This window comes from Rhodococcus sp. NPDC055112, from assembly GCF_053607505.1.
Genome location: NZ_JBSGTR010000011.1, coordinates 1 through 56,446 on the forward strand (window position 1 = coordinate 1; position 56,446 = coordinate 56,446).

A 56,446-nucleotide genomic window follows, 5' to 3' on the forward strand; every position below is an offset into this window, starting at 1 on the left:
CCGTTTCGGGTAGCGGGCTCGGTGGCGGGGCATTTCGTGACCATGCCCGGCCTACCGCGAGGGACGGTGGGGCCGGGGATGGTCTAGATGCCTGCCCACCGCGAGGGACGGTGGGCAGGCATGGTCTCAGGCCGTACTCGACAGTGAACTGTCAGACGGCCGCTTGGATGGGCAGGATGAGGGGGCAGTCGGCGGAGGAGGGGCCGACCAGCAGGTCGTACGCGCCGGGTCGGTAGGACCAGGATCGATGCTCCTCATCCCAGATCTCGAAGGCGCGACGCGGCAGAGTGATTGTAGCCGTTGCTGTTTCGCCGGGATTCGCTTCCAGGCTCGCGAAGCCGGTCAGCGCGCGAGCGGGCCGATCTCCCCGGTCGCCCTTGGCTGCCAGGTACACCTGAGCGACCTCGCGCCCGCGCCGGGATCCGGTGTTGCGGACACGGACCGTGACGGTCTCGCCGTCCTGCTCGACGCCCTCGTACTCCCATGTCGTGTAGCCCAGGCCGTGTCCGAACGCGTAGGCGGGCGCGACGTCGGACCGGTCCCAGGCCCGGTAGCCGATGAACAGGTCCTCGGTGTAGTGGAGTGTGCCGTCGACGGGGGTGACGTCGGTGACCGGGCAGTCCGCGAGGGTGGCGGGCCAGGTGGTCGGGAGCCGGCCGCCGGGCTCGGCCAGTCCGACCAGGACGTCGGCCAGCGCGGCGCCGGCCTCCTGTCCGGGGAACCAGCTCAGCAGCACCGCCGCGACCTCGTTGCGCCACGGCATCTCCACCGGTGAACCCGCGTTGACGATGACGACGGTTCGCGGGTTGGCCGCGGCCACGCGGGCCACCAACTCGTCCTGGCGACCGGGCAGATTCAGGGTGGTGCGGTCGAAGCCCTCCGACTCCACCTTGTCGGTGGTCGCGACGACGACGACGGCCACATCCGCCCGCTTCGCTGCCTCCACCGCCTCGGCCATCAGCTCCTCCGCATCCCGCTGCGGTGCGAGGTGGCCGAGGCTGAGGCTGACGATGTCGATGGGCGAGCCCTCCATCTTCGCCGGTGTGTGCCTGAGGACCACCTCGACGGGCTCCCCGGCGGTCAGTTCGACGGCGCCGCGGTCCTTCGGTGCGCCGAAGAACAGCTCGAAGGGGTCGAAGCTCTCCAGTGGCTGGTCGCCGTCGAAGAGGGTCTCGCCGCCGACCGTCAGGGTGAACTGTCCCAGCCCCTTGGTGCCGAAGCTGTGCGCCCCGCTCTCCTGCGGCGTGAACGTGCCGAGCACCTCGATCGTGTGCAGCGCCTGGTAGTCGATGCCCTCCGGGAGGACGCCCATCCAGGTGATCATGCCGTTGGGCAGCGCGAGCTCGCGGAGCAGCGCCCCGTCGGCGTCGTAGATCCGGGCGCGCAGCTCGAATCCCCGTTCTGCGGTACCCATCTCGTCGCTCAACGTCGCGCCGATGCTGTAGCTGAGGGCGCCGCCGGGCAGTGCTGCCGTCAGGCCGTCGAGCGGGGAGACCACGGACTCGGGGAAGACCATGGCGGAGCCGCCGCCGAGCACACGGGCCTCGCGGGCTGCCAGTCCGATCAGTGCGACGGTGGTGTCGGCCGGGTTGATCGGCAGGATCGGCGCCCCGCCCTGAGCGGTGTTGCGCACCAGGACAAAGGAACGGCCCGCGATCTCGCGGGCAATCGCACGGCCGTCCACGGTCTCGGGGAACTCGGTCACCGCCGGCCGGGCGCTCTCGAGCACGCCGGCTCTCGCCGCGAGCAGCAGAACCCGGCGCACGGCGTCATCGATCACCGACTCGTCGACCTCGTCATTGCGGACGGCCGCGGCCAGCAGCTCGCCGTAGACGGATCGCGGGCCGGGCATCGCGATGTCGAGGCCGCCCAGAATCGCGCCCACGGTCGAGTGCGTTCCCATCCAGTCGGAGACCACGCAACCGTCGAAGCCCCACTCGCCGCGGAGCACGCCGTTCAGCAGCTCGTTGTGCTCGCTCATCGTGGTGCCGTTGACGCTGTTGTAGGCCGACATGATCGCCCACGGTTGCGCATCCTTGACGATCGTCTCGAAGGGGGCGAGGTAGAGCTCGCGCAGCGCCCGCTGGGAGACGATGTTGTCGACGGACATGCGGTCGGTCTCGGCATCGTTGGCGACGAAGTGTTTGACGGTGGTGCCGACGCCGCCGGACTGCACGCCGCGGACATAGCCGGAACCGATTGCGCCGGTGAGGAATGGGTCCTCGGAGTAGGCCTCGAAGTGTCGTCCGCCTACCGGTGTGCGGTGCATGTTCACGGTCGGCGCGAGCAACAGGTGCACGCCCTTGCGGCGCGCCTCCTGCGCGAGCAGCACTCCCGCCCGGGCGATCAGGTCCGGGTCCCAGGTCGCCGCCATCGCGGTGGGGGACGGCAGCAGGATGGACGGGTCGTCGGGCCCCCAGAAGACTCCGCGCACGCCGACCGGCCCGTCGGACATCACCAGGGATCCGAGCCCGATCTCGGGGAGGGCGGGCAGCGTCCACATGTCCTGGCCCTGGAGCAGTCGCGTCTTCGCGTCAAGGTCGAGCTTGGCGATCGCCGATTCCACTGCCTCGCGCGTTGCCTCGTCGTCCATCGTGAGCCCCTTCGTCGTCGGCCGAGTGTGCTCGGCGTGCCGGTCGGGAGAAGTGACCGCCGGCTCGCCGGTCCGCCTGAAGGCGATATTGCCAGGCTACCTTGCGATCACTAGGTGTTGTTATCTAAACGTTACGAACTCGGCGGTGGCCCCTAGTTCTTGTCGGCCCTGTTCTCGACGTGGTCGCCCGCGCTGAGCAGGGCGATGAAGTTGCGGAAGGCGGCGGTCATGTCCACCTCATCCGGGGCCAACAGCCACTGGATCTGCATGCCGTCGAGCATCGCGATGAGCAGCGGCGCGGCCTGCTCGGGCGCGAGTCCGCCCGGCAGTCGGTCGCCGAACTCCTTGCGCAGCAATTCCGCGAACGCGCCGCGGGCGGCGGAATAGCGCTCGGTGAAGTACTCGCGCGCCGGGTGCTGTCCTGTCGTGCTCTCCGCGGCCAGCGCGGTGTAGGTCTGGACGACGCCGGGGCGTCCGGCATTGAACTCCACGATCTGTTCGAGGTGGGACAGTCGCACATCCGTCGACCTCGCGAGAAGGGCCGCGACATCCCACTGATCGCGGGCCTCGAGCACGCCGATCAGCAGGTGCTTCTTGCTGGGGAAGTAGTGCAGAACGCCCGGCTGCGTCAGCCCGACGCGCTCGGCCACCGCGGCGAGGGTGGTGGCGCGGTACCCGCTCTCCGCGATCTCGGCCATCGCGGCCTCGAGGATGGCCTCGCGCCTGGCCTCTGCCCTGGCCGCACGTCCGCCCCGCTGTCGCTCCGTCACGAGGTGAGCCTAACGACGAGGGTCGGCTCCGGCGCGCAAAGCGCCAGCCCCTACTAATGTAACGAGTTACTATGTAATGGTGAAGTCAGAGACCCCGGCCCGCGCGGGGCGCCCCCGCGATCTGAGCAAGGACCAGGCGGTGCTCGTCGCCGCGCGGCGTCTGCTGGCGGAGGTCGGCTATCAGCAGACGACGGTCGCCGCGATTGCCCGGATGGCCGACGTGAACACGCCTGCCATCTATCGGCGGTGGCCCACCCGTGAGGCGTTGATCGAGGAGGCGGTGCACGGGACGGGAGGGCATCCAATGCCCGAGGAGTCCGGTGACCTGCGCGCCGATCTCGCGACGTGGGTGCGGATCTTCCTGGTCCGAGCCGCGCGTCCCGCCGCGCGCGCCGGCGTGCCGGGCCTGCTCGCCGATTCGCAGTCCGAGGAGGCGCGCCAACGCCTGCTCGCCATCGGTGCGCCGGTGCGCAAGGCCTTCCGGGATCTGCTGGAGGGTGCCGTCGCCCGGGGGGAGATCGACGCCGGGGTGAACGCGATGTTCCTGTTCGACCTGCTCTCGGGCACCACGACCATGCGTGGGCTCACCAGGGGAGTGGAGGACGAGGAAGACTTCGTCGACGCGCTCGCCGGGTCCCTGTACGTCCTGGCCGCGCACGCGACCGAGGCGGCGGACATCAAGTCGGTGCGCCGATGAAGGTCGACGTGCAGCTGGACGGCCGACCCGAGGATGCGGCCGCGCGGGCGCGTGAGCTCGTCGCGCTGGGTGCGGACGGGTTGTTCACCTTCGAAGGGGCCCATGACGTGTTCGTGCCGCTCGTCGCGGCGTCGGGTGTGGTCGAGGCGGACCTGATGACGAACGTTGCCATCGCGCTGCCCCGCAGCCCGATGCACCTGGCCCACACCGCCAACGATCTGCAGACCCTGAGCCGCGGGCGGTTCCGTCTCGGCCTGGGCTCACAGATCCGGCCGCACATCGAGCGCCGCTACGGCACCGAGTGGTCGAAGCCTGCCGCCCGCATGCGCGAGACAGTGCTCGCGATCAAGGCGATCTTCGCCGCGTGGGAGGGCGGTGCACCGCTCAAGTTCCAGGGCGAGTTCACCACGCACACCCTCATGCCCCCGACCTTCAATCCCGGCCCCAACCCGTATGGGCCCCCGGAGATCTGCCTCGGGGCGCTTGGCCCGCTGATGACGCGGGCGGCCGCGGAGGTCGCGGACGGACTGCTCGTCATGCCGTTCAACAGCGCCCGGCACTTCCGGGAACGGACCCTGCCCGCGATCGAGGAGGGACTCGAACTCGGCGGACGTTCACGATCGGACCTCGCGATCTACCCCCAGGTCATCGTGGGCACCGGCCGAACCCAGGAGGAACTGGAGGCGGCGGCGCGTGGTGTGCGGCGCCTGCTCGCGTTCTACGGCTCCACCCCGGCGTACCGGCCGGTGCTGGAGGTGGAGGGGTGGGCGGACGTGCAGCCGGAACTCAACGTGCTCTCCAAGCGCGGCGAAGTCGCCGCGATGACGGAGTTGATCGACACCACCATGATGACCACGCTCGCGGTGCACGGGACGCCCGAGCAGTGCGCGGCGGAGATCGTCGCCCGGTTCGGCGACCACGCAGACCGGGTGTGCTGCTACTTCCCCGGCTATCCGGTCTCGAATGACCATGTCGCCGAGTTGATCTCGGCGGTGAAGGCTGCCCGATGACGGCCGGGGTTTCCGTCGCGGTCGAGCAGGGGGTCGCGGTGGTGACCCTCGACCGACCCGACCGGCGTAACGCGTTCACCGGCGCGATGGGCCGCGCGCTCGGTGAGATCTATCGGACTCTCGACGAGGACGATGCGACCAGGGCCATCGTCCTCACCGGTTCGCCCCCCGCGTTCTGCGCGGGTGCGGATCTCGCCGGTGGAGGCGACACCTTCGACGCTCCCGCCGCCGAGTTCACCGCCTCACCGGTCAATCCGCCGGCCTTCGATCTGCGCAAACCGGTGATCGCCGCGGTTAACGGGCACGCCATCGGAATCGGGTTCACGCTCGCGATGCAGGCCGACATCCGGATCGTCGCCGAGGACGCCAAGTACGCGATCCCGCAGGTTCGCCGCGGGGTGCTGCCCGACGCGATGTCTCATTGGACCGTCCCACATTTCGCCGGGATGGCGGCCGCGGCGGATGTTCTGTTGACGGGCCGCACCTTCGACGGCGTCGAGGCGGTCCGGCTGGGGCTGGCGAGCCGGTGCCTGCCGTCCGACGAGGTGCTGCCCGCAGCTCTGGATGTCGCCCGTGACATCGCGGCGAACACCGCACCGATGTCGGTCGCGTTGTCCAAACGACTGCTGTGGCAGACCGTTCGACACGGGTACGGCCCGGAGCGAGTGGCGGCCCTGGAGACGGACCTGCACCTGCGGGTGATGGGCAAACCCGATGCGGCCGAGGGAGTTCGCGCGTATCTGGACCGGCGCGACCCCCGGTGGACGGCGCGGCTGTCCACCGACTGGGAGGAGATCACCCCGAAATGACACCGCAACCGACCCGCCGAGAGACGGGCTCTCTCGACAGCGCGAGCACCGCAGCGGAGGTCCTCGCCGGCATTGACCTGAGTGGGCGCACCGTGCTCGTCACCGGGGCCACGAGCGGCCTGGGCGCCGAGACCGTCCGGGCGCTGGCCGGTGCGGGCGCGCATGTCATCCTCACCGCCCGCGACACCGCCGTGGCAGGCTCGGTGGCGACGCGGATCCGTGACACCCATCCCTCGTCGGATCCGGAGGTCTTCGGACTCGACCTCGCAGACCTGGAAAGTGTTCGTGCCCTAGTGGATAGGCTGTCCGAACGGCGGATGCGAGTGGACGTCCTGATCAACAACGCCGGGGTGATGTACCCGCCGTTCGAGCGCACCCGTGACGGGTTCGAGCTCCAGTTCGGTACCAACCATCTCGGCCACTTCGCGCTCACCAGCCTGCTGCTACCGTCGCTGTCGGCCGCCGCCGATCGGTCCGGCGTCCCGGCCCGGGTGGTCACGGTGTCCTCGGATGCGCACCGGGCGCACCCCGTCGATCTCGTCGATCCGAACTTCGAGAGCCGGACCTACGACAAGTTCGTCGCCTATGCCCAGTCCAAGGCCGCGAACGTGCTGATGACCGTCGAGCTCGAGCGACGGTTCGGCGGCCAGGGCGTGCACGGCTTCTCGGTTCATCCGGGTGTGTGTGCCACCGGTCTCGCTCGCCACATGTCCCGGGACGACATGGCCGAGATGAAACGCATGTCGGCAGGCTCACCGAACGTGCTGACGAACCTCAAGTCCATCCCCGCCGCCGCGGCGACGTCGGTATGGGGAGCGACCGCGCCCGAGCTCGACACGGTGGGCGGTGCCTACCTCGCGGACTGCAGGATCGGTGCGGCAAGCGACCACGCCGGCGATCCCGCCACCGCAGCTGCCCTGTGGGAGTTGTCCGCCCAGCTGACCGCCCCGTGACAGACTGGGCGTGACAGGGGTGGTCGTCGCATCTTCCGGGGGGTTGAGATGAGCAAGGTCGGCAACGAAAAAGTCGAGCAGGTCTTCGACAAGATGGCCGCACACTACGAGCGGCAGATGGGTCTGTTCGAACGTTTCGTCCTCGGCGACGCCCGGCAGTGGGCCGTCGCGCAAGCACGCGGCCGGGTGCTCGAGATCGCGGTCGGCAGTGGGCTGAACCTGCCGCTCTACGGCCCCGCGGTGGAGAGCATCGTCGGGGTGGACCTGTCCGAGGGCATGCTCGAGATCGCCCGTCGAAAGGTCCCTGCGGGCGAGACCGGGCGGGTGGACCTGCGGCACGGCGATGTGCAGGCGTTGGACCTACCGGACGCGTCGGTGGACACAGTCGTCTCCACCTTCACCTTCTGCACCATTCCCGATCCGCAGCGAGCCAGTGCCGAGGCGATACGAGTGCTGGTGCCGGGCGGACGCTTCGTCCTGGCCGAGCACGGCCCATCCACGAATCCTGTTGGGCGAGCGATGATGCGCGCCGTGAACCCGCTGAGCGTGCGATTCGGTGCCGATCACCTCACCCGTGACCCGGTTCCCTACCTGACGGCCGCGGGGTTCTCCGTCGACGAGGTTCACCGAAGTGGGCGCGGTGGCATCGTCTTCCGCGTCCTCGCCCACAAGGCCGATCGGGATCCTGCCGGGCCCACGGGGTGACGGGCATGTGGAGCTGACCGGTACCTATGTCAATGGAATACCGGCGACCGAGGCATGTTCCAATGGTGGAGGTTTGGCCTGGGGGAGTCGGGCCGAGGCAGGAGCGCAGTTTGCCGACACGGCGACTTCGCCACAGGGGGAGAGGTTCAGTGCGCATGGTTTTTTGGGGGCGGGCTCGGCGTTCGCGCGTCATCGTGGCGGCGGGATGCGCGTTGTTCAGCGGGTTCGCCGCGAGCGTCCCCGCCACCGCGGCATCGGCGCCCGAGCAGGGCATCCCTTCCGGCTATGCCGAACAGGAGCTCCGCTGGCATCCGTGTCCCTCGGACATCCTCGACCACGCGCTGGCCGGCGAGGCTTACGCGGCGGCCCGATCGGCGGTACCGCCCGGACTCGACTGCGCCCGCATCCGAACTCCACTCGACTGGGCGGATCCCGCCGATGGGCGTGAGGCGACCTTTTGGATCTCGAGGCTTCCCAGCACGGGAAGCGCGACCACACCGCTGCTGACCAGTACCGGCGGTTCGGGCGCCGGCACCCTCCTCGATCCCCATAGCTTCGCCGGCGGAATGCCGGAGCTCCGGGAATCGTTCGACCTCATCGGATTCGACGCGCGGGGAACATCCACGTCGTCGACGGCGCAGTCCTGTGATCCGGCCGCCTCCGGAGATCCTGTCCTCCTCGGTACCGGCTCGAGGGAGGGCTACGACGTCCTCGACCTCACGGCGCAGTCCGCTGCTCGCCAGCTGGACGACGCGCGGCGGTGGACCGAGCGATGCCTCGCCGGGGCGGCCGCAACCCCGGATGGCGGGTCCACGGCGCCCTACGTCACCTACTGGCAGACGGTGCGTGACCTGGACCTGGTGCGGCGGCTCCTGCGCGCGGACAAGTGGAACTACCTCGGGGTGTCGCAGGGGACCGCCCTCGGGAGAGAGCTGGCGCGGACCTTTCCCGGACGCGTCGACCGATGGGTGCTCGATTCCGTTGTCGATCCGCTCAGGAGTACGAACGAGGTTCTGCAAGAACGGTATCGGGCCCGGCAGCAGGCAGTGCAGACCGAGTTCGCGCCCTGGGTGGCGACCCGCGGAACCATCCTCGGCGACACCGCAGAGCAGGTACTGGCATCGATCACGAAGCTCCGCGCCGAGCTCGCAGCCCGGCCGATTCGTCTCCTCGGGGATCAGGCGTTCACTGCGAACGACCTGAACTCGATCCTGTTCGGTGTCGGGAATGCCGCGAACGAGGCCGTGTTGTCGAAGCTCCTGACGATTCGTGCAGCGGTGTCCGGGGATTTGTCCCCCGCATCGGTGCAGGCCGCCGTCGCGATGGTCTCCCAGTTCCAGCTCTCGCCGTTGATCGACCGCGAGCTCGGCGCCGTCCTCTCCGGCGGCCCCCGGCAGGGCTGGTGGACGGCCTACAACTGCAATGCCGGCGATTGGGGTCATGACATGGCGGCCATTCTGGCGGAGCAGCAGCGGGCGGCCGAGCGGGCGCCGCTGACGTACCTCGGGATGGGGTTCTCCCCGGTGTGCGCACAATGGCCGTTCCCCGGGCAGCCGGATTCGCGGTCGGGGTGGGGCGATGTGCCGGGCATGCTGCTGATCACCAACGAGCGGGACGCCGTCACGCCGGCCGAGGGCGCGCGCGCCCTCGGCGACCTGGTTCCCGATTCGCGACTGGTCACGGTGGAGGGCAAAGCCGCACACCTCGTCCTGCCTCAGCGAATGCCGTTCGGGCTCCCGGGCGGCGTCCCTGGAACCAGCTCGTGCGCCACGGACATCGCCGTCCGCTATCTGACGACCGGTGAACTGCCGCCGAAAGACCAAATCTGCAAACCCAATTGAGCCTGGAGTCCATGGTGGACAGCGAGACGTCACAGCGATCGGGGCCGCGCCGCATTCTCCGTGTCGTGGGGCGAGTGATCGTCGGTCTCGTCGCGCTTGCCGTCCTCGCCGTTGCGGTCTCGGCCGGCTTCCACCGGTGGCAGACACCGCGCGACAAGGCGGCCATCGAAGCGGCGATGGGTTCCGATCATCGCTATGTCGAGGTGGACGGGCACCGGATGAGCGTCGCGGTCCAGGGTTCGGGACCGCGGACCATCGTCCTGCTGCCCGGTCTGGGCACCCCGGAACCGATCCTCGACTTCGCCCCGCTGGCACGACGCCTGGCGGAGAAGAACACCGTCGTCACCGTCGAGTATTTCGGGCTGGGCCTCAGCGACGGCACCGACGCCCCGCGCACCAGTGAGGCGATCGTCGACGAGACCAGGGCCGCGCTCCGGGAATTGGGGCTGGGCGGACCCTATGTCCTGATGCCCCATTCGATTTCGGGTCTGTACGCGATGTGGTGGGCGACCCATCACCCGGACGAGGTCGCCGCCGTGGTGGGCCTGGACGACGAGCGTTACACCTCCGGTCTTGCTCAGGACTCCCCGGCGTGGCCGGGCTGGATGTCCGCCGTCACCGCGGCCGGTGGCATCCGAGACCTGATCGCCCTGGACAAGAGCACCGACTACCTGGGTCTGGTGGCCGACTACCGGCAGAGCCTCGGCGACACCGCCGAGTACACCCCGGACCAGCAGGACCTGTACTTGCGGGCCTACTCGTGGGTGTTGAACCCGACCATGCTGGACGAGGCCGCCCGCGAAGCGGAGAACGTGCGTGCGGCCGAGGGCGCCGTGTTCCCTCCCGCGTTGCCTACCCTGTCGATCCTCGCCTCCTCCTCGCTCACGGCGGACCCGGAGTGGGAGTCCTCGCACCGCGCGGCGATCAGCAATCCCGCGATCCAGCAGGTCACGATCATGGACGGCCACCACTACCTGTTCCACGCTCACGCCGCCTCGATCGCCGCGCTGACGGAGCGCTTCATCGACGACCACGTCAAGGCGCCCTGAGCCCAAAATTGCGGTCTGGTTGTTTTGCTCGATTCTGGGCCTGTCGACCATGCCGGAAAGTGGGCACGATTCGGTGCATGGACCGGATCAGGAGATACCCAGACCTCGCCAGCAGCCACCGGGCCGATCTCGACGAGGTGCTCGACGCCGCGTCGGTCGGCACCCTCGCGACGGTGGTGGACGGACTGCCGTGGGTGGTGCCCATGCTCTACGCCCGCGACGGTGACCGCATCGTGCTGCACGGGTCGACGGGTGCGGGCGCCCTGCGGCACGTCGCGGCAGGCGCCCCGGTTGCGTTCTCTGTGACGATGCTCGACGGGATCGTGGTGGCGGACACCCTGTTCGACTCCACGGCCAACTATCGGTCGGCAGTCGTGCGGGGCCGCCTGACCGCGTTCCGCGGGGATGGTGCGGTGGACGCCCTCGACCTGTTGTCCGATTCACTGATCCCCGGCCGGAGCTCGGAGGTCCGCACCCACACGAAGAAGGAGCTCGCGGCGACCCTGGCGATCGCCCTGCCGATCGAGCGGGGCTGCTGGACGGTCAAGGTGCGCGACGCGCCCCCGCCCGCGCCGTCGGCGGCCTCCGGTGAATGGGCGGGCGTGGTCCCGCTGCGGACCGTGGCCGGTGCGCCGGAACCCGCGCCGTGGGTGGGGGAGGGCGTCCAGGAGCCGGAATCCGTGCGCCGGCTCGTCGCCGCGGTCCGGGCGTGATGTGCTCCCTTGGCCAAGACCTCAGTGACAGCATGCTGTCTTTATGACAGAATGCTGTCATGAGGACTCAAGTGGTGCATCTGGCCATCTACGACACCCTCGCGGACTGGGAAACCGGTCACGCCATCGCGCACATCAACCAGCGTCAGTGGCAGCGCGAACCGGGCCGCTACTCGGTGTCCACCGTCGGGCAGACCCTGGACCCGGTGACCACCAACGGTGGCGTGCGCATGATCCCGGACCTCGTCCTGACCGATCTGGACCCCGAGGACAGCGCGATGCTGATCCTGCCCGGGGCCGACACCTGGATCGGGGGCGATGCCTTGGCCCCGTTGGCGGCCAAGGCGCGCGCGTTCCTCGATGCGGGCGTGCCGGTCGCGGCGATCTGCGGCGCGACCTACGGGCTCGCGGGCGAGGGCCTGCTCGACGAACGCGACCACACCAGCAACGTCGCGTATTTCCTGGCCATGACCGGCTACAAGGGCGGCGGCCGGTACCGGGACGAGCCCGCGGTGACCGATCGGGATCTGATCACCGCGGGCGCGACGAACCCCGTGGAGTTCGCCCGCGAGATCCTGGGTCGCCTCGATGTCTACACTCCGGAGGTGCTCGACGCCTGGTACCGGCTGTACGCGCACTCGGACGCGAGCGCCTTCGAGGTGTTGCAGGCGGCGACCGCGCAATGACCGAGCCCAAGCCGGCCGGGCTGCTCTCCGGCGCCGCCCTGACCGCGTTCCGGCTCAACGGCCAGTTCTTGGCGGTAGCCGAGCAGCTGGCTCGGCCGGCCGGCCTCACCGCCGCATGGTGGCAGGTGCTCGGAGCGATCGTCGACGAACCACTGCCGGTCGCAGGCATCGCGCGGGCCATGGGTATCACCCGCCAAAGTGTGCAGCGGATAGCAGATCTGATGGTGGACAAGGGGTTTGCCGAGTATTCGCCGAATCCCGCCCATCGCCGGGCGAAGCTGCTGCGGCTGACCGCCGAGGGTCGGGCGGCGATGGCGCGCATCACGCCCGACCAGCGCGCGTTCGCCGACCGGCTCGCGAATCAGCTGGGCGTCGAGGAATTCCGGCGGGCACTGGAGGCGCTGGAGCAGCTGTCGGCGGCCCTCGACGTGCTGGCGGATTGAGGGCAGGGCGGGCTTCCCCACCGTGCCGAGTGCCGTCAGCGCGGGACGTCGTCGGCGTTGCGCAGCACGGCACGGTTCGACGCGATGTCCACGCGCACCAGCGGCGGTGCACCGTCCGCGTCGTCCTCGCGATGCATCAGGGACACCTGGCGCTGCTCGAACTCGTGGTGCTTCGAGCCCTGGAACACCGCCGTGACCTCCTCGAAGCCGGTCGCCGACACGGTGCGGCCGCCACCACGTCGGGTCCACGGCAACATCCGTCCGCCGGTCACCCGATTGAACAGGGTCTCGGCGAACGCGGCCAGGACGAGCAGGCACACCAGCCCTGGAATCGTCATCGCGAACAGCATCCCCATGCGGTCCGAGTGTAATGACCATCCGCGGCACGCGTCGTGAGCGAGAGCTCGCGGATGTGGATCGGACGTCGTCGGTTCGGCATGCTGTTTCGGTGAGCACGCGATACCCGCCGGTCGAGCCGCACGAATCGGGCCTACTCGACGTGTCCGACGGGCATGTCCTCTACTGGGAGAGCGTCGGCGACCCCGGCGGGGTGCCGGTCTTGTTCCTGCACGGCGGTCCGGGCTCCGGTTGTACCGCCGGTGCACGACGGTACTTCGATCCGTCGCGGAGTCGGGCAGTGTTGTTCGATCAGCGTGGTTGCGGCCGCAGTCGCCCGCTCGCGGATGGACCGGACACGGACCTCTCCTCGAATACCACCGCTCACCTGGTCGCTGACATCGAGCGGCTGCGCGAACATCTGGGTATCGATCGGTGGATCGTGAGCGGGATGTCGTGGGGAGTGTCGTTGGCGTTGGCGTACGCGCAGCAGCACCCCGGTCGGGTGCTGGCGATGGTGCTCGGCGCGGTGACCGCCGGCACCCGGGTCGAGATCGACTGGATCACCCGCGCGATGGGGCGGGTGTTCCCGCAGGAGTGGGAGCGGTTCGTCGAGGGGGTCTCCGAGAGTGAGCGCGGTGGTGATCTCGCCGCGGTGTACGCGCGGCTGCTTTCGGACCCGGACGCGGCGGTTCGTGAGGAGGCCGCCCGGCGGTGGTGTGAGTGGGAGGACACGCACGTGTCCCTCGTACCCAACTGGTCGCCGAGCCTGCGGTACTCGGATCCGTTGTTCCGCAGTGTCTTCGCGCGCCTGGTCACGCACTACTGGAGTCACGACTGCTTTCTCGAGGAGGGGCAGATCATGGCCTCGATGGACCGGATCGCGACCATCCCCGCGGTGCTCGTGCACGGTCGCTATGACGTGTCCGGTCCGTTGGATACCGCGTGGCAGCTCACCCGGTCGTGGCCGGCGAGCCGGCTCGTGGTCGTCGACGACGCGGGACACGGCGGCGGTGGGTTCGTCGCAGAGTTCACGGCAGGCGTTGACGCAATGCTTGCCCGCGTTCTGAATCCCTAGCTGATAACCTCCGGAGGTCGCCGAAAAGACGACCGTGACAGACCCGAGGAGGTGAGACCCGTGAACGCTGTATCCACTGGGTGCTCCCGCTCTTCTTCACGGTTGGGCGACTGAAGTAAGACGTCGCCGGGAGCGCCTCCACTAGGCATCCCGAAAGGCACCAACCTATGCATTTCACTGCGGAGTCATCGTCGAACGGTGTCGTCGAACGCAATTTCACACTGGGTGAGGTCACCGGCCTGCTGTGGTCGCCCGCATCCCGTTCCGAAGGCGCGCCCCTGGTGCTCATGGCGCACGGTGGCGGCCAACACAAGAGGGCTCCGGGAATCTTGGGCCGTGCGCAGCGCTTCGTGGCCGCCTGCGGTTTCAACGTCGCGGCCATCGATGCGCCCGGGCACGGTGACCGGCCCCGGACCGCGGCGGACGAGCAGCACATCGCCCTCTTGCGGCAGGCTCAGGCGGCGGGTGAGCCGCTCGCCCCGGTCGTCGTGGAGATCCACAAGGACCTCGCGGCGCGTGCCGTGCCGGAATGGCAGGCGACCCTGGACGCCCTGCAGGCACTGCCGGAGATCGGCGCCGACGGTCCGGTCGGCTTCTGGGGCATCATGCAGGGCACCGGGATCGGGGTGCCGTTGGCGGCGGTCGAGGCCAGGATCGCCGCGGCGGTCTTCGGCTGTCTCGGGCATGAATCGCTGACCGAGGCGGCGGCACAGATCACCGTCCCGATCGAATTCCTGCTCCAGTGGGACGACGAGCACGTCGAACGTCAATCCGGTCTCGCGCTGTTCGACGCCTTCGCCTCGAAGGAGAAGACGCTGCACGCCAACGCGGGTGGGCATGTCGACATGCCCAGATTCGAGGTCGACAGCGCGATCCGCTTCTTCGCCCGTCATCTCGGGCAGGTCGGTGCGTCGCCGGCCTGACGTGACGGGGATCGGGTGATGTTGTTCGGAATCCGGCCCAGGGATTCGGCCGTATATGTATAAATGGGTCGTCCCTCGAGTCGGTCGAGGCGGCGGCAGATTCCAACGGTAAGAAGGAGTCTCGATGCTGGTGTTCGACCCCGTTATCTCGTTGTTCAACGAGATCGCCAGTGCGCTCGGTTCTAGCGACTCGGTCATCGAGACCTAGTGCCCCTCCAGAAACGGTGGGTCGAGTCACTGGATTCGACCCACCGTTTCCGTGTTCGGGGGAGTGCCCGCGGTCGCGTCGCCCACAGAGTTCAGATGTCGAAATACGTGCCGGGCACCGGGGTGTGAAGGCGACTTTCGAGCCCAGCGGACTCGAAAGCCGCCGTGAACCGGTCCGCGCCTTCGGTGAAGTGCGCCCAGCCGTCGGTGTGCACGGGGATGACGACGGACGGGGTGAGGATCCGGGCCACCTCGACCGCCTCCGCCGACGTCAGGGTGACCGGCACCGGGAAGCGGCCGGGATCCGCGGCCCCGGCGAAGAGGACCGCGATGTCGACGGGGCCGAGCCGTTCCCCGATCTCGCGGGTCAGCTCGACCGACGCATTGTCCCCAGAGATGTAGATCGTGGGAATTCCCTTGGCGCTGAGCACAAATCCGGCGACTGTGCCGGTGATCGGTTCGCATCCGGCGGGGCCGTGCAGCGCCGGGACCGCCGTGACGGTGAGCTCGCTGCCGTCCGGGGTGGTGATCGCCGTGTGGTCCCACGGCGCGAGTCCGGTCACCCCGGGCAATCGCCCGGCCGCCTCCGGCGTGGAGAGCACCGTCTCGACCCGGCCCAGTAGCCGGCGGCCCGCATCGTCGAGGTTGTCCGCGTGCTGATCGTGCGAGAGCAGTACGAGGTCGATGGGGCCGAGTGCCTCCGCGGAGAGTGCGGGCGGGGTCAGCTTGGTCAGGGTGACGCCGCCCTCGTAGCTGCCCGGCTCGTCGAACGTCGGATCGGTGAGGATGCTCAGGCCGGCCACCGACAGGTGCAGGGTGGGGCCGCCCACGAGGACCGCCCGAACTCCCTGTCCCGCTGCGGAACCGGTCGAGGTCTTGCTTGCCGTTGTCGAGGTCATGCCACAAGGATCGACCGAGCACCCCCCTCGCGGCCAGTGGCCCGCAGGACATGATTCGCTAGGATCGGGCCATGGTCGGATCCGTCGCGGTGATTGCCTTTCCCGATATCAGCCCGTTCCATCTCTCGGTGCCGTCGCTCGTCTTCGGGCACGCGGAGAACCGCGGCATCGCCCCGCGCTACCGGGTCACCATCTGCGCCGAGGACCCGGGCATCCTGCCGACCAACGCCGGCTACGACATCGCCGTTCGGCGTTCCCTCGACACCCTGGTCGAGGCGGACACGGTGGTGGTCCCGAGCTGGGTGCCTGCCCGTCGTCCGTCGGATGCGCTGCTCGAGTCGATCCGGCGGGCACACGGACGCGGGGCACGCATCGTCGGACTGTGCCTGGGCGCCTTCCCGATTGCCGATTCCGGGATCCTCGACGGGCGCGAGGCGGCGACCCATTGGCATGCCGCGGAGGACCTGGCGCGTCGGCATCCGCAGGTGACGGTCCGATCGGACGTGCTGTGGTCGGATCTGGGTGACGTGGTGACCTCGGCCGGTACGGCCGCGGCGCTCGACTGCTGCCTGCATCTGGTCCGATCGGACCACGGTGTCTCCGCCGCGACCACGCTCGCCCGCCGGCTGGTGCTGGCTCCGCACCGCAGCGGCACCCAGGCGCAGTTCATCCCGGTCCCCGTGCGCGAACAGGACGGTGAGGACGAGATCGAGCGGGCGATGGCGTGGGCCCGAATGAACCTGTCCGAGCCCGTCGACCTCGATCACTGGTCGCGCGTTGTGCTGATGAGCAGGCGCACCTTCACCCGGCGGTTTCGCGAGCGCACGGGGTCGAGCCCGCAACAGTGGCTGCTCGTGCAGCGGCTGGATCGAGCCCGCCTGCTGCTGGAAACGACGGAGTTCGGGATCGACGCGGTGGCGGGCGCGTCGGGCTTCGGGTCACCGGCCTCGCTCCGGCTGCATTTCGGGCGCGCGTTCGGAATCAGCCCGTCGGCGCATCGTGACCAGTTCTCGACTGCGTGACCGGGCGTGGCCGGGCAGGCATACAGTCGGTTGGATTCCGGGAGTGCGGCAATCGATTGTCGACAGGTGACGCGTGTAGCGTTCCGGGTATCCCGCTCCGAGATCCGGCACGGGCGGTCGGAGGTCAAGGGGACGACGGTGGACCGGGCGCGAGAACGACGGCCGACCAGCGCAGACGTCGCGCGTCACTCCGGGGTGTCGAGGGCCACCGTCTCCTACGTGCTCAACGGTCGAGACGATCACCCGATCAGCGAGCAGACGAAGCGACGCGTGCTGGCGAGCGTCGACGCCCTCGGATACACGCCGAACCTCACGGCGAGCGCCCTGCGCGCCGGGCGCAGCAACATCGTGCTGATGCCGATGCCCGACATCCCGCTGGGGTTCGCGGTCGACGCGATCCTGCAGGGGCTCGATCGTGGCCTGTCCGAGCGGGGGCTCCGGTTCCTCCTGCACGGCGACCGCAATTCGGGTGGCGTGACCGGTGCCCGCGCGTGGGCGCAGCTCCGCCCGGCCGCGGTCTTCACCGACACCGCGCGTTGCGACGCCGAGGCGACGGCGTTGCTGCGCAGGGCCGGGGTGCGGGCCGTGCTCCTCGCCGGGCCCGAGGCGGTTCCCTACGCGCCGACGGCGCGGTTCGAATTCGATTCGTTGGCCGACTGCGCGGCAAGGTATCTCGCGGGCCGGCGCGGCCATCGACGACTCGCGTGCCTGGTGCCGGGCGCCGAACTCGCCGAGCTCGGGGAGCGCCGGTTCGGGGTGTTCGTGTCGGCGGCCGCGCAGGAGGGGGCCTCGGTCGAACGGGTCGACTGCGTCCTGTCGATCGACAGCCTGCTTCCGGTCCTCTCGACCTGGCGCGATCCGGGACGGCGGCCGGATGCGGTGTACGCGTACGACGACGAGTTCGCGTTGGTGCTGATCCAGGCCCTGCGGGAGGTGGGGCTCGAGGTGCCGCGGGACATCGCCGTCGTCGGGTCAGACAACCTGCCGCTCGGCGCGATTCTGCGACCGCAGCTGACGACGACCTGTGTCGACCTGCCGGCTATCGCGTCCGGCCTGGCGGAGTCGATTCATCGTCTGGTCGACGGACGCCCCTTCGAACCGCTCGGCGATCTGTTCGCCCCGCGGGTGGTGGTCCGGCAGTCGGCCTGACCGGGTCGGCGGTCAGCGCGGGGTGATGACGGCCCGGTCCCCGGTCTCCGCGCGGACGGCGATGACACGGCTCGCCAACGCCCAGCCTGCGTCGGTCCGGGCCCACGAATCGTTGTAGTCGCCGAGGCATTCGTAGACCGCGCCCTCGTTCGCGCCTGCACCGACGTGGAACGCCCGGAAGTACGACCGGGTCCGGGCGGTGTCCCCGTCCAGCTGCACCTGCACGTTGCCCATCAGGTGCTGCGTCGCGCCGCATACGTCGAGGTGGGCCCGGACCACGGCGAGCACCGCGTCGGCGCCCTCGACGAAGTAGGCGCGGGCATCCTCGGTCATCGCCGACCGGAGCCCGGGCCAGTCCTTCGCATCGAGTCGGGCTTGAAACCGGTGCAGGCTGTCGACCACCGCCAGGTGATCGAGTAGCTGCCCGAAATCGGCGGGCGGGGTCGATCGGAACGTCGAATCTGGCCCATCGGTTCGCACAGCGGCGCCGCCCTTCCCATGGTTGATGGTCGTGTTTTCCCTGGCCCAGCGGGTGACACGTGTAACACTCTATGCGCCCGCCGCCCGGCGCCATGAGGTTTCCCGCTGAGTGAGACGGGTCACATCGGGTTCGGGTGTTCGGCCGCAATCTGGTGCACACACCTGACCCCGACGGCCGGCTCACTCGTCCGTGCCGCGGTCCACTCGAACACATTGGAGGACTCCCATGACCCACCCCGACGTCCTGGCGCCGGCGAAGCTGGGCCCGATCACCTTGCGGAATCGGGTCATCAAGTCCGCGACTTTCGAGGGCAAGACGCCGAATGCTCTGGTGACCGATGAGTTGATCGAGTTCCATCGCCGCCCGGCCGCGGGCGGGGTCGGTATGTCCACGGTCGCGTATTGCGCGGTGGCGCCGGAGGGGCGTACGGAACGCGGGCAGTTGTGGATGCGACCGGAGGTCTTGCCGGGGTTGCGGCGGCTGACCGACGCTATTCATGCCGAGGGGGCGGCGGCGTCGGCGCAGTTGGGGCACGCCGGTCCGGTGGCGAATGAGAAGTCGACGGGTCTGCCTGCGCTGGCGCCGTCGCGGTCGTTCAATCCGTTGAGCATGAAGATGATCCGGTCGGCGTCGAAGGATGACATCGCGCGGATCACTGAGGCGCATGGGACGGCGGCGCAGCTGGCCGTCGATGGTGGCTTCGATGCGGTGGAGATCCATTTCGGCCACAACTATTTCGCGAGTTCGTTTCTGAGTCCGAAGCTCAACAAGCGCAAGGATTCCTTCGGTGGTTCGCTGGAGAACCGGGCGCGGGTGGTCGTCGACACCGCGCGTGCGGTGCGTGAAGCGGTCGGCGACAGGGTCGCGATCCTGGCGAAGTTGAACATGGATGATGGTGTGCCGGGCGGCTTTTGGATCGATGAGGCGATCCAGGTCGCGCAGTGGTTGGAGTCGGACGGCAGTGTCGACGCGCTGGAGCTGACGATGGGCAGTTCGCTGCTGAACCCGATGTATCTGTTCAAGGGTGACGCCCCGGTGCGGGAGTTCGCGGCGGCGATGCCGCAGCCGGTGCGGCTGGGGGTGCAGTTGGTGGGCAAGCAGATGCTCCACGCGTATCCGTATCGGGATCTGTTCATGCTCGAGCAGGCGCGGCAGGTCCGCGCTGCGGTGAAGCTGCCGTTGGTGTTGTTGGGTGGGGTGACCGATCGGGCGGGGATGGACACCGCGATGGCGGAGGGTTTCGAGTTCGTGGCGATGGCTCGTGCGTTGCTGCGTGAGCCGGATCTGGTCAATCGCATCGCCGAGGATGCGTGGACGAAGTCGTTGTGTATCCACTGCAACAAGTGCATGCCGACGATTTTCTCCGGCGCGCGCTGCGTGCTCGTCGAACGCGCAGGATAGTCGCGGGCGTGGCGGCCTGAGGCACGGCTGGACGGCGTCCAACGGCCCCATCGGGCACCGAGGAGGTATCGATGCTCTGGCATGCGTGCGACCATGGAAGGAGTCGACGCTCTACACCCGATGACGCTGATCGGAGGCCGTGGCGATGGACGACAGGGCGAACAAGGAGCACCCGGAGCACCCGCGGGTCGTGGTCGAGGCCGGACACGGCCGCACCAGCCACAGCGCGGACAGACCCGTACGCATCGGCAGGGATCCGCAATTGGAGATCACGATCGTCGATCCGTTGGTGTCGCGCGAGCATGCACGGCTCAGGTGGGACGAGGGCTGGCAGCTCGTCGACGCCGGCAGCAAGAACGGGATCTACGTCGGCGGCGAGCGCCGAGAGAAGATTCCCGTCACGAGCGACGTCCTCGTCCGCCTGGGTGACGCGGTCGAGGGACCCGTCGTGCGGCTCTCGATCGAAGATCCCGACGCGACGAGACTGGACGTGGGCGGTCGATGGGACGAGTCGACGATCGAGGCAGGGGCCCCGAGCGCCCCGCCCCCGACACCGCATGAGGCGGCCCCGGCGGGATCCCTCACGGTGGGACGGTCGCCCGACAGCGACATCGTTGTCCGGGACGTGCTGGCATCACGCCATCACGCCATCGTCCACAACTTGCCGTCCGGCCTCGAGATCGACGACCTGGGGAGCGTCAACGGAACGTTCGTCAACTGCGCCAGGGTGTCGCGCGCGCAGCTGACCGACGGCGACGTCGTCACGATCGGCAACACCGATTTCAGCGTGCAGGAAGGCCGACTCGTTTCACGGCAGGCGATGACGCCGACCGCGGGCGGTCTGCGTGTGGACGGCGTCGGACTCACCATCGAAGGAGGGCGGCGGCTGCTCGAGGACGTCACCTTCGCTGCCCGACCGGGGAGTCTCACCGCGGTGATCGGCCCTTCCGGCGCGGGAAAGACCACCGTCGCCAAGATCATCTCCGGTTCGGAAAGACCCACGGAAGGAGTGGTCGAGTTCGAGGGCCGCAGCGTGCACGTCGACTACCAGGTGCTGCGTTCTCGCATCGGGATGGTCCCCCAGGACGACGTCGTGCACCGGCAGCTGACCATCTCGCAGGCGCTCGGTTATGCCGCCGAACTGAGGCTGCCGCCTGACACGAGCCGGGCCGACCGCGAAGAGGTGATCGCGACGGTGCTCGACGAGCTGCAGCTGACCGAACACGCCGCCACCAGGGTCGACCGCCTGTCCGGCGGACAGCGCAAACGTGCATCCGTCGCGCTGGAGTTGCTGACGGGTCCATCACTGCTCATCCTCGACGAACCGACCTCGGGTCTCGACCCTGCGCTCGACCGGCAGATCATGGCGACCTTGCGCCGCCTCGCCGATTCGGGCCGCATCGTCGTCATCGTCACGCATTCGCTGTCGTACCTCGAGATGTGCGATCAGGTGCTGCTCCTCGCACCGGGCGGCAAGACCGCCTACGTCGGCCCGCCGGACCGGGTGGGGGCCGCGCTCGGCAGCACCGACTGGGCCGACATCTTCGCCCGCGTCGCAGCCGACCCCGACGGGGTGTTCGCCGAGTACCGCGCCACCCGCCCGGTGGTGGAGGCGCCACCCCCGACCCCGCCAGGGCCGCTCGGCTCTCCCGCGCACACCTCGGGGCGCAAGCAGTTGAGCACCGTCGCCCGCCGCCAGGTTCGGCTGATCCGCGCCGACCGGGGCTACCTGATCTTCCTGTCGCTGCTGCCCTTCGTGCTGGGCGGCTTGGCCTTGCTCGTGCCGGGCGACACCGGGTTCGGGCCGTCTGGTTCCGACGTGTCCGGCGAACTCACCCAGATCCTGGTGGTGCTGATTCTCGGCGCCGCCTTCATGGGCTGTTCACTGACGATCCGCGACCTGGTCGGAGAGCGCATGGTCTATCAGCGCGAACGTGCCGCCGGGCTGATGCCGTCCGCCTACCTGACGGCGAAGATCGTCGTGTTCTGCGCCGCCGCGATCGTGCAGTCGGTGATCATGGTGATGATCGTCTACGCGGGCAAGGGTTTCCCCGGTCGCGGCAGCGTGCTCTCCTCCGGTTCCGTCGAACTGATCGTGGACATCGCCGTCACCACATGCTGCTGCGTGCTGGTCGGATTGGCGTTGTCGTCGGTGGCGCGCTCGAACGAGCAGGTGCTGCCGATGCTGGTGGTCACGATCATGGCGCAGCTGGTGATGTGCGGAGGATTGATCACGATCACCGGACGCGCCGTACTCGAACAGTTTGCGTGGCTCTTCCCGTCCCGCTGGGGGTTCGCGGCCGCGGCCTCGACGGTGGACCTGGTCACGAATTCCACCGGTACCGAGCCGGACACGCTGTGGCAGCACACCGCATCGTGGTGGCTGCTCAGCATCGCCATGCTGGTGCTCATCAGTTGTGTGCTCGCCGTCTTCACCTACAGCCGGCTCCGGCTGCGCCGTCCGCGCCGGGGCTGACCGCCTCCGTTGTGGGGGTACCGAGTTCGCCGACCACGGCGATGGCATCGCGGACGAGGGTGTTCGGGTCCGTCGCCAGCCGGTGCAGTTCGGCGTGGAACCGCTCGCGCTGGTTTGGGGTCAGTGGCATGTCCGCGAGCACGAACACGGCGTGCCGCCGGATCGCCGTCCACGGCGAGGCAAGTCCCGCGAACGCCGCCTCGACCTCGTCTGTGTCGATGATGCAGTACCCGCTGCCGGGGGCCAATCGGTCACACACCGCGCCGTGCAGTGCTGGATGCTCGGCGAGCGCCGCCTCCAGCGGGCCGTAGTCCAACGGCTCGTGGACGCCGACGTCCCGGAAGGAGGTGTACGGCGCGCTGAGCCCCCGGACGGCGACCTCCAGGGGAAGCCGATCGAGCCGGGCCGTCACCAGGGCCATCCGGCCGAGGCGGGAGAGCGCCGCCGCGGCCCAGGCTCGGTCGGGTTCCCCCAGTCGACGGTCGCCCACGATTGCGTCCAGCTCGGCCACCACTTCCGTTGTGGGGGTGCCGAGCTCACCGAGAAGCTTCGCCCACGGCCATATCTCCCGCGCGGCAGGCAGGTGCCCCAGGATCGCGGGCACCGCGTCGGGCCCCAGCTCGCGGAGCCAGGAACGTGCACGCTCGGCACCAGGAGGCGCATGGGTGGGGGAGTCGGCGATCGCGATCAACTCGATCACCCTCTGCTCGGGCGGCATCGCGGCCAGCCGGTCGATCGCCCGCTGTTCCTCGTCGAGCTCGGGGAAGTGCCTGCGCACCTGGGTCCTGGTCAGGCTCAGCGGAATCAGCTCCCACGCCTCGTCCATGGCCACCGCGACGAATTCGCGGTCGACGACCCCCTCGTCGACCAGGGTGCGACGCGCCGCCTTGCAGGCCTTGGCGACCGCGCGCTCGAACCGGTCGTGGACGGTATGCCAGCGCTTGCCGCCGTCTGCCGTCGCGGCCGCCTCGACCCGCCCGGCCCAGCCGTTCTCCGCTTCGCCCGGGTCGAGCTGCCACGGCCAGTCGGCCGGGCTCCACCGAAGCGCGTCGGCGTCGTGGCGGTCGGTCACGACCGACGCGAGGGACTCCTCGCTGACGACCCCGATCATCGGCCACGCGATCACTCCGCCGGCCTCGGCATAGAACCCGTGCACGGCGGCGCCGTAGATCCGGTCGTCGGCGTGCTCCTCGCGCATCCGGCGCACGAACGCCACGATCTGATCCTGCACGGCCGCTTCCACTCTCGCCCAGTCCACCTGTCCGAGCGTAGGAGAGGGCACGGACGCCCCGGACCGGCTGCCCCCGGTGAGATCGGCGGGAACCACGCCGGTTGTCCTCAGACGGACGCCAACGCTCGGGCGGCCCAACGGCCGCGATGCGTGCTGATCTCGATGCTGTGCTCGAAGCACGCACTGACCTCGGCGCTCGTGAGTACCTCCCCGATGGGTCCCTGCGCGAGGACCCGACCGCGACGGATGAGGATCGCGTGGGCTGTGGGTGTCACCCCGTGCGCTTCCTGGGGCCGGTGCGAGCTGCACGCGGTCCGGCGTGGACGCCACGCCGACCCGGCGGGTACCGCACGACGCGGCCCCGCCGGGCTCGGTGACTCAGACGATCGCGGGCAGCCGGACGACCTGTCCGGCGTAGGCCAGTCCGGCGCCGAAGCCGAGCAGCAACGCGGTGTCGCCGGGCTTGGCGCCGCCCGAACGGAGGAGCTGTTCCATGGCCATCGGGATCGATGCCGCGCTGGTGTTGCCGGTCTCGACGATGTCGCGGGCGACCGCGACGGTCTCGGGAAGCCCCAGCGTCCGGATCAGCGCGTCGGTGATGCGGCTGTTGGCCTGGTGCGGCACGAAGGCGTCCAGGTCGTCGGCCGTGATCCCGGACTTCTCCAGTGCGTCGCGGCAGGCCTTCTCCAGGAAGGTCACCGCCCACCGGAACACCGCCGAACCGTTCATCCGGATGTAGGGCCGCTCCGTGGTGCCGCCACCGGCTTCTGCGGCGGCGACCTCGGCAAAGTACTGCTTGAAGTCCTTGTCCTGCTTGATCGCTTCGGTCTGGGTTCCGTCCGAACCCCAGGCGACCGGACCGATTCCCTCGGCATCGGCGGGACCGACGACTACCGCGCCCGCGCCGTCGGCGAAGATGAACGCGCAGGTCCGGTCGGTCGGATCGAGAAGGTCGGACAGCCGTTCCACGCCGATCACCAGGACGTGGCGGGCCTGCCCTGCGCGGACGAGACTCGCGGCGTTGCCGAGCGCGTAGCAGAAGCCCGCGCACCCGGCAGAGATGTCGTAGGCCGCGGTGTCGTGCATGCCGAGTTCCGTGGCGACCACAGCACCCGCCGACGGTCCCAGCACCATCTGTGAGGACGTCGCCAGCACCACGGCGTCGATCTGCCCGGCCTCGAGGCCTGCGGCGGCGAGTGCGTCGCGTGATGCCGCGACGCTCATCGAGACGATGGTCTCGTCGAGGTCGGCCCAGCCCCTGGCCTTGATGCCGGATCGGGTCTGGATCCATTCGTCGCTGGAGTTGATGGCGTCGACGATCTCGGAGTTGGGGACGACGCGTCGGGGCCGGTACGCGCCGAGGCCCAGCAGGGCCGTGTGCGTGACGGGATTGGCGGTGGCGATGGGGGCGGGCACAGCATCCTCTCCATGTGAACCGATCGGTCCATCAATTGACATCATCTAACATGAACCGATCGGTTCACACAAGCGGGAGGATTCGCATGACCACGGCACGACCGCGAGCTCGACTCCTCGCGAGCACCATCGCCATGGTGCAGGAGTTCGGGGTGAACGCGGCCGGGCTGACCGAGCTGCTCAAGCGCAGCAATGCGTCACGCAATTCGCTGTATCAGCACTTCCCGTCCGGCAAGGGCCAGCTGGTGGAGACGGCGACACGGATCGTGTCGAGAGTTGTGCATTCGCACGTGAGCGTCATGGCGGAGAAGCTGGCGAGCGCGCCGTCGGTGGAGCAGTGGCTGGACGAGCTGTTCGCCTTCTGGCGTGAGCCGCTCGAGTCCAGTGAGTACCGGCTGGGCTCGTTCATGATGGCGGCCGCGCTGGACGAGCAGAACCCGGCGGTGCAGTCCGCCGCCGGTCAGGCGTTCACCGACTGGACCTCCCGGCTCGCCGACGGGATGGTCGCGGCGGGAATCGAGGGAGCGGCCGCGCGCTCGACGGCGGGGCTGCTGCTGTCGGTGATCGAGGGCGCCATCGTGCAGAGCCGCGCGCTCGAGTCGAGCCAGCCCTTCGTCGATGCGCGCGCCCAGCTCAGCGTTCTGATGGGGCATCACCTCACGCCCAGGTGAGCGTGGGCGGGGCGTCATCCGGTTGGCGGCGTGCCGCCAACCGGACGGTCCCTAGTTACGCCCGGGGACTACCGAGATCGTGCCCTTGCATACGGCCTTCTGGGTATTGATGAACCGCAGTCCCGCCCCGGTCTCGACGGTGACGGTGAAATCCACCGCTCCGGTGCCCGTCCAGGTTCGATTGATCGGGATTCCGGGATGCTGCTGGAAGGCCGTCTCGTCGCTGACGCTACGGCCGGTGGCTCCAGTCGTCTTGTTGGTCCAGTCGACCAGCACCCGCGTGCCGTACCAGTTGACTCCGATGCTCGGAATGAGTCCGCCGGGAGGCACGGGCAGTTCATTTCCGCCGCTCAGCAAGATCGCCGGCTCCAGCGCGTCTGCGCCCGGACGGAGCGACTCTCCGGATGCCGCATGGACGGTCCAGGTGAACGACGGTGCCCAGAAGAGCGGGTTCAGGCTCCCGCACGTCATGGTCGTCGACGTCGGCGGCGCGGGCTGCGCGTTCGCGACAGCGCCTCCGCCGGTCACCACCGCGGTACTCAGCCCGACAGCAGCGAGGGTCGCAGCGCACCCACGCCGCACCAACTGATTGCTCATGATCACTCCCCTTGATCCGAGATGCGCGAACCGAGACGTCCGCCGCACCCTCCATACCGGTTGCGCAACAGAATTCGTTACAAATCGTGCAACCCGGACCATACTCGCGCAACCGAATTCGGCAATCGTGGCCACCCGCTCAGTCGAGGTCCTACCCGGGAGCGATCACCCGAGACAGGGGTTGATTCACCGCTATCCTGTCCACAGCTTCGACCGAGGAGTTGGCGATGAAGGCGGTTCTCTGTAGCGACGCACAGTTGAGGGTGGCCGATGTCCCGGCGCCAACGCCGAAGGCGGGGCAGGTCCTCATCGACGTGCTGCGGTGTGGGATCTGCGGCTCGGACCTGCATGCGCGCGTCCATTGTGACCAGTTGGCGGATCTGGCCGCCGAGTCCGGCTACGACGGGTTCATGCGCTCGCATCAGGATGTCGTTCTGGGCCATGAATTCTGCGGAGAGATCGTGGAGTACGGGCCCGACTGTAGGAAGCGCTGGCCGGTCGGGACCCGGGTGGTCGCCATGCCGATCATTCGCCAGAACTCCGGCGTCCACCTGACCGGGCTCTCGGCCGCGGCGCCGGGCGGCTACTCGGAACGGGTGGTCGTCCAGGAGGCGGTGATGATGGCGGTGCCGAACGGCCTGTCGGCCGAGAAGGCCGCCCTCACCGAGCCGATGGCGGTGGCCTGGCACGCGGTGCGCAGGGGCGAGGTCGGAAAGCGGCAGACCGCCATCGTCATCGGATGTGGACCGATCGGCTTGGCGGTGATCAGCATGCTCAAGGCGTCGGGGGTCCGCACCGTGGTCGCCAATGACTTCTCGCCTCGCAGGCGACAGCTGGCCGCGCAGTGCGGAGCCGACGTCGTGGTCGACCCCGCGACCCATTCTCCTTGGACCTCGTACACGCAGCGGAACGAGCTCGGCGCGATCCCCGACCTCCTCGATCTCGGCATCGGCACGATGGAGCGGCTGCAGAAGGTGCCGAAACTGCCGTGGTGGCATGTGTTCCGGCTCGCCGACGCGGTCGGCGCGACGCCGTCCGGCCCTGTCGTTTTCGAGTGTGTCGGTCTCCCAGGAGTCATCGACCAGATTCTGACAAGCGCCCCGTTGCGCTCGCGAGTGGTCGTGGTCGGGGTGTGTATGGAGGTCGATCGAATCCGGCCGGCGATGGCGATCAACAAGGAGATCGAACTTCGTTTCGTGCTGGGGTACGACCCGAGCGAATTCCGTCACGCGCTGCACTTGATCGCCGACGGCAAGGTCGACCCGTCGCCGCTGATCACCGGGACGGTCGGGCTGGCAGGAGTCGAGAACGCGTTCACGGCGCTCGGCAACCCCGAGGATCACGCGAAGATCCTGATCGATCCGAAAAGCCCTGCCCTCACTCCGTAGCCGGGTTCGGGGACCCGATTTCTAGAGCGTGCGGGCGAGGGCGACGCCGGAACCCAGGACGTCAAGCGGGACCTCGATCGCGCGAAGCTCCACTCGGTCGCGGTGAGTGCCTTTGTCCAATAACCGGTTCGGCCGCCGCTAGCTCCTTCGATGCGGAGTTCGCGGGCGTCGGAGCCGATGCCGGTCTTGTGGATCGAGATGCGGTCGGTGATCTCGCCGGGGACCTTCGGTTGACGAACCCATCGGGAGCGGGGAGTTGGATGGCCGCGGTGCCTGCGTCCGCCTCGTGGTTCGATCGCAGCATCCGGATGAAAGGGAAGGGCCAGTGAGCGTGGAGGACATCGATTCCGTCGAACCGGGCGTCGGTCGAGCCGATGGCGTTCCGCGCATGACGGGCCATTTCGTCGGCGTCGACTTCGGGGGTTTCTGGGACGAGGGCGACTACTCGCGGGCGAACTACACCGAGCCCGTTCCTGCCGATGAGCTGATCGCGTCGATCGAGGAGGAGCTGGGCGGGTACCGGCTCCCGGACTCCTACGTGGAACTGATGCGGATGCACAACGGCGGCATGGTCGAGCGGCCGTGCCACCCGATGGACGAGTCGACGAGCTGGGCCGAGGACTACATCCAGATCAGCGGCCTGTATGCGATCGGCCGTACCGCCACCTGGTCGCTGTGCGGGGAGCTCGGCGCGACGTTCATGCGGGATGAGTGGGGGTACCCGGACATCGGCGTCGGTATCGCCGACACCCCGAGTGCCGGCCACGAGCAGATCATGCTCGACTACCGGGCGTGCGGCCCTCGCGGCGAACCCCGGGTCGTGCACGTCGACCAGGAGGCCGACTACCGCGTCACCGCGGTCGCGCCCGACTTCGCGACCTTCGTCCGTGGTCTGGTGGGCGAGGACGAGTTCGACGACAGCGAGGAGATGCTGCAGGCCGATCTGGCGGTGGTGCGGCACGGCACGCTCTCGCCGATCGTCCGCCGGGCCATGGAGGAGGCTGGCCTACAGGACGGCGAGGCGCTGGTCCGCGACCTCGCCGAGCGGATCGTGACGGAGAAGGGGTTCTACGCGCTCCATGCGGACGGCGACTCGTGGCTGATGTACGACGTCATGTTCTGGCTGTACTCGCACCTGGCCACGGCGAAATCGTTCGAGGACTTCGTGAACCGGGCCGAGGGGCAGGACGACTACGAGCGGCCCTGCTACACCCTCATGGTCACCACGTCGTTCGTGGCCGACCCGTACGGCTTCTGCACGGGCGGGTACGCGGAAGGGTTCCTGCGGGACTGGTGGGACGCGAAGGTCGAACGCGGGAACCTCGTCGCCGCGGACGGCGGGTACCGCTTCGATCCGGACTATGCGACACAGCTTCTGAGGGTTTTGCGTGCGACCGACGGGATCCGCTGAGCGGCCGAGGTCGACGGACGGTCACGGCGATCCGATCCACGCTCGGGCGACGTGTGCTCGAGCGTGGATCGGATCGGGTGCGACTAGGAGGACGCCATCGTCGTCGCCCAGCGATAGTCCGCCTTGCCTGCGGGGGTTCGCTTGACCTCGTCCACCAGCACGATCGAACGCGGGACCTTGTAGCCGGCCAACGTCTTGCGGCAGTGCTCCTGAACCTCGTCGAGGGTCAGTTCGGGCGTTCCGGGATAGGTCGCGATGACGGCGGCGACCTGTTGGCCCATGCGTTCGTCGGGTGCGGGCACGACGAGCGCGTCGACGATCGACGGGTGCCCGTGCAGGGCGGCCTCGACCTCTTCGGCGAAGACCTTCTCGCCGCCGGTGTTGATGCACTGCGAGCCGCGGCCGAGGAAGACGATGGTGCCGTCCGCTTCCACCCTGCCCATGTCGCCGAGCACCGACAGGCGGGTGCCGTCGGCGCGAGTCGGGAACGTCCGGGCGGTCTTCTCCTCGTCCCTGTAATAGCCGAGGGGGACGTTGCCGATGCGGGCGATGTAGCCGATCTCGTCGGAGCCCGAGGGGATCTCGTTCAGCCGCTCGTCGACCAGGATCATGTTCGGCGAGGGCGGCATTCGAAGATTGCCGGCCTCGTCGATGGTGAAGGCGCCGTCGTTGCCGGACTCCGAGGCGCCGAAGTTGTCCCGCAACAGCAGGTCCGGCTTGACCGCCAGCATGCGGTCTCGCACGCTGGTGGACCAGATCGCGCCGCCGGAGGTGATCGAGAACAGGGAGCTGAGGTCGACCTCGCCCTTGCGTCGTTCCATCTCGTCGACCAACGGAAGCCCCATGCCGTCGCCGACGATGAGGATCACCTGGACCGAGTCCTTCTCGATCGATTCGACGACCTTCTTCGGGTCGAAGTCCCGCCTGAGGACCACGCGAGCACCGAGGGTGAAGAAGGTGAACAGTGAGTACAGTGCGGCGCCGTGCATCAGGGGTGCGGCGATGAGGAAGGAGAGTTCGGGAAATTCCTTTGCAGCGCCGGCGACCTCGGCGAGGTCCTGTCGTGTGCCCTCGCCGTACGGGTTCCCGCCGGAGAGCGGCTTGCGGAAGAAGTCGTCGTGCCGCCACATGACACCCTTCGGGTATCCGGTGGTTCCTCCCGTGTAGAGCAGGTACAGGTCGTCGCCCGTGCGGGAGTCGAAATCGGCCGTGGGCGACAGCTCGCGAGCCTCGGCGAAGGAGACCACGGAGACTGCGCGCGCATTCGCGGCTGCGAGCAGCTCGTCGGCGATCTCGCCCACCACGAACACCGTCCGGATCAGCGGGCACACCTCGAGGAGGGAGGCGAGGGTGCGCTGGTGCTCGGGGATCTCGACGACCACCGCGACCGAGTCGGAGTTGGTGAAGATGTACTCGAGTTCGGCGGGCGTGTACCGGTAGTTGACGTTGATCGGCACCGCGCGGATCTTGATCAACCCCAGGATGGACGTGACGTGCTCGATGCCGTTCTTCAGGAACAACGCCACATGGTCGCCGCGGGAGATGCCTGCCTGTGCGAGCAGGTGGGCGGCCCTGTTGGCCTCTGCGTCCAGCTGGGTGTAGGAGAGGTTCTCACCCTCGTACGTCAATGCAATGCGATCGGGTACTGCGCTGGCGACCGTCTCGAAAACGTCCGCGAGGTTGAACTGCATCTTCATTCCTTCCAGAACCGGTCCCGCGATGGCGAGGGCGATGATCCGAACCTAGAACACGTTCCAGGTCATTTGCGGGGAAACCGATCGATTGGCGCATTTCCGGCGGGTGCGCTGCCTGGTCGTCTCGGTCATCACGGCGCGACGACGCAACCGGGACCGATCGGCGTGCCCGGGTTGACGGTGACCGTCTCGATCGGCCCGCCCGCCGACGTCTGGTAGGCCATCAGGGTGTGCTCTCCCGGCGCGGTCGGCGTCCACAGTGAGAAGGCATGACCCAGCACGACGGTCGGGACGTAGTAGGGATCGACGGTGTCCCAGATCAACTCGGTCGGGAAGAAGGTCGACGCACGGTTCAGGTCGGCGATCCCCACGCCTGCCTCCGCGAGGGCGGCTGTCCTGGCCACGACCAGGTAGGTGCAACCGGCCCCGTACGGCGTCGTCGGACCCCCGCTGAGTCCGGGGACGACGGTGACATCGAGCACCTCGGCTGCGGACGAGGGTGCGGACAACATGACCATCGCCGCACAAGCGACCGCTGCGAGCGGGGTGGCGCGGGCAATCCTCGAAATGTTCATACCGGTGGGTCTGTTTTGTGGGCAGCGGCGTTACAGAATCGAACCGGTCAGGGCGCTTGGTGTCGGCCCGAGCCGGCAGCCCTTTGGCAAACCGATTCCTGCGCCCATCCCTTGACCGAATATCAGTAAGCACTTACTGTCGCATTGTGTCGACGCGAGAGAAGATCATCGAGAGCGCCCTACGTCTCTTTGGTGAGCAGGGGTTTGCTCGGACGTCGGTGGCGCAGATCGAGGGAGAGGCGGGCCTGCTCCCCGGCGGTGGAGGGCTCTTCCGCCACTTCCGCTCGAAGCGCGAGTTGCTGACCGAGGCCGTTACTCATCGCTTGGCGCAGCGCGGAGATTGGGAGCACCTGCTCGACCCCGAGTTCTCCTTCGTCGGGATGCTCGACTCGATCGCCCCGACCGCGAGCCGGGTCGACCGGTTGCTCCTGCTGTCCGAGATGGGGTTGGCCCGCCTCGACCACAATCGTGACGTGTCTCGAATACTGATGCGGGACAACTCGATCGACGACTCGGTGCTCGCATCCTTCCGCCACGACGAGTACGAGGTCGTGATGACGGTGGTCACGCGCGCGCTGACCGAGCTCGCGGGCGGCGCCGACGGCGACTGGCCCGCGGCGGCGGCGGTACTCGTCGGCGCGGTCTCCCACTTCTGGCTGATGGCCGACATCTTCGACGGCGAGCACCCCAGCGGTATCGACTCACAGCGCTACCTGCGCGCAGCGGCGGAGCTCGTCGCAGCCCGGCTCGACCACGCGAGCGAGAAATAACTTCCCGATCCGATTCCGATACAGGAGGTCAATCGTGAAAGTTGTTGTGGTTGGTGCAGGCTATGCCGGGACGATCGCGGCGAACCGGCTGGCGAAGAAGGTGCCGGACGCGGAGATCACGGTGGTCAACCCTCGCTCGAGCTTCGTCGAGCGGGTGCGGCTCCACGAGCAGATCGCGGGGACCGGAGACGCGGCGACGCCCCTCTCCTCGATGCTCGCCACGGGGATCGCCGTGCGGGTCGGGAGCGTCGAGAAGGTCGGCGACGGCAACGTCACGCTGGACGACGGTGGCAGCCTCGACTACGACTACCTGTTCCTGGCGGTCGGCAGCACGGTCACGCCGCTGGCCGGCACCATCGGGGTCGGCACATGGGAAGGTGCCGACCAGGCCCGCGCGGCGCTCGCCGCGCTTCCTGCGGACAGCACCGTGACTGTCATCGGCGGCGGCCTGACCGGTATCGAAACCGCATCCGAAGTCGCCGAAGCCCGCCCCGACCTGCGGGTCCGCCTGGTCGCCGAGACGGTCGCGGCGAGCCTGTCCGCCGGTGCGCAGCAGCGAGTGCACACCGCACTGGATCACCTCGGCGTGGAGATCGTGAACGGCTCGGTCAGCGCCGTTGACCCCGGCCCGAACGGCGCCGTCCACCTCCGCTCGGGCGCGGGACTCGACTCGGACCTCACCCTGTGGGCGGTGGTGGCAGGCGTTCCCGAGCTCGCCGCCCGCAGCGGCCTGCAGGTGAACGGGGAAGGGCGCGCGGAGGTGGACGAGTTCCTCCGCAGCGTCACGGACCCTCGGATCTTCGTGGTCGGCGACTGCGCCGCGGTCCCCGGTGCCCGATTGAGCTGCGCGACGGCCGCGCCCCAAGGAGCGCACGCGGCCGACACCCTCGCGCGAATGGCCAAGGGGCGCAATCCGAAGCCGTATTCGATGGGCTACACCGGCCAAGCCTTGAGCCTGGGGCGCAGGGACGGTGTGGTGCAGGCAAGCCGACGCGACGACCGGGTGCGGCGACTGTTCGTCACCGGCCGGGTTGCCGCCGTCAGCAAAGAATGGATATCCAGATACGCCAAGTACGGGTCCAGGACGGCGAACTACGCATGGCTGCCCGGCAAGTGATCTGCTGACTTGCCGGGTTCGGGCACGCGGTTGTTCGTGGCGTGCTTCCGCATCGGCAACGGGTTAATCCCATAGTGGTGCAACATGTGTCGAAGATATGTCACTGGTGACAGGTCAGGGGCGATCGTCACGATCTCTCGCGGCGGAATCCTCTCAGCAGGCTCGCGGGCCTGCCGAGAGGATTCCGCTCTCTGTTCGCGGCTACGCGGCCGAGCCTGCGCCTGCGAGAGCCAGCAGGCCCAGCGCTGAGCCGACGCCGGCGACTACGCCGCCGATTCCGCCGATGAGTGCGGCCGCGGTGCCGATCTGCTGAAGGTCGGCTTCTGTGGATCCCATTGTCGAAACTCCTTGTTTTGTAGTGTGATTCGATTGATGTGGTATCGAAATGGTTCGTCGAGCACTGGTGTGGGCTGTCTTGGCCGGCTCCTTCCGTTGGGACGATGGCAGGAATCGGTCGGGGGTGGTCGGCCGCGCCGCATGTTCGGGGCACGATCCCCCGATGTCAGGGCGCGTTGGGCGAAAGGACGGGCTCGGCGGACAGCGGCTGCGTCTGTATGTCGAGGTCGGCGACCTGCTCGACTCTGCGTGGCAGCGCAAACGCTGCGATAGCCGCGACCAGCGCAGCGCCGGCGGCGATCAGGAAGCCGATCGTCAGTCCTTCGTCGGTGTAGAACGCCGCGCCCTCGACGACGGTGGCGATGTGGGAGTTGAGGACCGTGAATGCAACGACTGGCAGGACGGCGGGTAGGACGCTCTGCGACACCGAGGACACGGCACCGGTTGTTCCCTGCAGCGGTTGTGGAACCGTCGCGAGCAGCAGGTTCGGTGCCGCCGCGTAGCCGATGCCGCTGCCGAGCCCGACCAAGGCGGAGAAGATGATGACCTGCGGCTTGGACTCGTGGGAAATCGCGGTCAGCGTGCAGGCGAGCGCCATGACGGCCATGCCGACGATCATCAGGGTGCGTGAACCTGTGCGCGAGACCAGGAAGCCGACGACGAATCCCCCGATAACCGTCGCGCCGCCGAGCGGCGCCTGGAAGACGGCGAAACCCTCGGCACTCACCCCGAACCCGTAGCCGAGGCCGAGGGCCGCGGGGGTCATGCACATGAATGGCAGCAAGATTGCGAACACGGCGCTGACCGCATAGCAGAGTCCGCTGCTGAGTACGGTCAGGGCGACCGCGCGATTGGACAGAATCCGGAGGTCGATCAGCGGTTCGCGAATCATGCGAGCCGACACGATCCAGGCTGCGAACAACGCGGTTCCGCCGATCAGGTAGGCCAGCGTGCTCGGTGCGGTCCACCCCCAATCCGGCGCGAAGCTGACGCCGATCAGCACTCCGGCGATCCCCGCTCCGAGTAGCGCCGCGCCGACGAGGTCGATCGTCGACCGCAGCCGCACGGGCGACTCATCGGTGGTGGCGAGAATGAGGGGCCCGAGAACGCAGAGGCAGATCAGGGTGAACCAGAACACGCTGCGGAACCCGAAGTCGTCGACCAGCCAGCCGGTGAGGAAGGGAGCGGGGACCGTGACCAGGCCCATGCCGCTGATCGCGATGCTGACCGCCATGGCGACCGTTTGCTTGGGGAATACGTCGCGGATGAGTGTGTAGACCAGGAACAGGCAGGGACCCAACATGCCGGTCAGCGCTCGGCCGGCGACGATGACACCGAAACTGGAGCCGGTGGCGGATACCAACGCGCCCACCGCGGAGAGGGCGATGCACACCATCAGCAGCTTGCGCTTCCCATGCGTGTCGGCGAGTTTGCCGATGAGCGGCGAGGCAACAGCGCCGAGCAGTAGGAAGCCCGTCTGTAGCCAGGCGCCCTGGGTGGTCCGGTAATGAGCGGAGATCTGGGGCAGGGCGATGGCGATCATCATGTAGCTGATCGACAGCAGTTCGAGCAGTAGGGCCATGGAGATCAGCGAACCGATCACCCGAGGTGTCCATTGCCTGCCTGTCGGCGTGCTCTGGTCTTCGTTCGGGGGATCAGGGGTACCGAGAGCGAACTGAGAAGCGTCCATAGGTCGGAGTCCTTCCGGGAAGGATGCAGATGCGGCGGGTGCCTGGCTCGGAGGCGCGTCGATCGGTGGAGTCCTGGAGCGGATGGGGTCGCTGGCGACCTGTACCGAGCTCTGAGAATCGTTCTCGGCCAGCAGATTCGACGACGAGAACTTGGACGGGAACGCTATAGCCGTCGATTCGGGTGGACGAGCGACCCTCCCGTTGAATGGGACACTGCGTGACTTGCAGGTGTGTCGGCGGAATGCGGAGGTCGTCCGGATGGGCCGACAATTCGTACATCTCGGGCGATCTACCGAATTGGTTTGAATGCCAAATGATTCCGGCGCCACGCGATGAAACCGCGTGGCGCCGGTGGGCTGTCCAATAGGGGGGGAGTTCGCGTGATTGGCGCTTCGGGTCAGGTGAGTGCGTGACGGGCCTCGATGCCGGCGATAAAGACATCCAGTGCCGTGATGAACGCGGCGTAGCCGGCGTGGTCCTGCGTTTCGGACGCGAATCGCACGGCTCGCCCATGGGCAGGGGTTAGCCGCTGATCGAGATCGGCGGCGGCCTGGAGCCGCCATTCCCGCAGGTCAATGCCGGATTTGATCTCTTCGCCAGGGTTGTCGATGCTCAATGCAGCCATTCCGAGCGTCAGGCCCGCCACACCTATGAGTGCTGCGTAGCTCGTGGAGCCGTCCATTCCGATCTGATCCAGACGCGCGAGAACGATCTCGAGCTGGTCGAGTGAGGCCATGTCGACGCGTCGGCGCGGCGTGGACCAAACCCCGATCAACCAGGGGTGGTCCACGAAAGCCTGCCAGTCGCCGAGCGCCATCGTCTTGATCAACTCCTGCCAGGGCACCTCGGGATCGTCAGGCAGGTGGGTCTGGCGGGTGATGGCGTCCACCATGGCGACAACGAGGTCGTCGCGATCCGCGACGTGACGATACGGAGACATGGTGGCCACGCCGAGGGTGGTGGCCACGCGGCGCATCGACAGGGCGTCCATTCCCTCTGCATCGGCAATGGCTATGCCTACCTGGGCAATTCGCTCGCGCGTCAACGGTTCCTTCATGGTCCGAAAATATCTCCTCGTCAAGTAGTGACACGACTCGCGGTGATGTGTACATTGTACGCACGGCAGGTGATCGGCGCCACAATACGCGCGTCGTGGCTGCCGGACATGCCTGCGACCGACTGACGTCCCGGCCGACCCGCCGCACCTACGCGGCCGGATCGGCTCGCCGTCCCCGCCTGCCGATGTCGGGTTCATTACGCCCCTCGGCCAGGCCACAACCACTTCCGACTACGGCTCTTCCGCCCACACAGATCGAGGTTTGCCACCCATGAAACTCGTCATTCTCAGTGCAGGTTCCATCGCCAGCGGCGTAGCCAGAATCCTTGCTCCATCCGCCTGTTACGACGAACTCGTCATCGCTGACATCGACCTCGACAAGGCCACCGCCCTCGCCGACGAGCTGGGCGGAAAGGCCGAACAGTTCGATGCGTCCGATCCGGCCAGCATCAAGTCGGTGATCACCGGAGCCGATGTCGTGTTCAACGCGGTCGGACCGTTCTTCAAGTTCGGCATGCCCATCATCCGCGCTGCCATCGAGTGCGGCGTCAACTACGTCGACGTCTGCGATGAGTTCGATATTGCCGAGCAGATCATTCGGGACTCGGGCCTCGACGAGACCGCGAGGGCAGCCGGTGTGACGATCGTGTTCGGCATGGGTTTCGCGCCGGGTATCACCAGCCTCCTCGGCCGATGGGCCGCAGACCTGCTGGACACCGCCGACAGCGTCGACGTCATGATGGCGATCCCGTACATGGTCAACATGGGCGCCACGATCAACGAGCACATGCTGCATTCGATGTCCGGTGAAGTCCGGCAGTTCATCGATGGCGAAGTCCGATCCGTGCCTGCCTGGGCGGACCCCAAACCCTTTACGCTGCAGGAGCCTTTCGGGGTCTGTCACGCCGGATACATGGGGCATCCCGAAGGCATCACACTCGGCCGCTACGTGCCCGGGCTACGCAACGCCACCGTCAGGTACACCTGGTTCGAGGAAGCCGGCAACGACATGTGGAAGGCGTTCGAGACGCTCGGCCTGACCAACCCCGTCAGGCTCGACGGGCTGCCTATGTCGCCTCGGGAGTTCCTTGCGCGGTACATGGCCACCGCGGAGGGAGAGCGGGCGCTTGCCGTCGAGCCCAGTGGCATGCCCGGCACGGTGATGCAGATCGTCGCGGAAGGCGAACTCGGTGGCGAACCTGCCCAGGTCATCTTCGAAGCGCAGGTGGTCTACGCGGACGGGGTCGCAGACGATCCGACGCCGCGGGCCGCCGCCGCCGCGGTGAGGGAGATGCTCGAAGGCAGGATCGTCGCGCGCGGAGTCTTTTCTCCGGAAGCGTGCATCGATCCTGAACCGTTCGTGCTCGGCGTCCTCGAATCGGCCGGGGTCACACTCAGCAAGCGCATCGTGACCCTGACCGACATTCTCTGAACGCTCCTCTGAAGAACCCTGTGGGGCATCGCGCGACGTCGTCGATGCCGATGCCCCGCAGGCCCGATTCCGTACAAATCTAGGAAAGGCCGCCCTCCGTGACAACTGATCCCGACGTCCTCGCCCCGGCGAAGCTGGGCCCGATCACCTTGCGGAATCGGGTCATCAAGTCCGCGACTTTCGAGGGTAAGACGCCGAATGCTCTGGTGACCGATGAGTTGATCGAGTTCCATCGTCGCCCGGCCGCGGGCGGGGTGGGTATGTCCACGGTCGCGTATTGCGCGGTGGCGCCGGAGGGGCGCACGGAGCGCGGGCAGTTGTGGATGCGGCCGGAGGTCTTGCCGGGGTTGCGGCGGCTGACCGACGCCATTCATGCCGAGGGGGCGGCGGCGTCCGCCCAGCTGGGGCACGCCGGTCCGGTGGCGAATGAGAAGTCGACGGGTCTGCCTGCGCTGGCGCCGTCGCGGTCGTTCAATCCGTTGAGCATGAAGATGATTCGGTCGGCGTCGAAGGATGACATCGCGCGGATCACTGAGGCGCATGGGACGGCGGCGCAGCTGGCCGTCGATGGTGGCTTCGATGCGGTGGAGATCCATTTCGGCCACAACTATTTCGCGAGTTCGTTTCTGAGTCCGAAGCTCAACAAGCGCAAGGATTCCTTCGGTGGTTCGCTGGAGAACCGGGCGCGGGTGGTCGTCGACACCGCACGTGCGGTGCGTGAAGCGGTCGGCGACAGGGTCGCGATCCTGGCGAAGTTGAACATGGATGATGGTGTGCCGGGCGGCTTCTGGATCGATGAGGCGATCCAGGTCGCGCAGTGGTTGGAGTCGGACGGCAGTGTCGACGCGCTGGAGCTGACGATGGGCAGTTCGCTGCTGAACCCGATGTATCTGTTCAAGGGTGACGCCCCGGTGCGGGAGTTCGCGGCGGCGATGCCGCAGCCGGTGCGGCTGGGGGTGCAGTTGGTGGGCAAGCAGATGCTCCACGCGTATCCGTATCGGGATCTGTTCATGCTCGAGCAGGCGCGGCAGGTCCGCGCTGCGGTGAAGCTGCCGTTGGTGTTGTTGGGTGGGGTGACCGATCGGGCGGGGATGGACACCGCGATGGCGGAGGGTTTCGAGTTCGTGGCGATGGCTCGTGCGTTGCTGCGTGAGCCGGATCTGGTGAACCGCATCGCCGAGGATGCGTGGACGAAGTCGTTGTGTATCCATTGCAACAAGTGCATGCCGACGATTTTCTCCGGCGCGCGCTGCGTGCTCGTCGAACGCGGCTAGTGGGGGAGAGGGTAGCTGCGGCCTTGGCTCGGGTGAGAAGTCCATTGATGCACCGGATTCTCACCCCGGGCCGTAGGTTGCCGTCCCGCTCCGCCCGCTCACAGAACGCTCATTCGCCCGAACGGGCACAAACTAGGAGACTGCACATGCAGGCTGAACACGAGTTCGATGTCATTGTGGTGGGAGCTGGGCCCATCGGAGCAGCCACGGCCCGGTATCTGACTGCGCTCGGAGCGGACGTCCTCATCGTCGGACCCGACGAACCCGCTCGCTTCGACGATCACGAAGGAGTGTGGGCCGGGCACTACGACCAGGGCCGACTGGCGCACGTCCTCGAGGTGCCGTTGGTCTCGTCGCTGCTCGCCAACCGTTCGATCCGTCGGTTTCCCACCCTGCACGAGAACACCGGCATCGAGTTCGCCAAGCCCACACCGTCACTCGCCGTCATGCCGGAGGCCATCACGGATCCTGAGTCGGCCGAGTGGTTCGACAGGGAACGACTGGAGGGCAACGCCGCGGACCTCGGAGTAGGAGTAGACCGACTCGACGAAGCGGACTTGCGCCAGCGGTTCCGACACCTGAGCTTCGAACCCGGTCACGTAGGGGTTCTTCAGCAGGATGCCTTCATCGTCAATCCGCGAGAGTTGGTGCGGGCGTTGCTCGGGGTAGCCACGAGCGGCGGAGCAACTCTCGTACGTGACGAGATCACCGACATTCGACGCGAGGCGCGCGGGCAACGTGTCACCGCCCGGTCTGGTTCGTCGTGGCGCGCCCGGTCCGTCGTAGTTGCTACCGGTGCGGCCACAAACGCGATCGGGTTGATAGCCAGGCCCCTTGCGATGGACGCATTCGGCGCCACGGTCGTTCTCGTGGAGGCACCAGAGCTCGATGAGGTCGACCTCCCGGCGACGATGTACCTCAAGGTCCGCGACGGCGAAACCCTCTACGGTGGAATCATCATGCCGCCGCTTCGCTACCCGGATGGGCGCTGGTACTTCAAATGCGCGGGAAACAGTGTGCTGGAAACGCCACTCGATACACCTGACGAGATCGCTCGATGGGTCCGAACCGGCGGCAATCAGAAAGACATCGACGAGGCATATTCCGTCCTGACGGACTTGATGCCGCGGCAGCAGTTCGGTGCGGCCCACACGCGGCCTTGCCTGGTTTCCGCCAACCGCTCCGCTCTTCCATACATCGATCAGGTCGACGACAACGTCTTCGTAGCGGTGGAGGGTGAACGTGGCGTGATGGCTGCTGACGAGATCGGGCGGCTCACAGCCGAACTCGTGTCAACAGGTCGATGGTCGGACAGTATCCCCCACGACCTGCTTCGCGCCGTCTGGGAGATTCCGCTCGCGACCGAGCCCCTACGGTGACGCATGCGCGGCCGCGTCGGCTACCGCGGTGGGGATCTGTCCATCCGGCAGGCCCTGCTATGGCCTGGTGAGCACGCCGACCGGGAATGAGCGCCCGGATTTCGCCTCGTGCTTCGCTATCGTCGGCAGTTTGGGGACGATCACGTGCTGCCAGAGCCGTTCGCGCTCTTCCCTATTCGCGATTCTTGCCGAAACTTCCCGCTCGTGATCACCGATCCGGATCCGGGCGGTCTCGGCCGCGGCAAGGTTTCTCATCCAATCGGGGTCGGACTTCGCTCCGTATGCGGAGCCCACGACAACGAATGAATCGCCGTGCGCGAGGTAGATGACCGGTGCCGTTCGCGGGACCCCGGTCTTGCGTCCGGGCACCGTCAACAGGAGAACGGGCAGGCCCACTGACCTTCCGCCGAGGCGGCCGTCTGATATCCGGTACAGGGCGACGGTCGCTCGGTTGACGAACGCCAGTGCGGTCTTCGCTATCGGATGCATCTGTGGGTCGGGACAGCGGGGGATTGTGCCCAGTGCTCTCCCGTTCCTCCCCTCGAAGGTGGTCGTCTCGGCCGTCGTGCGTTCGTCTTGTCGGTCAGTCGAGCTCGGTGCCGTCCGGCATGGTGGCTCCGGTGAGATCGGCGCCGTCCAGGACGACGGCGGCGAGGTTCGCGCCGGTCAGGTTGGCCTTGCCCAGGTAGGCGCCGATCAGCGTGGCGCCGGTCAGGTCGACATCACCGAGGTATGCGCTGGTCATGTACGCGCCGGAGAGGTCCGCTCCGGTGAGATCCGCGTGCCCGAGGAAGGTCGACGTCAGATAGGCCATCGTCAGGTCCGCGTCCCGCAGGACCGCCCGGGTGAGAAACGCGCCGGTGAAGTTGGCGTCGTGAGCGACCGCGCCGGTGAGATCGGCCCTCGCCAGGACGGCGCCGACGAACTCGGCGGAGGTCAGATTCGCCCCCGCGAGGACGGCATCCGTGAGGTCGGCTCCGGACAGGTCGGCCCCGGTGAGGTCCGCTCCGGTCAGGTCTGCCCCCGCCAGGTGCGCGCCCGCCAGGTCGGCGTCGACGAGGCTGACGCTCCCCGAATCGCGGACCGCTCGTAGTGAATTCCAGGCCGCAGTATCCGAACGGAGCATGTCGAGAGGATTCGCCTGCGATGTCGATGTCATTGAGCCCCCTATGTTGACGGCGTCAACCTAACACCGGCTTGTTGACAGCGTCAACAACCTCCTACCCTCAGGAGATGCAGGAGAAAAGCCGGGACACACGCCGCACCCTGATCGCCGCGGCCAGCGACCTCTTGGCGCGGGGTGGACCGGCCAACGTCACGCTGCGAGCAGTCGGCGCGGCGGCCGACGTGTCGCGGACGGCGCCGTACCGGCACTTTCAGGACAAGGAAGACCTGCTGAGCACCGTGGCCGCCGAGAGCCTGGCCGCGCTGACGGCGGAGATGCAGCGCGCGGTCGCGGACACCACGACAGCGTCCACGCCGTTGTTTCGCGCCTGCCATGCCTACGTCAGCTTTGCCTGGGCATACCCGAACCACTACCGGCTCGACTTCTTCGGAGGCGACCACACGATCACCCCGAGTCGGGTCCTGGTGGATGCCGCCACCGATTTCAATCGGTACTTCAACGACCTCGTTGTCGAGGCACAGCGGAGCGGCACGCTCATTGCCGGCGACATCCGGGACGTCGGCCCACTGCTCTGGGTCCTGCTGCACGGACTGGCGATGTCCAACCACCTGGTCGCCGACCAAGGGTGCGAGCCAAAGAAGGGCTACGACGCCGACGACATGTCGCGTGTTCTCGCGCTGGCCCTGCAGAACCTGGCCCCACGCTGAGTCTTACCCTGCCCTGGCAACCGTTGCCCCGGGTCGCGAATCAGTTTGCGGGAGCGGCGATTGACGAGCCGAAAGAGCCGTCCCCGCCGGTCTGACCGGGCTCCGTACCGTCGGCGGGTTCGCGTACGTAGGCGTACATCTGCGTGGGGGCGGTCGAGGTGCCGCCGAAGTAGAAGCCGGCGAACCACTTGCCGGTGCTGGTGGGGTTGGCGGGGCAGGACCGGGGGAGGGTGGCCGTTTCGTGGATCACCCGACCGTTGATGGTGCCATCGATCGCGAAACGGTAGACGGACCCGTCGATCTGGATCGAATACCTCAGGGGCTGAGTGGCCGCGAGATCGTCGTGGGAGAGGGTGGCGAGCGCGCTTTCCGGGTATTGATGCACGCCGTTGGCATTGGCATACGGCACGATTTCGAGCACGCGGGGCGACGTGTCGGTACGCCATCGCCAGCCGAACATGGCGCCGTTGCGAGCAAGATCGAAGTCGCCGCAGTCCGAGAAGCCGGGCAGCTTGTTCCAGTCGAACTGGTCCTCGGGCTGGGTGGGCGAGGTGAGCACGTACTCCGCCGTTGGGGTCAGGATGAAGTCGTAGGTCCGCGACGCTCCACCGGGGCTGATCCAGCCCTCCAGGGGGCCGGTTGCGCCGGCCGGGCGACCCACCGACGCGCTGTGTGCGCCGCGCTCGATGGTGTAGCTCGACCATCCAGGGGGCGTGCCGGGGGCCAGGCAGCCACTCAGGCCGGTGGCCGCGATCAACAGGACGGCGGCGATGCCCGCCTTTCGGATGATCGTGCGGCTCACGGCTTCCCTTTCGGTTTCGTCCCGCCACCCTGCCACACGCCCCGCTCGCCCACCCCCGTTTCCGCGGTGGTCGTTCGCAGGTGGCCCCCGGCGCGGGACGGCGTGGTCAGATCGATGCGTTGCGACTGCGGTTCATCACGGTCTGCCACCAGTCGTTGAGGGGGCTTGGCTCCGGCCAATGGACCCGCTCTTCTGTGGGCGGAACGGGGTCGCGGTGGCTCGTGTCCGGCTTGCCGACTCGGGTCTGCGTGTCATCGTCTTCGTGGGGCACAGCGCTGTACCTCCCTGACGCCCGTGCGCCCACCGAGCGCGAGCGCGGCCGTTGTGCAATACGCACGCTAGCACCGAATGTGCCCGACCAGTGGGACCTGGCGCCGGTTGATTCGATCGTGGCGGGGCGTCGATACCGCACCGGCACAAGACAATCGGTGCGTCAGCGTGTGGAGGAGAACGGCGCTCAGGCGCCCCGGGCTCAGCGCGGCGCGAGCGCGCGGTCCGTGAGCGCGGTGACGACGGGCGTGAGCGCCAGGGCGTGCTCGAGAGTGAGGTGATTGTCGTCGCGGAACACCAGGTCTCTGCCGACGATGACGGGGCAACGGTCTGCGGTGCAGAACAACTCCGTGAGGTCGGCGTACTGTCCGCCGCCTGCCGCGGTCGCCGCGGCCTCGGCCGCGATGCCGCCTGCATTCACCGCGACCGGGCGGGGCGGCGAGCACGCGGTCACGTCGTCGAGGTGCGCGGACAGACACGTCGGCACGGTCGAATGCGGATCGGGGATCGGGCCGAGAACCAGGACGGCCGCCCCGGTGCCCCGCAGTTGCGCCACCATGCGAGTGAGGCTGTCGAGCCAGGCGGGATCGTAGGCGATGAACCCGAAGTCGCCGCCGTAGCGCCGTGACATGCTCAGCACGATCAACCGCGGCCGCTCGGCCTGCAGTCGCGCGACGACCTGGCCACGCCATTGCTCGCACTCGCTGTACTCCCGGCCGAGGTAGGGGCTGGTGATCGGCAGGTCCAGCAGTGGGCAGGTGACCTTGCCCAGTGTCTCGAGCCGCCAATGTCGTTGCTCGGCAGCCGATTCGAAAGCAGGGCTCCACATCGCGGCGTGTGAGTCGCCGACCAGGGCCACCGTCGTCGTGGAGAACGGGTCGCCCGAGGCGCACTCGCTCACGCCGACCTCGAGCCATGACCGCACGCAGCCGTTGGCGAACACCTCCGGCTTGTCGGCAGGCGCGTCGGCCAGCGCCGGGGACAGGTTCGACGGCACGGCGAGCGTCGCTGCCGACTCCGTGACCGCGGCCTGCACCTGAGCGGTCAGCTGCTGTACCGCAGCGTCGTCTGGGTCGATGGTCGGGGCGGCCACGGGCGTTGGTGCGGTGGCGACCGTCAGATCCGCCGCCGCCGCGCCGTGGCCGACCGGGACGGGACGCGCGAGAAGGAGCAGCAGCCCCGCGCACACGGCGACGGCGGTGATGGCGCCGCCGAGCGCGAGACTGCGCGACGCCGAATCCCTCAGCGGCGCGGCGAACCGGACCGGATTCTCGACGAGGTGCAGGGTGAGCATGGCCAATCCGCCGGACAACGCGAGGGCACCGAGTCGTCCGAGCAAGCCGAGGGGATGACCGAGGAGTGCCGGCACCAGCAGCAGCACCGGCCAGTGCCAGAGATACCAGGAGTACGACACCCGGCCGACCGCCCGGATCGGCGAAAGCGCGAGTCCACGACCGGCCCCTCGTCGCGGTGCGGCGCAGCCGGCGCCGATCACCAGGACGGTGCCCAGCACCGGGAGCAGCGCCGCGGTGCCGGGATACGGAGTCGTCTCGTCCAGCCGAGTGCACGCGAGGACGAGCAGGACAAGGCCCGCCCACCCGGCAACGGCGGCAGCCATCGACGGCAGCCGACTCCACCCGCGGGCCGCGAGCGCCACCAGTCCGCCTGCGGCCAGTTCCCATGCCCGCGACGGCAGCGAGAAGAACGCCCACGGCGGCAGCGTGTCGGTCCAGGCAAACGAGGTTGCGAACGATGCCGCGGCAACCAGTGCGAGTACGAGCGCGAACGGCGCCGCAGACGCCGTGGCCTCCGCGCCGTCGCGGCGCGAGACGCGTCGAACCAGCCAGGCAGCCCCGATGATCAGGGCCGGCCACAGCAGGTAGAACTGTTCCTCCACACCGAGCGACCAGAAGTGCTGGAACGGCGACGGCGGCGCATCGGCGGCCAGATAGTCGGTGCCGTGCAAGGCGAACCGGTAGTTGCCGACATAGAGCGCGCTCGCCACCTCGTCGCCGAGGACGTCCCGCGCCTGCAGAGGTGGCAGCAGCAGCGCCGAGCAGATCGCGGTGACGACCAGCACCAGGCCCCCGACCGGCAGCAGCCGGCGAGCCCGCGCGCCGTAGAACCGGGCGAGGCCGACCGTGCCGGTGGTCGACACATCGCGCCACAGCATCCCCGTGATCAGGAAACCCGAAACGACGAAGAAGACGTCGACACCGACGAACCCGCCCCCCACACCGGGGACGCCGGCGTGGAAGAGGACGACCATGACGACGGCGACGGCCCGCAGACCCTCGATGTCCGGGCGGAAACTCCCGGATCGTGTCGCAGCGGGATCGGTGAGGCGGTCGCCGTCGGATCGGCGTTCTCGTTCTGCAGTGACAACGGTGTTCACCCCGACCAGCCGTCCTCCCCCGAAGATCCAGCCACCCCGCGTATCCGGGCAGACGCACCGCAGCGGAGTCCCGTGCAGCGGCCGGCCGCAGCGTAGGCGGAATCATTCCACCGAGATCCCTGCACGGTGCCGAGCCACGCCGGGGCAACATTCAGGTTGGCGAGCTTCGCGCGGCTTCGCGAGGAGGTTGTCCGTCGACGGCGGACGACGAAAGCAAAGGCAGGGAGGTCGACCACTCCCTGCCACTTCCAACATATAGCGCGACGGGGGTCTTGCGGCAAGGCCCCCGTCGTGCTGCAGAATCTCCAGCCGTAGGCCAGGACCTGCGGAAAATCAGGGATTCGCGAAAGTTTGCGGGGTCTTGTCGAATGGGGGTTTCGAATGATCGACGTGATCGTTGTCGGTGGCGGACCGACCGGCTTGATGCTGGCAGGCGAGTTGCGGCTGCACGGCGTGCACGTGCTCGTACTGGAGAAGGAGGCCGAGCCGACCAGGCATGTCCGGTCGCTCGGCCTGCACGTGCGCAGCGTCGAGGTGATGGACCAGCGCGGTCTGCTGGAGCGGTTCCTCGCGCTCGGCAAGCAGCACCCGGTCGGGGGCTTCTTTGCCGGCATCACCAAGCCGCGGCCCGGCCGGCTGGACACCGCACACCCGTACATCCTCGGCATCCCGCAGCCGGTCACCGAGCGACTGCTCACCGAGCACGCCACCGAACTCGGCGCCCCGATCCGGCGTGGCTGCGAACTGGTCGGGCTGAGCCAGGACGACCACGGGGTGACCGCCCTGCTGGCCGACGGCACGCAGCTGCGCTCGCGCTACCTCGTCGGCTGCGACGGCGGCCGCAGCACGGTGCGCAAGTTGCTCGGCGTTGGCTTCCCCGGCGAGCCCACCCGGGTCGAGTCGCTGCTGGGCGAGATGGAGGTGGCCGCGTCGCCGGAGACGCTGGACGCCGTGGTGACTGAGGTCCGCAAGACCCACAAGGGGTTCGGCGCCGGACCGTCAGGGGACGGGGTGTACCGCGTCGTCGTGCCCGCCGAGGGGGTGGCCGAGGACAGATCGGTCCCGCCGACCCTCGAGGAGTTCAAGCAACAGTTGCGGGTGTTCGCCGGCACCGACTTCGGCGTGCACTCACCGCGCTGGCTGTCCCGCTTCGGCGACGCCACCCGGCTGGCCGAGCGCTACCGGGTCGACCGGGTGCTGCTGGCAGGCGATGCGGCGCACGTCCACCCACCGCTGGGCGGGCAGGGCCTCAACCTCGGCGTCCAGGACGCGTTCAATCTGGGCTGGAAACTGGCAGCCGAGGTCAACCGCTGGGCACCGGAGGGGCTGTTGGACAGCTACAACACCGAACGGCACCCGGTGGCAGCCGACGTGCTGAACAACACCCGCGTGCAGTCCGAGCTGATGTCCACAGAGCCGGGTCCCCGGTCCGTGCGCTTGCTGCTGTCGGAACTGATGGATCTCGAGGAGGTGAACCGGTTCCTGACCGAGAAGATCACTGCGATCGGGGTCCGCTACGACTTCGGCCAGGGGCACGAACTGCTCGGCAGGCGGCTGCGGGACGTGGGGCTGAAGAATCGAGGCCGCCTCTACGGGTTGATGCATGCCGGCCGCGGACTACTGCTCGACCAGACGGGCCGGCTGTCGGTGGCGGGCTGGGCGGACCGCGTCGATCATGTGGCCGACGTCAGCGAGGAACTGGACGCCCCGGCCGTATTGCTGCGGCCGGACGGCCACGTCGCATGGGTCGGTGAGGATCAGCAGGATCTGCTCAGTCAGCTGCCCACGTGGTTCGGCGCTGCGGCGGGCTGAGCGCGGTCAACTCGGCACCACACCCCCTGCAATTGCCGTCGTCGATTCCGCACCGACACCGAACGTCGGTGTGTCGTCCGAAATCCGATGTCGGCCGGCCTCGGCATCGGGTGAGACGGACGGATTCGGTTCGCCACCAACGTTCTTCGGTGGGGGTGCGGTTTCCTGGCCGACTTCCGGTGCCGGCATCGGGTCGTACGGTGCGGTGAGATCCGGGATGTCGGATGGCATCCGCTCGTCCGGGAGGACCGGCTCGCCCAGGCCCAGCTTCTCCTGTATGCGCTTCATCCCGGCGGGCGCCCACCAACAATCCTCACCGAGCAGCTTCATGGTCGCCGGCACCAGGAACATCCGGATCAGGGTGGCGTCGATGATCAGCGCGGCGATCATGCCGTAGGCGATGTACTTCATCATCACCAGTTCGGAGAACGCGAACACACCGGTGACGACGATCAGGATCAGCGCCGCCGCGGTGATGATGCGTCCGGTGTGCGCGGTGCCGACCCGAACCGCCTCGGTGGTGCTCGCGCCCTGTGCCCTCGCCTCCACCATCCGGGACAGCAGGAACACCTCGTAGTCGGTGGACAGGCCGTAGACGATCGCCATGATCAGCACCAGGACCGGCGACATGATCGGGCCGGGAGAGAAGTTCATGAAACTGGCACCGCTGCCGTCGATGAAGATCCACGTCAGGATGCCGAGGGTGGCGCCGAGCCCGAGCGCGGTCATCAGCACGGCCTTGATCGGCAGCACCAGCGATCCGAAGGCCAGGAACATCAGCAGCGTGGTGAGCAGCACCACCATGGCGATCATCAGCGGCAGGTTCTCGAGCAGCGCGGCGATCGAGTCCTGCTCGATCGCGGGCGTCCCGCCGACGAGCACGGTGACCCCGTCGGGCCCGTCCATCGCCCGGAGATAGTCGATCGTCGCCTCGGAGTCGTTGCGGTCGACCAAGCCCGCCTTGAAGACCGTCACCCCGTCCTTGGTCGGGTTGTTCACCGAGAACTTCTCGATCAGACCCGGAGCGGCGTTGGCCGCCTTGAGGATCTGGGTGATCTGCGCCCCCTGCGCGCCGTCGATCACCAGCTTGATCGGCTCGGTGCGGAAGCTCGGGAACAACTCGTCGAACTGTTCTTGCGCGACCCGGGTCGGGTTGTCCGGGGGCAGGTAGGTCTCGTTGATCCCACCCAGCTTGATCCCCGAGATCGGAATGGTGAGCAGTAGTAGTCCGATCACGATGGGGATCGCGACCTTCAGCGGGCGCTTCATGACCCACTGGGTCAGCCGGCCCCAGGCGCTGTTCTCGATCTCGTCGGTGGTCTTGGTCCGGCGAATCGACTTGAGTCCGAGCGCATCGACACGGCGGCCGAGGGTCCCCAGGATCGCAGGCAGCAGCGTTATCGAGATCAGTGCGGCCAGGATGACGGCCGCGATGGCGCCGTATGCCATGGATTTGAGGAAGCCCTGGGGGAAGATCAGCAGGCCGCCGAGACTGGCGACGATCATCGTCGCGGAGAAGACGATGGTCCGGCCTGCGGTCATCACAGTGCGCCGCACGGCATCGCCGGTGTCGTAGCCCTCGGCGATCTCCTCGCGGAAGCGGCTCACCATGAACAGGCCGTAGTCGATCGCCAGGCCGAGGCCGATCAGCGAGACCACCGACAGGACGAACCCGTTCACCTCGGTGAGTTGGGCCAGTGCCTTGACGACACCGTTGGCGGCGATGATGGTCAGGCCGCCGACGACGAGCGGCAGCGCCGCGGCGACGACGCCGCCGAAGATGAAGAACAGCAGGACGCCGACGGCCGGGATGGCCAGGATCTCCATCCGATGCAGGTCGTCGGCCATAGTGTCGCTGATCGTGCCGGTGACCGGCTGCAGCCCGGTGAGCTGGACATCGATGCCGTCGATGTAGAACTCGTCGCGGACCTTCTTGAAGTTCGCGGCGACCTCGGTGTCGTTGTCGCCCTTGATCGCAACGCTGGCGATGGCGTGTGCCTTGGCGGGGTCCGTCATCACGGTGAACTTGGTGGACCAGTAGCTGGCGTTGACCTTGAGGATCTCGTCCGGGTTGTTCGCCGCGAGGTCGTCGAGGCTCCTGGTGATCCTGGCGCCGAACGCCGGGTCGTCGACAGTTTTGCCCTCGGGCGCGGTGTAGAGGAGCACCACGTCGGCGCGGGTGTCGCGACCGAAGGTGCCGTCGGCCAACTCTGCGGCGGACACGGACTCCGATCCCGGGTCGACCAATCCGCTCTGACTGAGCTGCTTCTCGACTCCGAGGCCATATGCCCCGACGGCGAGCATCAGCCCGACCATCAGCCCGATCACGGTGAACCGCAGGCGGTAGGCGATCTGTCCCCACGTAGCGAACACCTTCTGCGCTCCCCCCTGGTGGTGCACCGAGCAGGCTCACCGAACGCCGAGTCCGATATGCCCTGCGCATGTCGAGGCAACCGCTCCCACCCGGTCCTCGACCTGCTCGGTACTGCGAAGCTCACCGTACGCAAGGTCTGTGGTTGTGGAGGTCGGACAAGTGCCGGCCGGGCGAGGTCAGCCGACCGAACTGCAGGCGGAAGCTGCACGGCGAAAGGCGAATTCCCTGGTGGGCGGGCGTCCAAGAGCGATTTCCGGTGGTCCTCTAAGAAGGTTATGAGAATCCCGACCAACCGCCGCGCCTCTTCGTCAGGGAGGGGGTCACGTGCGGGCTGTCGGTGGCTGATCGTAGGGTCGGCGCGACGGACCGAGCGGTCCGCGGATCAGGAGGCGCGAGGCGTGGGGACGTGGGGTTCGGGACCGTTCGAGAACGACGGAGCGGGCGACCTGCTCGCGGCACTGCGGGCAGGTGACTTCGAGATCGAAGACTTCAGCGGGCACGTCGACGAGGGATACCTCGAGGTGGACGACGCGCAGGCGGCCATCGCCCTCGCGGAGGTTGTCGCGGTGGCCCACGGACTTCGGCAGGCGTCCCCGCAGCTCGAGGGCATCGACGCCGCCGCGTACACCGGGTCGTTGGCCCCCGAGCAGCGCGGATGGATCCTCGCCACTCTCGAACGCGCGATCGCCGACGGCGACACCTCGGAGCTGTACGAGTTGTGGGCTGAGAACGGTCCGGAGGATCTCGAGACGTGGCGGGCACCGATCCTGAGCAGGTTGGAGAGTCTCCGGGCGCTGAGCTGAGCTCGGCCGACCACGCTGAGAGCTCGGTGATGCTGCTGCTGTTGCCGGCCGCGGCGCTGCCTCCCTCCGATCAGCCCGCTGCCGCGCCACGGGGTCCGGAACGGGACCCCGTGACACGCTGTGGCTGCGTGGGTCTGCATCCGATCAGGCGGCGTCGAGGGCTCCGGTGATCTTGCGGGCCATCTCGGTCATGGTGGGGCTGGGCTCGCCCTGATGGATCTGGGCGGCCTCGATGGTGACGATGATGGTGCTGCGGAAGTTCTCTGCCTCTGCCGGAGCCTGCTTCTCGAGCAGGCCCATGGATGCGGTAAGGGCAGGCAGCACGTGGTCGGCGAGTTCGGCGACGGACTTTCCGTTCAGGTCCTTGATCGTTGACTTCTCCGCGAGCACGCGCCCGACAAGGCCGGTGGCGGAGGACAGGGCGATGGTGCCGTTGGTGGCGATCTTGTGGGGCGAGCGACCGGCGGCGGCCAGCAGCGAGACGGCGCCGTAGGCGGCGGTCCGCAGGGTGGTCTTGTCCTGGTCGGTGAGGGTGATGGACATGGTTGTGTGCTCCTTCAAATCTGTTGTGGCGAAGTGTGTTCGAATGCATGGAGGGTGGAAGGCGTTGAGCCTGTTCGTTATCGGATCGACGAACCCGCCTGGTCCGCTGCCGTCGCACGGGCGGCTTCGGCGACGGCCCGGAAGTCCTTTCGAAGAATGTGGGAGTGGTTGCTCGCGACCTTCGCGCTGACCTGGATGTTCGGGTTCCGGTCGAGCACGGGATCGAGTGAGGCCCGCACCGCTTCCATCTCCTCCTCGCCTCCGCCGAAGTTGGAACCCGTTGCCAGCACGTACCGCACCGGGCAGGTCACGCGATCGAGGACCGGCGCGATGGCATCGACGATCTCGTTGATCTCGATGTTGACCTCGGCGTGCTGGTCGGCGGTCATCCGCGCGGCCATGCCGAACGGTCGCGCCAGCGGCAGGAAGAACCGCATCCTGCGGAACAGCTTTCGGATCCGCTCCTGGCCTTCCTCGCCGGTCAGGCCGTAGGGCATGGCGCCGTCCACGCACACCACGCCAGCGGCGCAGTCGGGATTGCGTTCGGCCCAGTGCGCGGCCAGTGTCGCACCGTAGGACCAGCCCACCAGAATCGGTCGCTCCACCCCGCGCGCCGCGAGGATCGCGTCGACATCCCGAATGCACCCCTCGAAGGAGTAGTCCGCCGACTGCTTCGACTTGCCACGGGCCCGCTCGTCGAAGGTGATGTGCCGGTAGCCGGGGCCGAGGTCGGCAATCACGTGCCGCCAGTGCGACTGGTCGGCGTAGGCGCCGTTCAGATAGACGATGGGACGGCCGGGGCCGCCGGTGTCGGTCACGGCCAGTGCCGTGTCATCGACGGGAACCATGCCGGTCCAGTTCGAAGTCGTCGAGTTCGAAGCAGCCATTCTTCTCATCCTCCTGCGGCGCCACCGGCGGCCGATCGATGTTCGGGAATCTCTGAACAACTGAGACCGTACATTGCGTTTACGGATCGGTCAACAACCATCTTGATCATATTTGCACAGTTAGAGACCGACTTTTGGCAGCATTTGCAATGAGTGTGAAGGTGAATGCAAAGGATGCTTCGCGTGAGGCATTGCAATGGGTTGCGGGTGAATGCATACTGGGCGGCGGGTGCGGGCGCCGCGCTCAGCGCATGTCGACACAGAGGAGACCGGCACCGATGCCCGGAGGCAGACTCACCAATGAGGACCGTCAGCACATCGCTGCGGGGCTGGCCAAGGGGCTCGGATACGCGGAAATCGGCAGGCGTCTGGAGCGACCCGCCTCGACCATCATGCGGGAGGTCACCCGCAACGGCGGACCCGACGATTACCGGGCGGACCGGGCACACAAGGCCACACGCCAGCGTGCGCGCAGGCACAAGCAGGCTCAGCCGCCGGCGCCGCCGATCTCCGACAGCGGCCATGGGCGCGACCCCCAGGCGGTCCAGGAAGTCGCAGAATCCTTTACTGAACTCCTGATTCAACAGGGGCTGCCCCGGATGGAGGCCAGGGTGCTGGCCTGCCTGCAGATCACCGACTCCGGTGCTCTCACCGCCGCTGACCTGGTCCAGCGGCTTCGCGTCAGCCCCGCGTCCGTCTCACACGCCGTCGCATTCCTCGAACAGCAGGGAATGCTCAGGCGTGAACTGGTTCCCGGTGGGCGTCGCGAACGCTACGTCATCGACGACGAGATCGGGCTCAGGAACCTCCTCGCAGCTGTGCAGATGAGCATCGCCCTTGCGGCCGCATCGCAGCGCGCGGCCGAGATCCTCGGGCCCACAACCCCGGCGGGCGCCCGCTTCGAAGCCTCCGCCGAATTGACTCTCCTTGTGAGCGAGGCCCTCCGGCAGGCCATGGAGCAGTGGCGGCAGCGCCTGGCCGCCCGCAGCGCCGGACGATAGTCGCGCTCTCAGTGCCGCCGATCTGGGCGGTGGCCCCTTCTCGAGCGAGCGGAACACCCGGGCATCCCTTGGGCTCGATGCCCGGGTGTGCCCGCTCAGCCGAGCAACAGGTCAGCCAACGCGATCCATTGGTCGGGCTGGACGAACGCCACCACGGTGTCGTTGGCGATCCCCGCCTGTGCGAAGGCGTCGTCCACCCCGGGGTATCGCGTGGACAACGACGCGTGCAACGAGCCGCCGATGCCCGAGAAGCCCAGCTCCACCATGTCCCGGAAGGCGGGGCCCTCGGCCACCAGTGGCTCCGGCCGTCGCTCGATTCGGAGGATCGCCGAGTCGACCGACGGCACCGGTCGGAAGCTCTCCCTGCCGATCCGTCCGAGCAACTCCCAGGTGAACCATGGCCAGCTCTGCACCGTGACCAGGCTCCAGCGGCCGTAGTCGCCGGACCGCTTGCGTGCGTACTCCACTTGCGTGACCAGCGTCGCCGAGGTCAGCGTCGGGGCTTGCAGGCACCAGTCGACGATTTTCGACGTGATCGAGAACGGGATGTTGCCGACCACCGCGAACGGCTCGCGGGGAGGCCGGGCGGCGGTGAAGTCGCCCGTGACGACCTTGAGCCCGGTCCTGGCCTTGAGCGTGACGGCCAGTAGCGGGTCGATCTCGTAGCCGACGACCTCGGCTCCGGTGCCGGCAAGGGCGACGGTGAGCGCGCCCTTGCCGGATCCGGGTTCAAAGACGAGTCCGGCCGGTCGGGCCGCCTTGACCACCAGGTCGACGGCGTGCCGGTCGGTCAGAAAGTTCTGCGAGAGCTCCCGCCTGGCTCGGTCTCTCGGCGTGCGACCGCCCGTGCTCCGAGCCTTCTTCTGTGTGTGTGAGTAGTTTCCGTGTGCGAATGACTGTGACGCCACAGCTGCTGCCCTTCCGGGTCCTCGAGTGAAATGTGTCTCGAAGGGCCCTGGGCGCGCCAGCGCGACCGGGAGTCCGCTAGCGGGCCAGAGCCCGGCCGTGGCGGATGCGGATGAAATGGAGGCAATGCATGCGACAGAACGTACGGAGCCGGGCCTCCCGCTGCAACGCAATTAAGGAAGCTGCCGTGGGACGCAGATCGGACGAGTTCCACGTTGTCCTATCGCCGCGCGGGGAACGGTAGCCACACCGGCTCCGACGGGATCCGTTCCGGCACAACGCCCGCGAAGACGTCGTACAACGGAAGCTGCTCGGCAGGCGCGTAGCCGATGTGGCAGTCACACACCCGCCGGGTCAACGAAGGGGTGGCTATCACCACCCCTCGGGGCACTGTTCGCATGCCGGGTGTTCGACGGACGCTGGATCTCGGAAACCGACCACTCGTTGAGAGAGGCCCCGACCGAAAGGAACCCGTCGCCATGCCCCGCATCCTCGGAACCACCACCCCCGTCGTGCACGAACACGGGCCGCCGGGCGCAGCCCTGCCCGCTGTCGAATCCGTCCGGGAGGCGGTCCGTCACCACTGGGCCTTCGTCCGGATAGGCATGTACCTGCTGCTGGCCTCCCTCCCGCTGCTCGCGATCTCGGCGCAGGTGTTCGGCCTCGTGCCGATGAGTGCCACCGGTGCCCTGGTGATCATTCCGCTCGCGGCCACCCTCATCGTTTTGTGCGTGTTCGCTCCGCACCCGATCGACCGCATCGTCCTCCACGGCCTCGGCTGGGGAATGTTCGCGTGTCTGGTCTACGACGTCTTCCGTCTCGACACCGTGTACATGCTCGACCTCTGGGGCGATTTCATTCCGAAGATGGGTACATGGCTCCACTCGGGAACCGACACCAGGACCGGCGCGATCGTCGGTTACCTGTGGCGCTACCTCGGCGACGGCGGCGGAATCGGAATCGCCTTCTTCCTCATCGCCCTCGCCCTCGGGCTCCAGCATCGGTCACGCCGCACGGTTCTGCTCGCGTTCGTCGCCTTTGCGGTGTTCCCTGTGTGGTCCGGGCTCATCGGAACGGTTGCGCTGTCGCCGAACGGTCAGCACGACATGTTTCCGCTCACGCCGACGACGATCACGCTGTCGCTGATCGGGCACCTGATCTTCGGGCTCGTGCTCGGCCTCGGTTTCCTGCGCGCACGGGGCCGCCTCGGCCAGCATTGGCCGTGGCCGCCGCTGCTCCCTGTGCGGTCGCAAGCCGGTGCGGGGCAGCCGCCCATCGAGGTGCTGTCGCCCACGTGTGGTGAATGCGGCGCCACCGCTCCCTGACATCGAGTCTTGACCCTGACACAGTGTCAAGGACTCGAATGGTCGACGAAGGAGGTGGTTGTCGTGAACACAACCAACCACGGTGGGCCGAATGCCCACCTCGTCGACGCCCTGGCCGCGGCCGACCCATCGGGTCGGCTGCGGGCGGCGCTCTCCGCGGGCACGCGCCCTGACCCCCGTCTCGCGGAGGCTCTTGTCGCCCGGTGCGCCGTCGAGCCGGACTTCTTCGTCCGGGACATGCTGACCTGGGCGCTGTGCCGCTTACCCGCCGAGATCACGGTGCCGCGGCTGATCCACGAACTCGGGTCCGACACCGCGCAGGCCCGCAGTCAGGCGCTGCACACGCTGTCCAAGATCGGGGATCGGCTCGCCTGGCCCGCGGTGTCGGCACTGCTGCACGACGAGCACGACGATGTCGCACGCAGCGCGTGGCGGGCGGCCGTGGCGCTCGTGCCGTCCGGCGACGAGGCCTCGCTCGCGGCCGATCTCGTGACCGAACTCGGGCGGGGTGACCGCGAGACACAGCTCAGCCTGAGCCGTGCGCTGGTGGGACTCGGGGACGCGGTCCTACCGGTCCTCGACGCAGCCGTGACGAGTTCCGATCCGCGCATTCGTGCGCATGCGGAGGCCACTCAGCAGCTCTGTCACGACCCTGACAGCGGGTTCGCCGTCTCGCTCGAGATGGCGAAGCGCGTCGCGGTCACCGGTCCGGATACGTAGGGGAGGAGATGGGATGTTGATCGGGGAGGTCTCGCGGCGTTCCGGCGTCAGTACGCGGATGCTGCGTCACTACGACACGCTGGGGCTGGTGAAGCCGACGGGCCGCACGTCCGGCGGCTACCGCGAGTACTCCGCCGACGACATCCGGCGGCTCTTCCATGTCGAGAGCCTGAGGACACTGGGATTGTCGTTGGACGAGGCCAGGCGCGCACTGGACGAGCCCGATTTCGCGCCTGCCGATCTGGTGGGAGACCTCATCCGGCACACGCGCCAGCGGATCGCTGCCGAGGAGGAACTGCTCGCGAAGCTCGAGCGCGTTGACGCTGCCGCCCCAGCGGAGTGGGAGGACGTCCTGCGCATGGTCACTCTGTTGCGCGCGCTGGAATCGGAGTCCGCTGCCCACCGTCAACAAGCGGTCCTGTCGCCGGACGGGGATGCGTCGTTGCCCGTCGAAGCGCTGGTCGAGGCAGCCTTGTCCGAGGACGACCCCAATGT

Annotated in this window: 54 protein-coding genes (1 of these 54 cut by a window edge); 31 read left to right on the forward strand and 23 right to left on the reverse strand. The window is 67.9% G+C overall.

Annotation, left to right across the window (positions count from 1 at the left end):
* Positions 1-151: 151 nt before the first annotated feature.
* Positions 152-2,593 carry a glycoside hydrolase family 3 C-terminal domain-containing protein gene (locus ACWFRB_RS08070; protein WP_452640099.1) on the reverse strand — a complete coding sequence of 814 codons (2,442 nt, stop codon included), beginning with the start codon at positions 2,591-2,593 and terminating at the stop codon, positions 152-154.
* Between the two features lie 152 nt (positions 2,594-2,745).
* Positions 2,746-3,363: a TetR/AcrR family transcriptional regulator gene (locus ACWFRB_RS08075; protein WP_452640101.1), complete on the reverse strand. Its 618-nt coding sequence runs from the start codon at positions 3,361-3,363 to the stop codon at positions 2,746-2,748.
* Between the two features lie 79 nt (positions 3,364-3,442).
* Here ACWFRB_RS08075 and ACWFRB_RS08080 point away from each other — a divergent pair, with 79 nt between their 5' ends.
* The 10 genes from ACWFRB_RS08080 to ACWFRB_RS08125 all read left to right on the forward strand — a co-directional run bounded on the left by ACWFRB_RS08080 (position 3,443) and on the right by ACWFRB_RS08125 (position 12,269).
* A complete protein-coding gene (locus tag ACWFRB_RS08080) occupies positions 3,443-4,060 on the forward strand; it encodes a TetR/AcrR family transcriptional regulator (RefSeq protein ID WP_452640103.1) in 618 nt (205 codons plus the stop codon).
* Positions 4,057-5,070: a TIGR03617 family F420-dependent LLM class oxidoreductase gene (locus ACWFRB_RS08085; protein ID WP_452640105.1), complete on the forward strand. Its 1,014-nt coding sequence runs from the start codon at positions 4,057-4,059 to the stop codon at positions 5,068-5,070. The genes ACWFRB_RS08080 and ACWFRB_RS08085 overlap by 4 nt, the downstream gene beginning before the upstream one ends.
* Entirely contained in the window at positions 5,067-5,879 is an 813-nt protein-coding gene (locus tag ACWFRB_RS08090) for an enoyl-CoA hydratase/isomerase family protein (RefSeq protein WP_452640107.1), read from the forward strand. The genes ACWFRB_RS08085 and ACWFRB_RS08090 overlap by 4 nt, the downstream gene beginning before the upstream one ends.
* The gene (locus ACWFRB_RS08095) at positions 5,876-6,832 is read left to right on the forward strand and encodes an SDR family NAD(P)-dependent oxidoreductase (RefSeq protein WP_452640109.1); all 957 of its coding nucleotides are present in this window, start codon (positions 5,876-5,878) and stop codon (positions 6,830-6,832) included. Before ACWFRB_RS08090 ends, ACWFRB_RS08095 begins: the two co-directional genes overlap by 4 nt.
* A 48-nt stretch (positions 6,833-6,880) precedes the next feature.
* Positions 6,881-7,537, forward strand: a complete 657-nt coding sequence (locus ACWFRB_RS08100; RefSeq protein ID WP_452640111.1) for a class I SAM-dependent methyltransferase — start codon at positions 6,881-6,883, stop codon at positions 7,535-7,537.
* A 155-nt stretch (positions 7,538-7,692) separates the two neighbouring features.
* Positions 7,693-9,378, forward strand: coding sequence for an alpha/beta hydrolase (locus ACWFRB_RS08105; RefSeq protein WP_452640113.1), 1,686 nt, complete (start codon positions 7,693-7,695; stop codon positions 9,376-9,378).
* A gap of 65 nt (positions 9,379-9,443) precedes the next feature.
* A complete protein-coding gene (locus tag ACWFRB_RS08110) occupies positions 9,444-10,427 on the forward strand; it encodes an alpha/beta fold hydrolase (RefSeq protein WP_452640115.1) in 984 nt (327 codons plus the stop codon).
* Between the two features lie 77 nt (positions 10,428-10,504).
* Positions 10,505-11,140 carry a pyridoxamine 5'-phosphate oxidase family protein gene (locus tag ACWFRB_RS08115; RefSeq protein WP_452640117.1) on the forward strand — a complete coding sequence of 212 codons (636 nt, stop codon included), beginning with the start codon at positions 10,505-10,507 and terminating at the stop codon, positions 11,138-11,140.
* A gap of 59 nt (positions 11,141-11,199) precedes the next feature.
* On the forward strand, positions 11,200-11,826 hold the full coding sequence (locus ACWFRB_RS08120) for a DJ-1/PfpI family protein (protein ID WP_452640119.1): 627 nt from the start codon (positions 11,200-11,202) through the stop codon (positions 11,824-11,826).
* Positions 11,823-12,269, forward strand: coding sequence for a MarR family winged helix-turn-helix transcriptional regulator (locus ACWFRB_RS08125; protein ID WP_452640121.1), 447 nt, complete (start codon positions 11,823-11,825; stop codon positions 12,267-12,269). Before ACWFRB_RS08120 ends, ACWFRB_RS08125 begins: the two co-directional genes overlap by 4 nt.
* 35 nt (positions 12,270-12,304) lie before the next feature.
* On the opposite strand, the gene ACWFRB_RS08130 is transcribed toward ACWFRB_RS08125, so the two are convergent.
* Positions 12,305-12,625, reverse strand: a complete 321-nt coding sequence (locus tag ACWFRB_RS08130; protein WP_452640123.1) for a DUF6191 domain-containing protein — start codon at positions 12,623-12,625, stop codon at positions 12,305-12,307.
* A gap of 92 nt (positions 12,626-12,717) precedes the next feature.
* On the opposite strand from ACWFRB_RS08130, the gene pip reads away from it, so the two are divergent.
* Together pip and ACWFRB_RS08140 are read left to right on the forward strand one after the other, a co-directional pair.
* Positions 12,718-13,683, forward strand: coding sequence for a prolyl aminopeptidase (gene pip / locus ACWFRB_RS08135; protein ID WP_452640125.1), 966 nt, complete (start codon positions 12,718-12,720; stop codon positions 13,681-13,683).
* A 167-nt stretch (positions 13,684-13,850) separates the two neighbouring features.
* Complete coding sequence (locus ACWFRB_RS08140; RefSeq protein ID WP_452640127.1) at positions 13,851-14,606, forward strand: alpha/beta hydrolase family protein; 756 nt, start codon at positions 13,851-13,853, stop codon at positions 14,604-14,606.
* A 299-nt stretch (positions 14,607-14,905) separates the two neighbouring features.
* Here ACWFRB_RS08140 and ACWFRB_RS08145 read toward each other — a convergent pair whose 3' ends face one another.
* Positions 14,906-15,712, reverse strand: a complete 807-nt coding sequence (locus tag ACWFRB_RS08145) for an MBL fold metallo-hydrolase (protein WP_452640129.1) — start codon at positions 15,710-15,712, stop codon at positions 14,906-14,908.
* A gap of 71 nt (positions 15,713-15,783) precedes the next feature.
* On the opposite strand from ACWFRB_RS08145, the gene ACWFRB_RS08150 reads away from it, so the two are divergent.
* Positions 15,784-16,734 carry a GlxA family transcriptional regulator gene (locus tag ACWFRB_RS08150; RefSeq protein ID WP_452640131.1) on the forward strand — a complete coding sequence of 317 codons (951 nt, stop codon included), beginning with the start codon at positions 15,784-15,786 and terminating at the stop codon, positions 16,732-16,734.
* A gap of 66 nt (positions 16,735-16,800) precedes the next feature.
* Positions 16,801-17,883 (forward strand): LacI family DNA-binding transcriptional regulator, encoded by a 1,083-nt coding sequence (locus tag ACWFRB_RS08155; protein ID WP_452640133.1) that lies wholly within the window; start codon positions 16,801-16,803, stop codon positions 17,881-17,883.
* 12 nt (positions 17,884-17,895) lie between these two features.
* Here ACWFRB_RS08155 and ACWFRB_RS08160 read toward each other — a convergent pair whose 3' ends face one another.
* Complete coding sequence (locus ACWFRB_RS08160; protein ID WP_452640135.1) at positions 17,896-18,363, reverse strand: nuclear transport factor 2 family protein; 468 nt, start codon at positions 18,361-18,363, stop codon at positions 17,896-17,898.
* A 226-nt stretch (positions 18,364-18,589) separates the two neighbouring features.
* Here ACWFRB_RS08160 and ACWFRB_RS08165 point away from each other — a divergent pair, with 226 nt between their 5' ends.
* Both ACWFRB_RS08165 and ACWFRB_RS08170 read left to right on the forward strand, forming a co-directional pair.
* A complete protein-coding gene (locus ACWFRB_RS08165) occupies positions 18,590-19,765 on the forward strand; it encodes an NADH:flavin oxidoreductase (protein WP_452640137.1) in 1,176 nt (391 codons plus the stop codon).
* Positions 19,766-19,910: 145 nt separating this feature from the next.
* Positions 19,911-22,241 carry an FHA domain-containing protein gene (locus ACWFRB_RS08170; RefSeq protein ID WP_452640139.1) on the forward strand — a complete coding sequence of 777 codons (2,331 nt, stop codon included), beginning with the start codon at positions 19,911-19,913 and terminating at the stop codon, positions 22,239-22,241.
* Here ACWFRB_RS08170 and ACWFRB_RS08175 read toward each other — a convergent pair.
* From ACWFRB_RS08175 to ACWFRB_RS08185, 3 genes are all read right to left on the reverse strand, one after another.
* The gene (locus ACWFRB_RS08175) at positions 22,198-23,499 is read right to left on the reverse strand and encodes a DUF4303 domain-containing protein (protein ID WP_452640141.1); all 1,302 of its coding nucleotides are present in this window, start codon (positions 23,497-23,499) and stop codon (positions 22,198-22,200) included. The two genes, ACWFRB_RS08170 and ACWFRB_RS08175, sit on opposite strands and share 44 nt — an antisense overlap.
* Before the next feature lie 80 nt (positions 23,500-23,579).
* Positions 23,580-23,747, reverse strand: coding sequence for a hypothetical protein (locus ACWFRB_RS08180; RefSeq protein ID WP_452640143.1), 168 nt, complete (start codon positions 23,745-23,747; stop codon positions 23,580-23,582).
* A 103-nt stretch (positions 23,748-23,850) separates the two neighbouring features.
* Positions 23,851-24,888 carry a beta-ketoacyl-ACP synthase III gene (locus ACWFRB_RS08185; protein ID WP_452640145.1) on the reverse strand — a complete coding sequence of 346 codons (1,038 nt, stop codon included), beginning with the start codon at positions 24,886-24,888 and terminating at the stop codon, positions 23,851-23,853.
* 86 nt (positions 24,889-24,974) lie between these two features.
* Between ACWFRB_RS08185 and ACWFRB_RS08190 the strand changes: the two genes are divergently transcribed.
* Positions 24,975-25,559: a TetR/AcrR family transcriptional regulator gene (locus ACWFRB_RS08190; RefSeq protein WP_452640147.1), complete on the forward strand. Its 585-nt coding sequence runs from the start codon at positions 24,975-24,977 to the stop codon at positions 25,557-25,559.
* A 51-nt stretch (positions 25,560-25,610) separates the two neighbouring features.
* Here the strand turns inward: ACWFRB_RS08190 and ACWFRB_RS08195 are convergent, their stop codons facing one another.
* Positions 25,611-26,156 carry a hypothetical protein gene (locus ACWFRB_RS08195; RefSeq protein ID WP_452640149.1) on the reverse strand — a complete coding sequence of 182 codons (546 nt, stop codon included), beginning with the start codon at positions 26,154-26,156 and terminating at the stop codon, positions 25,611-25,613.
* A gap of 227 nt (positions 26,157-26,383) precedes the next feature.
* On the opposite strand from ACWFRB_RS08195, the gene ACWFRB_RS08200 reads away from it, so the two are divergent.
* Positions 26,384-27,544 (forward strand): zinc-binding dehydrogenase, encoded by a 1,161-nt coding sequence (locus ACWFRB_RS08200; protein WP_452640151.1) that lies wholly within the window; start codon positions 26,384-26,386, stop codon positions 27,542-27,544.
* Positions 27,545-27,869: 325 nt separating this feature from the next.
* Positions 27,870-28,955, forward strand: coding sequence for an SMI1/KNR4 family protein (locus tag ACWFRB_RS08205; RefSeq protein ID WP_452640153.1), 1,086 nt, complete (start codon positions 27,870-27,872; stop codon positions 28,953-28,955).
* 83 nt (positions 28,956-29,038) lie between these two features.
* Here ACWFRB_RS08205 and ACWFRB_RS08210 read toward each other — a convergent pair whose 3' ends face one another.
* Positions 29,039-30,646, reverse strand: coding sequence for an AMP-binding protein (locus ACWFRB_RS08210; RefSeq protein WP_452640155.1), 1,608 nt, complete (start codon positions 30,644-30,646; stop codon positions 29,039-29,041).
* Positions 30,647-30,780: 134 nt separating this feature from the next.
* Positions 30,781-31,224 (reverse strand): hypothetical protein, encoded by a 444-nt coding sequence (locus ACWFRB_RS08215; protein ID WP_452640157.1) that lies wholly within the window; start codon positions 31,222-31,224, stop codon positions 30,781-30,783.
* Between the two features lie 146 nt (positions 31,225-31,370).
* On the opposite strand from ACWFRB_RS08215, the gene ACWFRB_RS08220 reads away from it, so the two are divergent.
* Positions 31,371-31,994 carry a TetR/AcrR family transcriptional regulator gene (locus ACWFRB_RS08220; RefSeq protein ID WP_452640159.1) on the forward strand — a complete coding sequence of 208 codons (624 nt, stop codon included), beginning with the start codon at positions 31,371-31,373 and terminating at the stop codon, positions 31,992-31,994.
* Between the two features lie 34 nt (positions 31,995-32,028).
* A complete protein-coding gene (locus ACWFRB_RS08225; protein ID WP_452640161.1) occupies positions 32,029-33,111 on the forward strand; it encodes an NAD(P)/FAD-dependent oxidoreductase in 1,083 nt (360 codons plus the stop codon).
* Between the two features lie 201 nt (positions 33,112-33,312).
* Here ACWFRB_RS08225 and ACWFRB_RS08230 read toward each other — a convergent pair whose 3' ends face one another.
* From ACWFRB_RS08230 to ACWFRB_RS08240, 3 genes are all read right to left on the reverse strand, one after another.
* Positions 33,313-33,447: a hypothetical protein gene (locus ACWFRB_RS08230; protein WP_281252183.1), complete on the reverse strand. Its 135-nt coding sequence runs from the start codon at positions 33,445-33,447 to the stop codon at positions 33,313-33,315.
* Positions 33,448-33,613: 166 nt separating this feature from the next.
* Complete coding sequence (locus ACWFRB_RS08235) at positions 33,614-35,029, reverse strand: MFS transporter (protein WP_452640270.1); 1,416 nt, start codon at positions 35,027-35,029, stop codon at positions 33,614-33,616.
* Positions 35,030-35,535: 506 nt separating this feature from the next.
* Positions 35,536-36,195 (reverse strand): TetR/AcrR family transcriptional regulator, encoded by a 660-nt coding sequence (locus ACWFRB_RS08240; RefSeq protein ID WP_452640162.1) that lies wholly within the window; start codon positions 36,193-36,195, stop codon positions 35,536-35,538.
* Between the two features lie 271 nt (positions 36,196-36,466).
* On the opposite strand from ACWFRB_RS08240, the gene ACWFRB_RS08245 reads away from it, so the two are divergent.
* From ACWFRB_RS08245 to ACWFRB_RS08255, 3 genes are all read left to right on the forward strand, one after another.
* Positions 36,467-37,627, forward strand: coding sequence for a saccharopine dehydrogenase family protein (locus tag ACWFRB_RS08245; RefSeq protein WP_452640164.1), 1,161 nt, complete (start codon positions 36,467-36,469; stop codon positions 37,625-37,627).
* 98 nt (positions 37,628-37,725) lie between these two features.
* The gene (locus ACWFRB_RS08250) at positions 37,726-38,901 is read left to right on the forward strand and encodes an NADH:flavin oxidoreductase (RefSeq protein WP_452640166.1); all 1,176 of its coding nucleotides are present in this window, start codon (positions 37,726-37,728) and stop codon (positions 38,899-38,901) included.
* A gap of 146 nt (positions 38,902-39,047) precedes the next feature.
* The gene (locus ACWFRB_RS08255; protein WP_452640168.1) at positions 39,048-40,280 is read left to right on the forward strand and encodes an NAD(P)/FAD-dependent oxidoreductase; all 1,233 of its coding nucleotides are present in this window, start codon (positions 39,048-39,050) and stop codon (positions 40,278-40,280) included.
* A 57-nt stretch (positions 40,281-40,337) separates the two neighbouring features.
* Here the strand turns inward: ACWFRB_RS08255 and ACWFRB_RS08260 are convergent, their stop codons facing one another.
* Together ACWFRB_RS08260 and ACWFRB_RS08265 are read right to left on the reverse strand one after the other, a co-directional pair.
* The gene (locus ACWFRB_RS08260) at positions 40,338-40,769 is read right to left on the reverse strand and encodes a nitroreductase/quinone reductase family protein (protein WP_452640170.1); all 432 of its coding nucleotides are present in this window, start codon (positions 40,767-40,769) and stop codon (positions 40,338-40,340) included.
* Between the two features lie 94 nt (positions 40,770-40,863).
* Positions 40,864-41,439 (reverse strand): pentapeptide repeat-containing protein, encoded by a 576-nt coding sequence (locus ACWFRB_RS08265; RefSeq protein WP_452640172.1) that lies wholly within the window; start codon positions 41,437-41,439, stop codon positions 40,864-40,866.
* A gap of 74 nt (positions 41,440-41,513) precedes the next feature.
* Here ACWFRB_RS08265 and ACWFRB_RS08270 point away from each other — a divergent pair, with 74 nt between their 5' ends.
* On the forward strand, positions 41,514-42,113 hold the full coding sequence (locus ACWFRB_RS08270; RefSeq protein WP_452640174.1) for a TetR/AcrR family transcriptional regulator: 600 nt from the start codon (positions 41,514-41,516) through the stop codon (positions 42,111-42,113).
* Positions 42,114-42,153: 40 nt separating this feature from the next.
* Here ACWFRB_RS08270 and ACWFRB_RS08275 read toward each other — a convergent pair whose 3' ends face one another.
* A complete protein-coding gene (locus ACWFRB_RS08275) occupies positions 42,154-42,915 on the reverse strand; it encodes a hypothetical protein (protein WP_452640176.1) in 762 nt (253 codons plus the stop codon).
* 472 nt (positions 42,916-43,387) lie between these two features.
* Entirely contained in the window at positions 43,388-45,580 is a 2,193-nt protein-coding gene (locus tag ACWFRB_RS08280; protein WP_452640177.1) for an acyltransferase family protein, read from the reverse strand.
* Positions 45,581-45,961: 381 nt separating this feature from the next.
* Between ACWFRB_RS08280 and rox the strand changes: the two genes are divergently transcribed.
* On the forward strand, positions 45,962-47,392 hold the full coding sequence (gene rox / locus ACWFRB_RS08285) for a rifampin monooxygenase (RefSeq protein ID WP_452640178.1): 1,431 nt from the start codon (positions 45,962-45,964) through the stop codon (positions 47,390-47,392).
* Between the two features lie 6 nt (positions 47,393-47,398).
* On the opposite strand, the gene ACWFRB_RS08290 is transcribed toward rox, so the two are convergent.
* Positions 47,399-49,765, reverse strand: a complete 2,367-nt coding sequence (locus ACWFRB_RS08290; RefSeq protein WP_452640179.1) for an MMPL family transporter — start codon at positions 49,763-49,765, stop codon at positions 47,399-47,401.
* A 399-nt stretch (positions 49,766-50,164) separates the two neighbouring features.
* On the opposite strand from ACWFRB_RS08290, the gene ACWFRB_RS08295 reads away from it, so the two are divergent.
* Entirely contained in the window at positions 50,165-50,569 is a 405-nt protein-coding gene (locus ACWFRB_RS08295; protein ID WP_452640182.1) for a DUF4259 domain-containing protein, read from the forward strand.
* 144 nt (positions 50,570-50,713) lie between these two features.
* On the opposite strand, the gene ACWFRB_RS08300 is transcribed toward ACWFRB_RS08295, so the two are convergent.
* A complete protein-coding gene (locus ACWFRB_RS08300; RefSeq protein WP_452640184.1) occupies positions 50,714-51,112 on the reverse strand; it encodes a hypothetical protein in 399 nt (132 codons plus the stop codon).
* A 77-nt stretch (positions 51,113-51,189) separates the two neighbouring features.
* A complete protein-coding gene (locus ACWFRB_RS08305; RefSeq protein WP_452640186.1) occupies positions 51,190-51,999 on the reverse strand; it encodes an alpha/beta fold hydrolase in 810 nt (269 codons plus the stop codon).
* 278 nt (positions 52,000-52,277) lie between these two features.
* Between ACWFRB_RS08305 and ACWFRB_RS08310 the strand changes: the two genes are divergently transcribed.
* Positions 52,278-53,000, forward strand: a complete 723-nt coding sequence (locus ACWFRB_RS08310) for a helix-turn-helix domain-containing protein (protein ID WP_452640188.1) — start codon at positions 52,278-52,280, stop codon at positions 52,998-53,000.
* Between the two features lie 95 nt (positions 53,001-53,095).
* On the opposite strand, the gene erm is transcribed toward ACWFRB_RS08310, so the two are convergent.
* Positions 53,096-53,908, reverse strand: coding sequence for a 23S ribosomal RNA methyltransferase Erm (erm, locus tag ACWFRB_RS08315; RefSeq protein WP_452640189.1), 813 nt, complete (start codon positions 53,906-53,908; stop codon positions 53,096-53,098).
* A gap of 218 nt (positions 53,909-54,126) precedes the next feature.
* Complete coding sequence (locus tag ACWFRB_RS08320; RefSeq protein ID WP_452640191.1) at positions 54,127-54,306, reverse strand: hypothetical protein; 180 nt, start codon at positions 54,304-54,306, stop codon at positions 54,127-54,129.
* 79 nt (positions 54,307-54,385) lie between these two features.
* On the opposite strand from ACWFRB_RS08320, the gene ACWFRB_RS08325 reads away from it, so the two are divergent.
* The 3 genes in view from ACWFRB_RS08325 to ACWFRB_RS08335 are tightly spaced (at most 54 nt apart) and all read left to right on the forward strand, a layout consistent with a single transcriptional unit that may run on beyond the window.
* Positions 54,386-55,231 carry a hypothetical protein gene (locus tag ACWFRB_RS08325; RefSeq protein ID WP_452640192.1) on the forward strand — a complete coding sequence of 282 codons (846 nt, stop codon included), beginning with the start codon at positions 54,386-54,388 and terminating at the stop codon, positions 55,229-55,231.
* Between the two features lie 54 nt (positions 55,232-55,285).
* The gene (locus ACWFRB_RS08330) at positions 55,286-55,951 is read left to right on the forward strand and encodes a HEAT repeat domain-containing protein (protein WP_452640194.1); all 666 of its coding nucleotides are present in this window, start codon (positions 55,286-55,288) and stop codon (positions 55,949-55,951) included.
* A 13-nt stretch (positions 55,952-55,964) separates the two neighbouring features.
* A protein-coding gene (locus tag ACWFRB_RS08335) for a MerR family transcriptional regulator (RefSeq protein ID WP_452640195.1) crosses the window boundary here: on the forward strand, positions 55,965-56,446 show its 5' end (the start). 544 nt of this gene lie beyond the right edge of the window; the window shows 482 of its 1,026 coding nt (coding positions 1-482); the start codon lies at positions 55,965-55,967; its stop codon lies beyond the right edge, outside the window.

What these genes read in the sequence shown, in the direction of transcription:
- ACWFRB_RS08215 (WP_452640157.1), bottom strand. Translation starts at nt 31,224, where the DNA reads ATGAACATTTCGAGGATTGCCCGCGCCACCCCGCTCGCAGCGGTCGCT.
- ACWFRB_RS08100 (WP_452640111.1), top strand. Translation starts at nt 6,881, where the DNA reads ATGAGCAAGGTCGGCAACGAAAAAGTCGAGCAGGTCTTCGACAAGATG.
- ACWFRB_RS08125 (WP_452640121.1), top strand. Translation starts at nt 11,823, where the DNA reads ATGACCGAGCCCAAGCCGGCCGGGCTGCTCTCCGGCGCCGCCCTGACC.
- ACWFRB_RS08305 (WP_452640186.1), bottom strand. Translation starts at nt 51,999, where the DNA reads ATGGCTGCTTCGAACTCGACGACTTCGAACTGGACCGGCATGGTTCCC.
- ACWFRB_RS08105 (WP_452640113.1), top strand. Translation starts at nt 7,693, where the DNA reads ATGGTTTTTTGGGGGCGGGCTCGGCGTTCGCGCGTCATCGTGGCGGCG.
- ACWFRB_RS08165 (WP_452640137.1), top strand. Translation starts at nt 18,590, where the DNA reads ATGACCCACCCCGACGTCCTGGCGCCGGCGAAGCTGGGCCCGATCACC.
- ACWFRB_RS08230 (WP_281252183.1), bottom strand. Translation starts at nt 33,447, where the DNA reads ATGGGATCCACAGAAGCCGACCTTCAGCAGATCGGCACCGCGGCCGCA.
- ACWFRB_RS08195 (WP_452640149.1), bottom strand. Translation starts at nt 26,156, where the DNA reads ATGAGCAATCAGTTGGTGCGGCGTGGGTGCGCTGCGACCCTCGCTGCT.
- ACWFRB_RS08320 (WP_452640191.1), bottom strand. Translation starts at nt 54,306, where the DNA reads ATGCGAACAGTGCCCCGAGGGGTGGTGATAGCCACCCCTTCGTTGACC.
- ACWFRB_RS08325 (WP_452640192.1), top strand. Translation starts at nt 54,386, where the DNA reads ATGCCCCGCATCCTCGGAACCACCACCCCCGTCGTGCACGAACACGGG.
- ACWFRB_RS08145 (WP_452640129.1), bottom strand. Translation starts at nt 15,712, where the DNA reads ATGACCTCGACAACGGCAAGCAAGACCTCGACCGGTTCCGCAGCGGGA.
- ACWFRB_RS08310 (WP_452640188.1), top strand. Translation starts at nt 52,278, where the DNA reads ATGCCCGGAGGCAGACTCACCAATGAGGACCGTCAGCACATCGCTGCG.
- ACWFRB_RS08260 (WP_452640170.1), bottom strand. Translation starts at nt 40,769, where the DNA reads ATGCATCCGATAGCGAAGACCGCACTGGCGTTCGTCAACCGAGCGACC.
- ACWFRB_RS08130 (WP_452640123.1), bottom strand. Translation starts at nt 12,625, where the DNA reads ATGGGGATGCTGTTCGCGATGACGATTCCAGGGCTGGTGTGCCTGCTC.
- ACWFRB_RS08095 (WP_452640109.1), top strand. Translation starts at nt 5,876, where the DNA reads ATGACACCGCAACCGACCCGCCGAGAGACGGGCTCTCTCGACAGCGCG.
- ACWFRB_RS08265 (WP_452640172.1), bottom strand. Translation starts at nt 41,439, where the DNA reads ATGACATCGACATCGCAGGCGAATCCTCTCGACATGCTCCGTTCGGAT.
- ACWFRB_RS08115 (WP_452640117.1), top strand. Translation starts at nt 10,505, where the DNA reads ATGGACCGGATCAGGAGATACCCAGACCTCGCCAGCAGCCACCGGGCC.
- ACWFRB_RS08170 (WP_452640139.1), top strand. Translation starts at nt 19,911, where the DNA reads ATGGACGACAGGGCGAACAAGGAGCACCCGGAGCACCCGCGGGTCGTG.
- ACWFRB_RS08085 (WP_452640105.1), top strand. Translation starts at nt 4,057, where the DNA reads ATGAAGGTCGACGTGCAGCTGGACGGCCGACCCGAGGATGCGGCCGCG.
- ACWFRB_RS08300 (WP_452640184.1), bottom strand. Translation starts at nt 51,112, where the DNA reads ATGTCCATCACCCTCACCGACCAGGACAAGACCACCCTGCGGACCGCC.
- ACWFRB_RS08235 (WP_452640270.1), bottom strand. Translation starts at nt 35,029, where the DNA reads ATGGCCCTACTGCTCGAACTGCTGTCGATCAGCTACATGATGATCGCC.
- ACWFRB_RS08210 (WP_452640155.1), bottom strand. Translation starts at nt 30,646, where the DNA reads ATGCAGTTCAACCTCGCGGACGTTTTCGAGACGGTCGCCAGCGCAGTA.
- ACWFRB_RS08090 (WP_452640107.1), top strand. Translation starts at nt 5,067, where the DNA reads ATGACGGCCGGGGTTTCCGTCGCGGTCGAGCAGGGGGTCGCGGTGGTG.
- ACWFRB_RS08140 (WP_452640127.1), top strand. Translation starts at nt 13,851, where the DNA reads ATGCATTTCACTGCGGAGTCATCGTCGAACGGTGTCGTCGAACGCAAT.
- ACWFRB_RS08070 (WP_452640099.1), bottom strand. Translation starts at nt 2,593, where the DNA reads ATGGACGACGAGGCAACGCGCGAGGCAGTGGAATCGGCGATCGCCAAG.
- ACWFRB_RS08200 (WP_452640151.1), top strand. Translation starts at nt 26,384, where the DNA reads ATGAAGGCGGTTCTCTGTAGCGACGCACAGTTGAGGGTGGCCGATGTC.
- ACWFRB_RS08255 (WP_452640168.1), top strand. Translation starts at nt 39,048, where the DNA reads ATGCAGGCTGAACACGAGTTCGATGTCATTGTGGTGGGAGCTGGGCCC.
- ACWFRB_RS08190 (WP_452640147.1), top strand. Translation starts at nt 24,975, where the DNA reads ATGACCACGGCACGACCGCGAGCTCGACTCCTCGCGAGCACCATCGCC.
- ACWFRB_RS08245 (WP_452640164.1), top strand. Translation starts at nt 36,467, where the DNA reads ATGAAACTCGTCATTCTCAGTGCAGGTTCCATCGCCAGCGGCGTAGCC.
- ACWFRB_RS08270 (WP_452640174.1), top strand. Translation starts at nt 41,514, where the DNA reads ATGCAGGAGAAAAGCCGGGACACACGCCGCACCCTGATCGCCGCGGCC.
- rox (WP_452640178.1), top strand. Translation starts at nt 45,962, where the DNA reads ATGATCGACGTGATCGTTGTCGGTGGCGGACCGACCGGCTTGATGCTG.
- ACWFRB_RS08240 (WP_452640162.1), bottom strand. Translation starts at nt 36,195, where the DNA reads ATGAAGGAACCGTTGACGCGCGAGCGAATTGCCCAGGTAGGCATAGCC.
- ACWFRB_RS08150 (WP_452640131.1), top strand. Translation starts at nt 15,784, where the DNA reads ATGGTCGGATCCGTCGCGGTGATTGCCTTTCCCGATATCAGCCCGTTC.
- ACWFRB_RS08120 (WP_452640119.1), top strand. Translation starts at nt 11,200, where the DNA reads ATGAGGACTCAAGTGGTGCATCTGGCCATCTACGACACCCTCGCGGAC.